The sequence below is a fragment of the Ramlibacter sp. genome (assembly GCF_028291745.1).
Taxonomy (GTDB): Bacteria; Pseudomonadota; Gammaproteobacteria; order Burkholderiales; family Burkholderiaceae_C; genus Ramlibacter.
This window is the reverse complement of record NZ_JAQGNQ010000121.1, coordinates 1-44,242: the sequence shown is the minus strand read 5'-3', so window position 1 is coordinate 44,242 and position 44,242 is coordinate 1. Positions and strand designations below refer to the sequence as shown.

The 44,242-nt window shown below is 68.8% G+C and carries 42 protein-coding genes; 32 read left to right on the top strand and 10 right to left on the bottom strand.

From position 1 onward, the window contains the following. From JWP60_RS22330 to JWP60_RS22285, 10 genes are all read left to right on the top strand, one after another. Nucleotides 1-366: hypothetical protein (locus tag JWP60_RS22330; RefSeq protein ID WP_299796300.1), on the top strand; the 366-nt coding region annotated here is incomplete at its 5' end. A gap of 226 nt (nt 367-592) precedes the next feature. Further along, nucleotides 593-2,680 carry an ATP-dependent helicase gene (locus tag JWP60_RS22325; protein ID WP_299796297.1) on the top strand — a complete coding sequence of 696 codons (2,088 nt, stop codon included), beginning with the start codon at nt 593-595 and terminating at the stop codon, nt 2,678-2,680. A 157-nt stretch (nt 2,681-2,837) separates the two neighbouring features. Continuing rightward, a complete protein-coding gene (locus JWP60_RS22320; RefSeq protein ID WP_299796294.1) occupies nt 2,838-3,053 on the top strand; it encodes a hypothetical protein in 216 nt (71 codons plus the stop codon). A gap of 21 nt (nt 3,054-3,074) precedes the next feature. Further along, a complete protein-coding gene (locus JWP60_RS22315; protein ID WP_299796291.1) occupies nt 3,075-3,788 on the top strand; it encodes a tyrosine-protein phosphatase in 714 nt (237 codons plus the stop codon). A gap of 166 nt (nt 3,789-3,954) precedes the next feature. Further along, complete coding sequence (locus JWP60_RS22310) at nt 3,955-4,461, top strand: hypothetical protein (RefSeq protein ID WP_299796288.1); 507 nt, start codon at nt 3,955-3,957, stop codon at nt 4,459-4,461. A gap of 22 nt (nt 4,462-4,483) precedes the next feature. Then, nucleotides 4,484-5,302: an alpha/beta fold hydrolase gene (locus tag JWP60_RS22305; RefSeq protein ID WP_299796285.1), complete on the top strand. Its 819-nt coding sequence runs from the start codon at nt 4,484-4,486 to the stop codon at nt 5,300-5,302. 151 nt (nt 5,303-5,453) lie between these two features. Further along, complete coding sequence (locus JWP60_RS22300) at nt 5,454-5,636, top strand: hypothetical protein (protein ID WP_299796282.1); 183 nt, start codon at nt 5,454-5,456, stop codon at nt 5,634-5,636. Between the two features lie 35 nt (nt 5,637-5,671). After that, nucleotides 5,672-6,172, top strand: a complete 501-nt coding sequence (locus tag JWP60_RS22295; protein ID WP_299796279.1) for a hemerythrin domain-containing protein — start codon at nt 5,672-5,674, stop codon at nt 6,170-6,172. A gap of 165 nt (nt 6,173-6,337) precedes the next feature. Next, nucleotides 6,338-6,760 carry a hypothetical protein gene (locus tag JWP60_RS22290; RefSeq protein ID WP_299796276.1) on the top strand — a complete coding sequence of 141 codons (423 nt, stop codon included), beginning with the start codon at nt 6,338-6,340 and terminating at the stop codon, nt 6,758-6,760. Nucleotide 6,761: 1 nt separating this feature from the next. After that, the gene (locus JWP60_RS22285; RefSeq protein ID WP_299796273.1) at nt 6,762-7,187 is read left to right on the top strand and encodes a hypothetical protein; all 426 of its coding nucleotides are present in this window, start codon (nt 6,762-6,764) and stop codon (nt 7,185-7,187) included. A 69-nt stretch (nt 7,188-7,256) separates the two neighbouring features. Here the strand turns inward: JWP60_RS22285 and JWP60_RS22280 are convergent, their stop codons facing one another. The 3 genes from JWP60_RS22280 to JWP60_RS22270 all read right to left on the bottom strand — a co-directional run bounded on the left by JWP60_RS22280 (nt 7,257) and on the right by JWP60_RS22270 (nt 10,383). After that, nucleotides 7,257-8,141, bottom strand: a complete 885-nt coding sequence (locus tag JWP60_RS22280; RefSeq protein WP_299796270.1) for a sulfurtransferase — start codon at nt 8,139-8,141, stop codon at nt 7,257-7,259. Nucleotides 8,142-8,324: 183 nt separating this feature from the next. Next, nucleotides 8,325-9,224: a DMT family transporter gene (locus tag JWP60_RS22275; protein ID WP_299796267.1), complete on the bottom strand. Its 900-nt coding sequence runs from the start codon at nt 9,222-9,224 to the stop codon at nt 8,325-8,327. Between the two features lie 31 nt (nt 9,225-9,255). Next, nucleotides 9,256-10,383 carry an aromatic ring-hydroxylating dioxygenase subunit alpha gene (locus tag JWP60_RS22270; protein WP_299796264.1) on the bottom strand — a complete coding sequence of 376 codons (1,128 nt, stop codon included), beginning with the start codon at nt 10,381-10,383 and terminating at the stop codon, nt 9,256-9,258. A 176-nt stretch (nt 10,384-10,559) separates the two neighbouring features. On the opposite strand from JWP60_RS22270, the gene JWP60_RS22265 reads away from it, so the two are divergent. The 13 genes from JWP60_RS22265 to JWP60_RS22205 all read left to right on the top strand — a co-directional run bounded on the left by JWP60_RS22265 (nt 10,560) and on the right by JWP60_RS22205 (nt 24,348). Beyond that, on the top strand, nt 10,560-10,784 hold the full coding sequence (locus tag JWP60_RS22265; RefSeq protein ID WP_299796261.1) for an exodeoxyribonuclease VII small subunit: 225 nt from the start codon (nt 10,560-10,562) through the stop codon (nt 10,782-10,784). A 58-nt stretch (nt 10,785-10,842) separates the two neighbouring features. Further along, a complete protein-coding gene (locus tag JWP60_RS22260) occupies nt 10,843-11,730 on the top strand; it encodes a polyprenyl synthetase family protein (protein ID WP_299796258.1) in 888 nt (295 codons plus the stop codon). A 12-nt stretch (nt 11,731-11,742) separates the two neighbouring features. Then, complete coding sequence (gene dxs, locus JWP60_RS22255; RefSeq protein ID WP_299796255.1) at nt 11,743-13,629, top strand: 1-deoxy-D-xylulose-5-phosphate synthase; 1,887 nt, start codon at nt 11,743-11,745, stop codon at nt 13,627-13,629. A 202-nt stretch (nt 13,630-13,831) separates the two neighbouring features. Then, nucleotides 13,832-14,914, top strand: coding sequence for a TRAP transporter substrate-binding protein (locus tag JWP60_RS22250; RefSeq protein ID WP_299796252.1), 1,083 nt, complete (start codon nt 13,832-13,834; stop codon nt 14,912-14,914). A gap of 94 nt (nt 14,915-15,008) precedes the next feature. Further along, on the top strand, nt 15,009-15,488 hold the full coding sequence (locus JWP60_RS22245; RefSeq protein ID WP_299796250.1) for a helix-turn-helix domain-containing protein: 480 nt from the start codon (nt 15,009-15,011) through the stop codon (nt 15,486-15,488). Next, the gene (locus JWP60_RS22240; RefSeq protein WP_299796248.1) at nt 15,457-16,206 is read left to right on the top strand and encodes a nucleotidyl transferase AbiEii/AbiGii toxin family protein; all 750 of its coding nucleotides are present in this window, start codon (nt 15,457-15,459) and stop codon (nt 16,204-16,206) included. The genes JWP60_RS22245 and JWP60_RS22240 overlap by 32 nt, the downstream gene beginning before the upstream one ends. Before the next feature lie 52 nt (nt 16,207-16,258). After that, nucleotides 16,259-17,338, top strand: coding sequence for a TRAP transporter substrate-binding protein DctP (gene dctP, locus JWP60_RS22235; protein WP_299796245.1), 1,080 nt, complete (start codon nt 16,259-16,261; stop codon nt 17,336-17,338). Nucleotides 17,339-17,426: 88 nt separating this feature from the next. Continuing rightward, nucleotides 17,427-18,509, top strand: a complete 1,083-nt coding sequence (locus tag JWP60_RS22230; protein ID WP_299796242.1) for an ABC transporter substrate-binding protein — start codon at nt 17,427-17,429, stop codon at nt 18,507-18,509. Between the two features lie 423 nt (nt 18,510-18,932). After that, a complete protein-coding gene (locus JWP60_RS22225) occupies nt 18,933-19,940 on the top strand; it encodes a tripartite tricarboxylate transporter substrate binding protein (protein WP_299796239.1) in 1,008 nt (335 codons plus the stop codon). Nucleotides 19,941-19,947: 7 nt separating this feature from the next. Beyond that, nucleotides 19,948-20,526 (top strand): tripartite tricarboxylate transporter TctB family protein, encoded by a 579-nt coding sequence (locus JWP60_RS22220; RefSeq protein WP_299796236.1) that lies wholly within the window; start codon nt 19,948-19,950, stop codon nt 20,524-20,526. 25 nt (nt 20,527-20,551) lie between these two features. Beyond that, nucleotides 20,552-22,087, top strand: coding sequence for a tripartite tricarboxylate transporter permease (locus JWP60_RS22215; RefSeq protein ID WP_299796233.1), 1,536 nt, complete (start codon nt 20,552-20,554; stop codon nt 22,085-22,087). 7 nt (nt 22,088-22,094) lie between these two features. Then, on the top strand, nt 22,095-22,946 hold the full coding sequence (locus JWP60_RS22210; RefSeq protein WP_299796230.1) for a sugar phosphate isomerase/epimerase family protein: 852 nt from the start codon (nt 22,095-22,097) through the stop codon (nt 22,944-22,946). Then, entirely contained in the window at nt 22,939-24,348 is a 1,410-nt protein-coding gene (locus tag JWP60_RS22205; RefSeq protein WP_299796226.1) for a mandelate racemase, read from the top strand. The genes JWP60_RS22210 and JWP60_RS22205 overlap by 8 nt, the downstream gene beginning before the upstream one ends. A 59-nt stretch (nt 24,349-24,407) precedes the next feature. On the opposite strand, the gene JWP60_RS22200 is transcribed toward JWP60_RS22205, so the two are convergent. The 4 genes from JWP60_RS22200 to JWP60_RS22185 all read right to left on the bottom strand — a co-directional run bounded on the left by JWP60_RS22200 (nt 24,408) and on the right by JWP60_RS22185 (nt 29,112). Further along, nucleotides 24,408-26,414: an APC family permease gene (locus tag JWP60_RS22200; protein ID WP_299796223.1), complete on the bottom strand. Its 2,007-nt coding sequence runs from the start codon at nt 26,412-26,414 to the stop codon at nt 24,408-24,410. Nucleotides 26,415-26,522: 108 nt separating this feature from the next. Continuing rightward, the gene (locus tag JWP60_RS22195; RefSeq protein WP_299796220.1) at nt 26,523-27,014 is read right to left on the bottom strand and encodes a hypothetical protein; all 492 of its coding nucleotides are present in this window, start codon (nt 27,012-27,014) and stop codon (nt 26,523-26,525) included. After that, nucleotides 27,011-28,540 (bottom strand): TRAP transporter large permease subunit, encoded by a 1,530-nt coding sequence (locus tag JWP60_RS22190; protein ID WP_299796217.1) that lies wholly within the window; start codon nt 28,538-28,540, stop codon nt 27,011-27,013. Before JWP60_RS22190 ends, JWP60_RS22195 begins: the two co-directional genes overlap by 4 nt. 32 nt (nt 28,541-28,572) lie before the next feature. Then, nucleotides 28,573-29,112 (bottom strand): TRAP transporter small permease subunit, encoded by a 540-nt coding sequence (locus JWP60_RS22185; RefSeq protein WP_299796214.1) that lies wholly within the window; start codon nt 29,110-29,112, stop codon nt 28,573-28,575. Nucleotides 29,113-29,265: 153 nt separating this feature from the next. Here JWP60_RS22185 and JWP60_RS22180 point away from each other — a divergent pair, with 153 nt between their 5' ends. Next, on the top strand, nt 29,266-30,519 hold the full coding sequence (locus tag JWP60_RS22180) for an SUMF1/EgtB/PvdO family nonheme iron enzyme (protein ID WP_299796211.1): 1,254 nt from the start codon (nt 29,266-29,268) through the stop codon (nt 30,517-30,519). A gap of 33 nt (nt 30,520-30,552) precedes the next feature. Here JWP60_RS22180 and JWP60_RS22175 read toward each other — a convergent pair whose 3' ends face one another. Further along, nucleotides 30,553-31,650 carry a substrate-binding domain-containing protein gene (locus JWP60_RS22175; protein ID WP_299796209.1) on the bottom strand — a complete coding sequence of 366 codons (1,098 nt, stop codon included), beginning with the start codon at nt 31,648-31,650 and terminating at the stop codon, nt 30,553-30,555. A 112-nt stretch (nt 31,651-31,762) separates the two neighbouring features. On the opposite strand from JWP60_RS22175, the gene JWP60_RS22170 reads away from it, so the two are divergent. The 5 genes from JWP60_RS22170 to JWP60_RS22150 all read left to right on the top strand — a co-directional run bounded on the left by JWP60_RS22170 (nt 31,763) and on the right by JWP60_RS22150 (nt 38,364). Then, the gene (locus tag JWP60_RS22170; RefSeq protein ID WP_299796206.1) at nt 31,763-32,494 is read left to right on the top strand and encodes an ABC transporter permease; all 732 of its coding nucleotides are present in this window, start codon (nt 31,763-31,765) and stop codon (nt 32,492-32,494) included. Then, nucleotides 32,494-33,192 carry a phosphate ABC transporter ATP-binding protein gene (locus tag JWP60_RS22165; protein WP_299796202.1) on the top strand — a complete coding sequence of 233 codons (699 nt, stop codon included), beginning with the start codon at nt 32,494-32,496 and terminating at the stop codon, nt 33,190-33,192. Before JWP60_RS22170 ends, JWP60_RS22165 begins: the two co-directional genes overlap by 1 nt. Next, on the top strand, nt 33,189-34,001 hold the full coding sequence (locus JWP60_RS22160; protein ID WP_299796200.1) for a substrate-binding domain-containing protein: 813 nt from the start codon (nt 33,189-33,191) through the stop codon (nt 33,999-34,001). Before JWP60_RS22165 ends, JWP60_RS22160 begins: the two co-directional genes overlap by 4 nt. 71 nt (nt 34,002-34,072) lie before the next feature. Then, nucleotides 34,073-35,662, top strand: coding sequence for an MFS transporter (locus JWP60_RS22155; RefSeq protein ID WP_299796197.1), 1,590 nt, complete (start codon nt 34,073-34,075; stop codon nt 35,660-35,662). 104 nt (nt 35,663-35,766) lie between these two features. Then, nucleotides 35,767-38,364, top strand: a complete 2,598-nt coding sequence (locus JWP60_RS22150) for a response regulator (protein ID WP_299796194.1) — start codon at nt 35,767-35,769, stop codon at nt 38,362-38,364. A 225-nt stretch (nt 38,365-38,589) separates the two neighbouring features. Here JWP60_RS22150 and modC read toward each other — a convergent pair whose 3' ends face one another. Together modC and modB are read right to left on the bottom strand one after the other, a co-directional pair. Beyond that, entirely contained in the window at nt 38,590-39,651 is a 1,062-nt protein-coding gene (gene modC / locus JWP60_RS22145) for a molybdenum ABC transporter ATP-binding protein (protein ID WP_299796192.1), read from the bottom strand. Further along, complete coding sequence (gene modB, locus JWP60_RS22140) at nt 39,648-40,331, bottom strand: molybdate ABC transporter permease subunit (protein ID WP_299796189.1); 684 nt, start codon at nt 40,329-40,331, stop codon at nt 39,648-39,650. Before modB ends, modC begins: the two co-directional genes overlap by 4 nt. A gap of 235 nt (nt 40,332-40,566) precedes the next feature. Between modB and JWP60_RS22135 the strand changes: the two genes are divergently transcribed. From JWP60_RS22135 to JWP60_RS22125, 3 genes are all read left to right on the top strand, one after another. Continuing rightward, on the top strand, nt 40,567-41,049 hold the full coding sequence (locus JWP60_RS22135) for a (2Fe-2S)-binding protein (protein ID WP_299796186.1): 483 nt from the start codon (nt 40,567-40,569) through the stop codon (nt 41,047-41,049). Between the two features lie 10 nt (nt 41,050-41,059). Beyond that, on the top strand, nt 41,060-43,435 hold the full coding sequence (locus tag JWP60_RS22130; RefSeq protein ID WP_299796183.1) for a xanthine dehydrogenase family protein molybdopterin-binding subunit: 2,376 nt from the start codon (nt 41,060-41,062) through the stop codon (nt 43,433-43,435). A 19-nt stretch (nt 43,436-43,454) separates the two neighbouring features. Further along, on the top strand, nt 43,455-44,242 hold a 788-nt coding region (locus JWP60_RS22125), incomplete at its 3' end, for a xanthine dehydrogenase family protein subunit M (protein ID WP_299796180.1).

Below are 44,242 nucleotides of genomic sequence, written 5' to 3'. Positions count from 1 at the left end.
CAGACCTCGAAGGCCACCGACGAGATCTCGGCGCAGGTCGGCGCCATCCAGAACGCCACAAGACTGTCGGTGGATTCGATCCAGGGCATTACCAGCACCATCGGCCGCGTCAGCGAGATCGCCAGCGCGATCGCCGCCGCGGTCGAGGAACAGGGTGCCGCGACGCTGGAAATCGCCCGCAACGTCGCCGAAGCCGCGCGCGGCACCGGCGAGGTTTCGGACAACATCGCCGGCGTCAACGAAGCGGCCCGCGAAACCGGGATGGCCGCGACGCGGGTGGTGGAGTCGGCGGCGGATCTGTCGCGCAACGGCGAGGATCTGAAGACCCAGGTCGACGCATTCCTGCGCGAAGTGCGGGCGGCGTAGGGCAAAGCCCGCATAAACGCAGCTGTCATCGCCCGGCTTGACCGGGCGACCCAGTAGACACTGCGCCCGCGATCGAATCTCTGGTGCCGGCGTATACTGGATCACCCGCATGCGCGGGTGATGACAGCTGGGGGGGCGCCGCGTCGGCATGCCTCCCTCGCCCCCTCCCGCCATTGCGAACAAACCGGGAATCAGCGAGCGTGATTCGTCACCTCAGGAAAATCCCGTGCTCGCGCAGCCTTCCTATCTCGATGCCCTCAATCCGGAACAGCGCCGCGCCGTCGAGCACGGCGTGTTTTCGCGCGAGAGCGCACCCCAGCCGGCACCTGCGGGCCCGCTGCTCGTCATCGCCGGCGCCGGGTCCGGCAAGACCAACACGCTGGCGCATCGCGTGGCGCATCTGATCGTCAACGGCGCCGATCCGCGCCGCATTCTGCTGATGACCTTTTCCCGCCGCGCCGCCGCCGAGATGAGCCGCCGCGTCGAGCGCATCTCGCGACAGGTGATGGGCGACAAAGCCGGCATCATGACCGACGCGCTGGCCTGGGCCGGCACCTTTCACGGCATCGGCGCGCGGCTGCTGCGCGATTACGCCGAACAGATCGGGCTCGATCCCGCTTTCACGATTCACGACCGTGAGGACTCCGCCGACCTGATGAACCTGGTGCGGCACGAGCTCGGCCTGTCGAAAACCGAAAACAGGTTTCCCACCAAGGGCACGTGTCTCACGATCTACTCACGCTGCGTCAACGCCGAGACCGATATCGACCAGGTGCTCGGCGCCAACTTTCCATGGTGCGCCGGCTGGGCGTCGGAGCTGCGACACCTGTTCGAACACTATGTCGAGGCCAAGCAGCAGCAGAACGTGCTCGATTACGACGACCTGCTGGCCTTCTGGGCCGACCTGATGGCGGAGCCGACGCTCGCCGAGGAGATCGGCGCGCGCTTCGACTACCTGCTGGTCGACGAGTACCAGGACACGAACTCGCTGCAGGCTCAGATCCTGCTCGCGATGAAGCCGACGGGGCTGGGCGTAACCGTGGTCGGCGACGACGCGCAGAGCATCTACTCCTTTCGCGGCGCCACGGTGCGCAACATCCTCGACTTCCCCCAGCGCTTCGCGCAGCCGGCGCGCGTCGTCACGCTGGAGCGCAATTACCGCAGCACGCAACCCATTCTCGAAGCGAGCAACGCGGTGATCGCCGCGGCGCGCGAGCGCCACGCCAAGAACCTGTTCACCGACAAGGCCGCCAGCCAGCGCGCCCAACTGGTGCTGGTGCCCGACGAGGCGCAGCAGGCGCGCTGGGTGGCCGACCAGGTGCTGCGCCAGCGCGAGGCGGGCGCGACGCTCAAGTCGCAGGCGGTGCTGTTTCGCGCCAGCCATCACAGCGCCCCGCTCGAACTCGAACTGGCACGGCGCAACATCCCCTTCGTGAAGTTCGGCGGCCTCAAGTTCCTGGAGGCCTCGCACATCAAGGACGTGATGGCGCTGCTGCGCTTCGCGCAGAACCCGCGCAGCCGCATGGCGGGCTTCCGTGCCGTGCAACTGGTGCCCGGCGTCGGCGCTGCCACCGCCACGCGCCTGCTGGACGCGATGTCCGAGGCGAGCGACCCGCATGCGGCGCTGCAGTCGTTCGAGCCGCCGGCGCAGGCCAGCGAAGAATGGTCGCAGCTGGCCGCGCTCTATGCCAGGCTGAACGACGCCGGGCTCGCCTGGCCGGCCGACATGGAGCTGGCCAGGTCCTGGTACCTGCCGCAACTCGAGCGGCTGCACGACGACGCGCAGGTGCGCAAGCTCGATGTCGAACAGCTCGCCCGACTGGCCGCGGGCTACGGCAGCCGCGAGCGCTTTCTCACCGAACTGACGCTCGATCCGCCCGAGGTCACCAGCGACCAGAGCGGCCCGCCGCTGCGCGACGAGGATTACCTGATCCTCTCGACCATCCACAGCGCCAAGGGCCAGGAGTGGAAGGCGGTCCACGTGCTCAATTGCGTCGATGGCTGCATCCCGAGCGACATGGCCACCGGCACCAGCGAGGAGATCGAGGAGGAGCGGCGCCTGCTCTACGTCGCGATGACGCGCGCAAAGGAGCAGTTGCACCTGATCGTGCCGCAGCGCTTCTACGTCTCGCAGCAATCGGGCGGCGGCGACCGCCACGTGTATGCCGGCCGCACGCGCTTCATCACCGAAGCCATGACGGCGCAGTTCGAGCAGGTGACCTGGCCGGCGGCAATGGCGGTGCACGCGTCCGAGCGGCTGCCGCAGGCTCCGGTGATGCAGGTGCGGGCGCGGGCACGGTCGCTCTGGAAGTAGGCTGCGCTGCAGCGCAGCCCATCCTTCGAAAGGGGCCCAGCGGCCGGCGGAGGGCAATTCCTACGCGAAGGCAGGGCGCGACGCCGACAGGGGCGGTGTCGGGCCTGCCTAGATTGACCTGCCAAGCATCTCTTTCCACCTGCGTCCAGGGAACCCCATGCCGAACGAATCCGACCAGCAGCCTCCCAACGCCACCAGCCCCGGCAACGAGGGCTCGCGCGGCAGCCGCGGCGCGGCCAACATCGGCGCCCAGCCGGCCAACAGCACCAACGCCGATGGCGAGCGCATGCCGGTCGCGCAGGAACCCGATACCCGCGATGCCGACGCGCAGGGCGGCGGCGGGGTGGCCAGCGAGAGCAGCCGCTCGAGCTAGCGCGTCGCCCACAATGGCGGAATGCGCTTTGCCAGTTCCGCCAATTTCCGCCGTGTCGGTGTCCCGCAGGGCCGCGGCACGCCCCTGAAAAATCTCTATCGCTCCGACCACCTCGGCGCCCTCGACGCCCAGGACGCGAGCCAGATCGTCGCCCTCGGCATCAGCCGCGTGCTCGACTTTCGCGGCGTCGAAGAGCGCACGGCGGCCGCGTGCCGGCTGCCAGGCGTCACCGTGCATTCGCTGCCGATCGAGCCCACCATCGTGCAGAAGCTGCAGCAGCTGCTGGCGGCAGGCGAGCCACTCTCCGCCGCCGACGTTTCGGCGCACATGCAGGACACCTACCGCGGGTTCGTGCGCCACAGCACGCCGCGCTTCGCCGAGTTCTTCGCGCACCTGCTCGCCTCCGACGAGCCCACCGTCTTCCACTGCACGGCGGGCAAGGACCGCACCGGTTTCGCGGCCGCCCTGCTGCTCAAGGCGGTGGGTGTGGACGACGATGCCGTGATGCGCGATTACCTGCTCACCAACGAGCGCGTCGAACTGCCCGCCGTCTCGCGCATGGGCCTGCCGCGCGAAGCGATGGCCGTGCTCTGGCGGGTGCAGCCGGACTTCCTGCAGGCCGCCTTTGCCGAAGCGCAGGCGCGCCACGGGTCGCTCGACGCGTACTTGCGCGAGGGCCTGGGCCTGGGCGACGCCGAGCGCGCACGCCTGGTCGCGCTGTATCGCGCGCCGTGAACTTGCCGCCCGGCGGCACGGCTTTCCTGCCGGCCGCCGGGCCAGCCTCCTACGCAACTCCCCAGACCGCGACTACAGGTCTGCAGTTGGGGCGCGCGAACACTGGCATGCATAGCGGGCCGCAAGGTCGGCGAATCAAACAACAGCAGCAGCAAAGGAGTCCGAGATGGCCAATCAGGAACAGTCCCGCGACGGGATCCCGCAAAAGGACCCGACCCGACCTTCTCCCGATGTGAACCAGCGCGCCACCGATGGCCAGGCCTCGGCGCGTGGCACCGGCGACAACCTCGACTCCGGAGACCGCAGCATGGACCGGCCGCGGGCCGGCGACGAGAAGGGCATGCCGATGACGTCCGAGTCGCCCTCGGGGCAGGACTACCGCGGCGAAGGCCCGGGCAAGGTCGGCCTGACCAGCGATGCGCAACCCGACCTGGTGGCGCCCTCCGGAGTCAACGAGCGCGACCACGGTTCCGCCGAGGATGCACCCAGCGCCGGTGGCACCCTCGACTTCGATGACGGCACCGACGAGATCCACCCGCGCGGCAAGGTGACCGGCGCCGGCCGCACCTGGAACGAGAAGAACCCCAGCGACGCCGGCGAACTGGGCGCTCCCGGAGCCGGCCTGTCCGACCGGAACGGCCCCAGTGACCCGGACACCAATCGCAGTCGCTAAGGCGCTGCGCGGAGGAGGCAACATGGTCTACGCGATCTTCTCCGCCTCGGTCCTGCTGGCCATCGGCCTCATCTACGTGGGCGCCATCGGCTGGCTGTACTTCCGCCAGGAGCGCCTGCTGTTCGAACCGGATCCGCTGCTCCCGGACGACCCGATCTGCAAGGACCCGGACACCCGCGAGTTCTTCGTCGACGTGCCCGGCGCGCGGCTCTCGGTCGCGCACCTGACGCGGCCGGCTCCGCGCGGCGTGTTCTTCTTCCTGCACGGCAACTCGGGCAACCTGAAGAAATGGTTCGTGGACCTCGATGCGTTCCGGCAGGCCAACTTCGATGTGGTGATGTTCGATTACCGCGGCTTCGGCAAGAGCGGCGGCCAGATCGAGAGCGAGGAGCAACTGCGGGCCGACGTCAGCGCCGTGTGGCAGCACTTCGCCCCGATGTACGAAGGCAAGCGCGTGGTGATCTCCGGCCAGTCGCTGGGCACCGCGCTGGCCGCGGGTCTCGCGGCGCAACTGTGCTCGGCCGGCCATGCGCCCGACCTCACCCTGCTCGTGTCGCCGTACAGCAGCATGCAGGCCCTGGCCGCGGAGCTGTATCCCTGGGTGCCGATGCAGGTGCTGCGCTATCCGCTGCACACGCTGGAGCACGCCGCCAAGCTGCTCGGCCCGGTGATGCTGATCCACGGCGAGAAGGACGAACTGATTCCGATCCATCACAGCGAGACGCTCGCCAGGTCGATGCGCTCGGCGCAGCTGCTGCGGGTGGATGGAGCGGGGCACAGCGACGTGCATCGTTTCCCCTCCGTGCGCAAGGCGCTGTTGTCCGCGCTCGGCCGCTTGTAACGCAGCGCTCGATCGCCATCGGAATGCCCGCGCAAGCGGGCATTTTCCTTGCGCCGAGCTTGAGAGCCCGCTCTCCTACACGGGTGCCGTCTGCGCACTGACAGCGCCGGATCGCTGCTTCTCTAGAGTGGAAAACGCACAGGAGGAACGCATGACGACGCCCCGAAAAGCATCGACTCCCAAGCATCAGCAGCCCGCGCCCGGGCGTGCCGGCGCCCGCCAGCAGGGCGAGGATCTGCAGCCGCCGGCCACCGGCGCGAACGGCGGCTCGCCCGCCGCCCCGGTGATGAAGCAATTCGCCAAGACCAAGGCCGAAAGCTCCGGCCGCTCGTGAGCGGACGGATCCGCAGCGAAAGAGAGACGCACCCCATGAAGAAGCAAGCGCCCGACGCCATCGACCTGCTCGACGCCGACCACCTGGCCGTGCACGGACTCTTCCAGTCCTGGCGCGAGCTCGTGCGCACGGCGGCGCCGGCGCTGCAGCGGCGCGCGCTGGCCGAAGAGATCTGCATGGAGCTGACGATTCACGCGCGGCTTGAAGAAGAGCTGTTCTACCCCGCCGTGCGCGAGGCGCTCGACGACGAGGATCTGGTCGACGACACCGGAGACCAGCACGGCACGCAACGCGAGCTGGTCGCGCAGATCCTGGCGTCTTCACCCGACGACCAGAGCTACGACGGCAAGGTCGCGGCGCTGGAGCACTATGTCGAGCAGCACGTACGAACCGAGCGCGAGCAGGTGTTCAATCGCGCCCTCGCGGCCAAGCTCGACCTGCAGTCGCTCGGCCGCATGATCGCCGTGCGCAAGGATGAACTGCGCGCGGTGTCCGAGGCGTTGCGCGAGGATGCGCTGGCCCCCGCGTTCGCCTGAAGCGGACGCTTACTCATTCAGTCGGGCTGCGCCGACTGTTGTCCTACAGCCTTCGACAGTGGCAGACGACATGGCGGCTCAGCCCCCGACCTAAAGTGGGTGGCAGGCAGCGATCACGCTGTCAGATCTCTCGATCCACGAAACGAAACCGACTAGGAGTTCCTGATGATCAAGTCCCCGATCGCGCAATGCGCTGCCCTGGCCCTCATGGCCGCCCTGTCCCTGACCGCCTGCGGCAAGAAGAACGATGCGGGCGCCGGCTCCGGCTCCTCCAGCACTTCCTCGACGACCAGCTCGCCGAGCGACACTGGCAGCGGCACCGCCAGCACGACCCCCAGCACCGGCGGCACGGGCAGCACCGACACCACGGCCGGCGCCGGCTCCACCACGGGCTCCACGGGCGGCGGCACCTCGATGGGCGCTGGCGGCTCCTCCACCGACACCACCGCGGGCGCGGGCGGCACCGCTGGCTCGTCGGGCGCGGCCGGTACCACCGGCTCGGGCATGGGCGGCACGACCGGTGCCGGCGGCATGAGCTCCGGTTCCTCCACCTCCAGCACCCCCAGCACCTCCTCGACGACGCGCTGACATGGGACGGCAGCCCTGGACCATCGTGACGCTGGCGGTGGCCTGCACGCTCACGCTCGGCGCGTGCAGCAAGCAGGCTGACAGCAACCCGAATGCGCAGGGCAGCCCGGGCACGGGCAATGGCGTCGCGGTGGCGCGGCCCGCGGCACCGGACGGACCGGCCGGCGGCTCCTCGGGCGACAAGGGCTCGACTGCCGCTAGCGGCTCGTCCGGCGCCAATGCCGTGCCCGGAACGACCGGCGACGCCAGCGCCAGCACCGGTGCGGGCACGCTGCAGCCGGGCGTGGGCCTCAATGGCGGCCTGAGCAACGGCAACGTCATGGGCGCAGCTCCGTCGGGCCAGGGCGCGACGGCGTCGACAGCGTCGCCCGCCGGTGACGGCAGCACCAACATGACGCCTGGCAGCGCCGTGGGCAGGCGCCACTGAGACGAGGCACGCGCAGCGTGTTGCAAAGTGCCGGGCTTGTCCCGGCATTCCTGTTCTGGGGCCGCGCGATCAGCCCTTGGCCACCGGCAGCCGCGGATTGCGGCTCCACTCGCTCCAGCTGCCCGCGAACAGCGCGGTCGGTGCGAAGCCCGCGATCTCCATCGCGATCGCATTGGGCAAGGCGCTCACGCCGCTGCCGCACTGGTGGATCACCGTGGCCGGATCGCGGCCGCCCAGCAACTGCTCGAACTCCGCGCGCAGTTGCTGCGCCGGCTTGAAGCGGCCGTCGGGCCCCAGGTTCTGCGCGAACGGCCGATTGAGCGCGCCGGGGATGTGGCCCGCCACCGGATCGAGCGGCTCCACCTCGCCGCGAAAGCGCTGGGGGGCCCGCGCATCCACCAGCGTTTGCGATCCGCCGAGCCCGTGCTCCACCTCGTCGATGCCGACCAGCCGCCGCAGCGGCTCGCCGAGTTCGAAATTGGACTGGAAGTGCGAAGGCTCGCTGCCCGCACGCACCGCGCCGCCCGCGGCCTGCCAGGCCTGCAGGCCGCCATCGAGCACGGCCACCGCCTCATGGCCGGCCCACTTCAACATCCACCAGAGGCGGCCGCAGTAGTTGGCGCCGTTGCGGTCATAGACGACCGCCTGCATGTCGTTGGCAAAGCCGACGCTCGACAACCAGATCGCGAACTTCTCGCGGCTGGGCAGCGGGTGGCGCCCGCCCGAGGCGGCACCGGGATTCGGCTGCGGTTGCCCTTGCAGGTCGGGCGTGCCCTTGTCGCTGAGCGCGTGATCGAGGTCGGCATACACCGCGCCCGCGAGGTGCGACTGCAGGTATTGCTTCTCGCCGCTGGCGGGGTCCATCAGGTCGAAGGTGCAGTCGAAGACCATCAGCCGCGCCTTGGCGGCCAGCAGCCCTTGCAACTGCTCGGCGGAGATGAGCGTGGTGTACATGGCCGGATTGTCTCGCCAATGGCGCGTTCGGTGCGAAGCAGTGCTCGGACGAAGAAATTTGAACGCAGAAGCCGCAGAAGTGATGCAAAAAACGCAGAAGCAATGTTGGGATTCTTCTGCGTTTTTGGTTTGCTCTTCGGCGTCTTCTGCGTTCAGAAATGCCTTCAACCGCAGCAGCGCCACTCAGTGCTCCTCGCCCGGCGCATCCGGAGCAGCACGCGCGCGCAGCACCGTCGCCACAATGCCGCTCGCGCAGATCAGCGCCATGCCCAACCAGCCGGCCGGCGCAACGCGGTCGCCGAACAGCAGCAGGCTGTACAGCGCGCCGAAGACGATGCCCGAGTACTGCAGGTTGGCCACGACCAGCGTGGCGCCATGGCTGTAGGCGCGGGTCATGCACCACTGGCCCAGCGATGCCAGCAGCGCCATCGGCAGCAGCCAGAGCGCGTGCTGCCAGTCCCAGGCGGAGACGCCGGTCGCCGCCATGCCCAAACCGCCGGCCAATGCGGATCCCGCGGCGAAATAGAAGACCGTGCGCACCTCCGGTTCGCCCAGTTTGGCCAGGGCCATGACCTGCAAGTACGCGAAGGCCGAGAGCATCCCCGAGAGCAGGCCGACCAAACCCGCGAACACCTCGTGCTGCGCGATCGTCGGGTGCAACATGAGGAGCACGCCGGCGAAGCCCGCCAGCACCGTGGCCGCCAGCGCGCCGTGGCGGGCCGGCAGCGGCGCGCCCGCGCGCGGGCTCCAGGCGATCAGCGCGCCGCCGACCAGGAAGGCGGCGATCCACACGCTGCTCATGTAGTTGAGCGTCATCGCGGTGGCCAGCGGCAGGCCGGCGATCGCATAGAACCAGGCGCCGAGCGACAGCACGCCCACCAGGCTGCGCCAGGCGTGCATGCCCGGATACGCTGTCCGCAGCGGGGTTCGCTGCGAGCGGGCCCACAGCGCCATCACGGCCATGCCGATCAGCCCGCGCCAGAACACCAGCTCCGCGGCGTTGAACCAGGCCGACGAGATCTTGATGCACACCGCCATCGTCGCGAAGAACAGCGACGCGGCCACCATCCACAGCGCCTGCATCGCTAGCGTCGCGAGGAAAGGCGGGCAGGCGTCAGCGAATCACTCCGCGGTACCACTCGTGGAAGTGCTGCATGCCGTCTTCCATCGGGCTCTGGTAGGGGCCGACCTCGTTGTCGCCGCGGTCCATCAGCGCCTTGCGGCCGGCGTCCATGCGCAGGGCGATCTCGTCGTCCTCCTCGCAGGTCTCCAGGTAGGCGGCCTGCTGGGCTTCGACGAATTCGCGCTCGAAGGCGGCGATCTCCTCGGGATAGAAGAACTCCACCACGTTCATCGTCTTGCGCGGTCCCCTGGGGTAGAGCGTGGAAACCACCAGCACGTTGGGATACCACTCCACCATCACGTTCGGATAGAGCGTGAGCCACACGGCGCCCTGCTTGGGCGCGCGGCCTTCCTGGTAGCGCAAGACCTCGTCGTGCCACTTGCGGTACACGTCCGAGCCGGCCTTGCCCAGCTTGCCCGCCACGCCCACCGTCTGCACCGAGTACTCGTTGCCGAATTCCCAGCGCAGGTCTTCGCAAGTGACGAAGTTGCCCAGCCCCGGGTGAAAGGGGCCGACGTGGTAATCCTCGAGGTAGACCTCGATGAAGGTCTTCCAGTTGTAGTCGACCTCGTGCACCAGCGTGCGGTCGTACACGTACCCGGAGAAGTCCAGGTCCGCCTTCGGACCGAGCTTGCCCAGCACGCGGTTCACGTCAAAGCCGTTGGCCTCGAACACCAGGCCGTTCCAGTTCTGGACGGGGTAGTTCTTCAGGTTCAGGCAGGGGTCCGTCGCGAAGTGCGGCGCGCCCAGCAGCGTGCCCGCCGGCGCGGGCTGGCCGGCGCTGTAGGTCCAGCGATGTAGAGGGCACACGATGTTCCCTCCCGAGGAGGGGCTCGCCGCGAGCGAGCCGCGGCCGCGCAGCATCACCGCCTGCCGATGGCGGCAGACGTTGGAGATCAGCTCGATGCCCTGGGGCGTGCGAACGAGCGCGCGCCCCTCGCCTTCGTGCGAGAGCGTGTGATAGTCGCCCAGCTCGGGGACCGCCAGTTCGTGCCCCAGATACCGGGGCCCGCGCTGGAAGATCAACTCCATCTCGCGCGAAAAGAGCGCCGGGTCGAAGTAGCTGGAAACGGGAAGTTGGCTTGCGGCCTGCTGGAGCTGAAGACTTAAATCAGACATTTCCTCTGACCTAGAGACTCCCCCTATGAAGGGGCAGGGCCACGCTTGGGAGCGCGACAGGAGGGGGAGGGCGATTCTACCCTTCGCAGTCACGCCGGGGCGCCTGGGATGGAATTACGCCCGCGGCCCCGATGGGGCGCGGGGCCTAAAATCCACCGCTGTCCCAAAGTATTTCAATGTCGAAGCCACTCCCACCCCCTGCCAGCTACGAAGCCGCGATGGAAGAGCTTGAGCAGCTCACCAGCCTGATCGAGTCGGGCCAGCTCCCCCTGGAGCAACTGCTCGCGGGCTACGAGCGCGGCGCCGAGCTGCTGAAGTTCTGTCGCGACAAGTTGCAGGCCGTCGAGGAGCAGATCAAGGTGCTCGATGCCGGTGTGCTGAAGCCGTGGGCCAGCGAGTGAGCGCCGCCCGCCGCCCCAAGGCGCTCGCCGCGCGCAGCGCAGTTCGGAGATGCTTGCTGTGACGTTCGATCTGAAGGGCTGGTCGACCGAACGACTCGAGCGCGTCGAGGAGGCGCTCTCCAGCTGGATCCCCGCGGACACGCCCGCCAGCCTTGGCCTGGCGATGCGCTATGCGGTGCTCGATGGCGGCAAGCGCTTGCGCCCGCTGCTGGTGCTGGGTGCGAGCGAGGCGGTCGGCGGCAATGCCGATGCGGCCCTGCGCGCCGCCTGCGCGGTCGAATTGATCCACGCCTACTCGCTGGTGCACGACGACATGCCGTGCATGGACAACGACGTGCTGCGCCGGGGCAAGCCCACGGTGCACGTGGCATATGGCGAGGCCACCGCGCTGCTCGCCGGCGACGCCTTGCAGGCACTGGCCTTCGAGCTGCTCGCGCCCGAGGGCGTCGGCATTCCCGATCGCACCCAGGCCACGCTGTGCCGCCTGCTGGCCATGGCCGCGGGCCATGCCGGCATGGCCGGTGGCCAGGCCATCGATCTGGCGGCCGTGGGCAAGTCGCTCACCGAATCCGAGCTGCGCCAGATGCATCGCCTGAAGACCGGTGCGCTGCTGCAGGCCAGCGTGATGATGGGGGTGGCGTGTGGCGAAGCCGGCGCGCAGGCTTCGGCCGGCCTCGCCAACTACGGCCGCGCCATGGGCCTGGCCTTCCAGGTCGTCGACGACATCCTCGACGTCACGGCCGACTCCGCCACGCTGGGCAAGACCGCCGGCAAGGACGCCGCCCAGGAGAAGCCCACCTACGTTTCGCTGCTGGGCCTGCCGCGTGCCCGTGCCTATGCCGTCGAACTGCTGGAGCAGGCCCTCGACGCCCTGGCTACCACCGGCCTGCCCGATACGCGCGCGCTGCTGGCATTGGCCGAGATGGTCGTGCACCGCGACAACTGAGATCCACCACCCATGTCCACGCTGCTCGAAGCCATCAACGATCCCGCCGACCTGCGCCGGCTGCCCCGCGCGCAGCTGCCGGCGCTGGCCGATGAACTGCGCGCCTACGTGCTGGACTCGGTCGCGCGCACCGGCGGCCACCTGAGCTCCAACCTGGGCACGGTGGAACTGACCATCGCGCTGCACTACGTCTTCAACACGCCCTGGGACCGCATCGTCTGGGACGTGGGCCACCAGACCTATCCGCACAAGATCCTCACGGGCCGGCGCGACCGCATGGCTTCGCTGCGCCAGCTCCACGGCCTGGCGGGTTTTCCGCAGCGCGCCGAGAGCGAGTACGACACCTTCGGCACGGCGCATTCGTCCACCAGCATCTCCGCGGCGCTGGGCATGGCGGTGGCGGCGCGGCAGAAGGGCGAACAGCGCCATTGCGTGGCGGTGATCGGCGACGGCGCGATGACCGCCGGCATGGCCTTTGAGGCCCTGAACAACGCCGGCGTCGCCGAGGCCGACCTGCTGGTGATCCTGAACGACAACGACATGTCGATCAGCCCGCCGGTGGGTGCGCTCAATCGCTACCTGGCGCAACTGATGTCCGGCCGCTTCTATTCCGCGGCCAAGGACATCGGCAAGAACGTGCTCAAGGTGGCGCCGCCCCTGTTCGAGCTGGCCAAGCGCTTCGAGGAACATGCCAAGGGCATGGTGGTGCCGGCCACGCTGTTCGAGAAATTCGGCTTCAACTACGTGGGGCCCATCGACGGCCACGACCTCGAATCGCTGATCCCCACGCTGCAGAACATCCGGCAACTCAAGGGGCCGCAGTTCCTGCACGTGGTGACGAAGAAGGGCCAGGGCTACAAGCTCGCCGAGGCGGACCCCGTGGCCTATCACGGCCCGGGCAAGTTCGATCCCGCGGTGGGCCTCGTCAAGCCCGCCACGCCGGCCAAGCCCACGTTCACGCAGGTGTTCGGCCACTGGCTGTGCGACATGGCGGAGCAGGACCAGCGCCTGGTCGGCATCACGCCCGCGATGCGCGAGGGCTCGGGCATGCTGGAATTCCACCAGCGCTTTCCCGATCGCTACTACGACGTGGGCATTGCCGAACAGCACGCGGTGACCTTCGCTGCCGGCCTGGCATGCGAGGGGCTCAAGCCGGTGGTGGCGATCTATTCGACCTTCCTGCAGCGCGGCTACGACCAGTTGATCCACGACGTAGCGCTGCAGAACCTGCCGATGGTGTTCGCGCTCGACCGCGCCGGCCTCGTGGGCGCCGACGGTCCCACGCATGCGGGCGCCTACGACATCGCCTTCCTGCGCTGCATCCCGAACATGGCCATCGCCTGTCCGGCCGACGAGAACGAGTGCCGCAAGCTGCTGACCACGGCCTGGCAACAGGATCGTCCGGTGGCGGTGCGCTATCCGCGCGGCGCGGGCATCGGTGCGGTCGTGGAGCCCGGCCTGCAGCCGCTGCCCTTCGGCAAGGGCGAGTTGCGCCGCACCGGCAAGCGCGTGGCAGTGCTGGCTTTCGGCACCTTGCTCTATCCCGCGTTGCAGGCGGCCGAGCGGCTGGACCTCACGGTGGCCAACATGCGCTGGGCCAAGCCGCTGGACACCGAGCTGCTGCTGCAGATCGCCTCCACGCACGACGCGCTGGTGACGCTGGAAGAGGGCGCCATCATGGGCGGCGCCGGCAGTGCGGTGCTCGAGGCGCTGGCGGCCGCCGGGGTGGCGAAGCCGGTGCTGCAGCTCGGCTTGCGCGACGACTACGCACCGCACGGGGATCCGGCACGGCTCCTCGCCCTGCAGGGGCTCGATGCGGTCGGCATCGAGGCGGCTATCCAGGGGCGCTTTGGCGAAATGATCGAGCGGCCGGCGCCGAGCCTGAAGATCGTCGGTTAGGTCTTGCAGGCTGCATGGTGGGGCTCGCTGCGCGAGACCCACCCTGCAGGGCATCCCACCGTCGCCTGTTCCAATCTGTCCGCGAGGGAAAACCCCGCCTGACGGAAAGCTGTCATTTCCGAGAATGAGCCACCCTGTGAGCCGCTGACCAGCGTCACGCCGGGCGGGATATCCAGCCTGTTCACTCATTCCAGGAGAAGACATGGATCGTCGATCGCTCATGAAGAACGCGGGGCTTGCCGGGGTGCTCGCGACCGGCATCGCGCCGGCCGTGCACGCGCAGGCCGCCGTCCGCTGGCGCCTGGCTTCCAGTTTCCCGAAGTCGCTCGACACCCTCTATGGCGGGGCCGAGGTGTTCGCCGCCCGGGTCAAGGCCATGAGCGGCGGCAAGTTCGAGATCTCCACCCACGCTGCGGGCGAATTGATGCCGGCCTTCGGCGTGGTCGATGGGGTGCAGCAGGGGTCCATCGAATGCGCGCACACCGCGCCCTACTACTTCTTCGGCAAGAACGAGGTGTTCGCTCTCGGGTGCGCGATTCCCTTCGGGCTGAACAGCCGGCAGATGACGGCCTGGATGGTGGAGGCCAACGGCCTGACGCTGATGCGCGAGTTCTACGCCAAGTACAACATCATCAACTTCCCCTGCGGCAACACCGGGGCGCAGATGGGCGGCTGGTACCGCAAGGAGGTCAAGACCGCTGCCGACATGAAGGGCCTGAAGTTCCGCATCGGCGGCTTTGCCGGGCGCGTGATCGAGCGCATGGGTGGCGTGCCCCAGAACATCCCGGGCGGCGACATCTATCCCGCGCTGGAGAAGGGCACGATCGATGCGGCCGAGTGGGTCGGTCCCTACGACGACCTGAAGCTGGGCCTGAACAAGATCGCGCCCTTCTACTACTACCCCGGCTGGTGGGAAGGCGGGCCCCAGCTGGACCTGTTCGTCAACCAGAAGGCCTATGACGGGCTCTCGAGCGAATACCGGGAGATCGTCCGGTCGGCCTCGGCCGAAGCGCACGTCGCGGTGCAGGCGCGCTACGACGCGCGCAATCCGGCCGCGCTCAAGACGCTGGTGGCGGGCGGTGCGAAGCTGCGGGTGTTCTCGACCGACCTGATGAATCTCGCCTTCAAGGAATCGATGGCGCTGTATTCGGAAATCAGTGCCAAGAACGAGGACTGGCGCAAGATCTACGCGGATTACTCCAGGTTCCGCGCCGACCAGAACCTCTGGTTCCGCTTCACCGAGGCCAGCTTCGACCACTTCATGCAGACGCAGAAGCTGGGGTGAAGGCAGCCTGTGGCAGCGGAGGGGCTGCCACGTGTCGCGCTTGTCTGTTTCTCATTCTTGACAATATCTTGGAAATGGCCAGAATGAGAAACATATGCCAGCCGCCAGCCCCCCTCTCGGTTCGCACGCGACAGAGTCGCTCCAGGAGCTTGGCTCGACCTTGCGGGCGCGCCGACGCAGCCTGAAAGTGAACGCGACCGCGGCAGCGCAGGCGGCCGGCGTGTCTCGTGTCACGCTCCACCGGATCGAAAAAGGCGAGCCATCCGTCACGGCCGGCGCCTATGCCGCCGCGGCCCTGACGCTCGGCCTGCGCCTGCAGGCAGCGCCGCCCGCGGCGCCATCGACGCCGCCTGATCCCAAGCGGTGGCTTCCGGTGCGCGTGCGCTTGAGCGACTATCCGAAGCTGAAAGAGCTGGCCTGGCAGATCCACGGCACGGACGAACTCTCGCCCCGTGAAGCCCTGGACATCTACGAGCGCAACTGGCGGCACGTCGATCGCGCAACGATGTCCCCCGGCGAGCAGGACCTCGTGCAGGCCCTGCGTGCAGCCTTCGGAGGCGCGAATGCCGTTTGAGCGTCCGCATCACCAGCGGATCGCGCGCGTGCTGGAGTCTCTCGACGGCTCGTTGCTCCTGGCGCACCGCTGCCTGTTCGCCGGAGGCACGGTGATTGCGCTGCGGTACGGCGAATACCGCGAATCGGTGGACGTCGATTTCCTGGTTTCGGAGATCGCGCATTACCGCGAATTGCGAACGGCGCTCACCGGGGCGGCAGGCCTGGCCGCGATCGCCAAGGCGGGCAAGCACCAACTCGTGCAGGCTGCGGAGATCAGGGCGGATCAGTACGGTGTGCGCACGCGCGTGGCCGTGGACGGCCAGCCGATCAAACTGGAGATCGTGCACGAGGGACGCATTGCCCTGGAGGAGCCTGGCGCCGGCGACGCGGTTTGCGGCGTTCCCTCGCTGACGCCGCTGGACATGGCCACGAGCAAGCTGCTGGCGAACTCGGACCGATGGCCGGACGACGGGGTCTTCAGTCGCGACTTGATCGACCTCGCCATGATGCAGCCCGCGCTGGCGCTCCTGCGCAAAGCGGTGGCCAAGGCGGAGGGCGCGTACGGAAGCGCGATCCTGCGCGACCTCGCGCGCGCCATCGGGCGCATGGAACAGCGGCGCGGCTGGCTGGAGCGCTGCATCCACGCCATGGCCATGACCGACCCGCCCGCCGTGGTCTGGCAACGCGTGCGCCGGCTGGCGCGAATTCTGCCGCCCGACCCGGTTGGGCGAGGGTAGGGAGCCGCGGGCTGGTAAAAACGGAGCCTGCCACCCCTGGAGTCCCGAGCCCATGCAACGCCGTTCCGCCCTGAAGAATGCCGGCCTCGCCGGCGTGCTGGCCGCGGGCATCGCTCCCGCCGTGCACGCGCAGCCAACGGTGCGCTGGCGCCTGGCATCGAGCTTTCCGAAAAGCCTGGACACCATCTACGGGGGCGCCGAAGTGTTCGCGCAGAAGGTGCGCCAGCTCTCCAGCGGCCGCTTCGAGATTTCCGTGCATGCGGCCGGCGAACTGATGCCCGCCTTCGGCGTCGTCGACAGCGTGCAGCGTGGGACCATCGAATGCGCGCACACCGCGCCCTACTACTTCTCCGACAAGGACGAGACCTTCGCGATCGGCGGCGCCATCCCCTTCGGCCTGAACAGCCGGCAGATGAGCGCATGGACTTTCCAGGGCAATGGCCTGAAGCTGATGCGGGAGTTCTACGCCCGCTACGACATCATCAGCTTCCCCTGCGGCAACACCGGAGCGCAGATGGGCGGCTGGATGCGCGACGAGATCAGGAGCGTGGCGGACCTCAAGGGCCTGAAGTTCCGCATCGGCGGCTTCGCCGGCAAGGTGCTGGAACGCATGGGCGGGATGCCGCAGAACATCCCCGGTGGCGACATCTATCCGGCCCTCGCCAAGGGCACCATAGACGCGGCCGAGTGGATCGGCCCCTATGACGACCAGAAGCTCGGGCTGCACAAGGTCGCGCCCTACTACTACTACCCCGGGTGGTGGGAGGGCGGCCTGCAGCTGGATCTGTACGTCCATCACCGGGCTTACTCCGCGCTGTCCGCCGAGAACAAGGCGATCGTGGAGGTCGCCACCGCCTATGCGCACGTCGACCTGCAGGCCAAGTACGACGCCCGCAATCCCACGGCGCTCAAGCAACTGGTGGCCGGCGGGGCCAAGCTGCGCCCGTTCACGGCGGACGTGATGACCGAGTCGTTCAAGCAATCGATGGCGCTGTACTCCGAGCTCTCCGCGAGCAATGCGAACTGGAAGAAGGTCTACACCGACTACGCGCGCTTTCGCTCCGACCAGAACCTCTGGTTCCGCTTCACCGAAGCCAGCTTCGACCGTTTCATGCAGGCGCAGAAGCTCTGACGATGCAAGCCTTCTGACAGCTTGGGGGCACCTGCTGGACCATCATCGTCCGCGCAATCGTCGCCATTACAACTGAGGAGACTCTCTCATGGATCGTCGTTCCGCCCTGAGGCACGCCGGCATCGCCGGTGTCCTGGCCACGGGCATCGCCCCCGCCGTGCACGCGCAGTCCGCCGTGCGCTGGCGCCTGGCCTCCAGCTTCCCCAAGTCGCTGGACACCATCTTCGGCAGCGCCCAGGTGATGGCCGCCACGGTGAAGGCCCTGTCCGGTGGCAAGTTCGAAATCTCCACGCACGCTGGCGGCGAACTGATGCCCCCCTTCGCGGTGGTCGACTCCCTGCAGAACGACTCCCTGGAGATGGCGCAGACGGCGCCCTATTACTTCACCGGCAAGGATTCCATCTTCGCCTTCGGCTGCGCCGTGCCCTTCGGCCTGACCGCGCGCCAGATGGACTCGTGGATGGAGCACGGCAACGGCCGCAAGCTGATGGACGCGTTCTACGGCAACTACAAGATGCGCAGCTTCAGCTCCGGCAACACGGGCACCCAGATGGGTGGCTGGTACCGCAAGGAGATCAAGTCGGTGGCCGACCTCAAGGGCCTGAAGATGCGCATGGGCGGCGGCCTGCTGGGCGAGGCCATGAACAAGCTGGGCGTCGTGTCGCAGAACATGCCGGCGGGCGACGTGTACTCCGCGCTGGAGAAGGGCACGCTGGACGCCACCGAATTCGTTGGCCCGTACGACGACGAGAAGCTGGGCTTCAACAAGGTTGCGCCCTACTACTACTTCCCGGGCTGGTGGGAAGGCGGCGCCGAGCTGGAGTTCTTCGTCAACACGAAGGCCTATGACGCGCTGTCGGTCGAGAACAAGGCGATCCTGGAAGCGGCCTGCAATGTCGCCGCCCGCGACATGACCGCCAAGTACGACGCCGTGAACCCCGGGGCGCTCAAGCGCCTGGTGGCCGCCAAGACCAGGCTGATGCCGTTCCCGAAGGACGTGCTGGACGCCGGCTTCAAGGCCTCGATGGAAGTGTTCGCCGAGCACGAAGCCAAGTCGCCCGAATTCAAGAAGATCCACCAGGACATGCGCGCCTTCCAGCGCGACCAGATCCTGTGGGGCCGCTTCTCGGAGCAGCGCTACGACAGCTACATGAACACGGTGAAGATCTGATCCTGCAGGGGCCGCCTCGGCGGGCCTGCGTCATCCTTCATCCCATGCGTTTCGCTCTCGACTGAGGTAATTCACTAACTGGTGAACGGTGGCGTCTCGCATGGATCTCTGGATGTCATCCCGGGCTCGACCCGGGACGGATCTCTGGATGTCATCCCGGGCTCGACCCGGGATCCACGCTGCGCTCTTTCAAGCGCCGTCGTGGATTGCGGGTCGAGCCCGCAATGACATCCTCCAATGACATCCTCCGATGGCATCTTCCAATGGCGTCCTTCCACGATGGACTGCGCTGCGCGCCAACCCCACGCGGGGGCCCGCACCACCTCGCCACATCCCGCCCCCGGGCGAACCCCGTTGACAGCGACGCCTCTCCCTGCATAGAGTCCTCTAATTAACTGTTTAGGGAATTAATCCGTGGACGTCATGCACAAGCGCCTTTTCCTCCATGCCATCGCTGCCGTCGTGGCGCTCGGTGCCACCGTGCCGGCCGCCGCGCAGAACTGGAAGCCGACCCACCCGATCAACCTGATCGTGCCGTGGGCAGCGGGCGGCTCGACCGACCAGGTCACGCGCGTGACCGCGGCGGAACTGGAAAAGGCCCTGGGCCAGACCATCGTGATCGTCAACCAGCCGGGCGCCTCCGGGGCCATCGGCACCAGGAGCGCGCTCGACGCGGCCAAGGATGGCTACACCTGGACGGCCGGCGCGGCTCAGGACCTCGGCGCCTACCAGGCCCTGGGCTCCGTCAACACCAGCATCAAGGACTGGCACCTGTTCCTGACCGTGGCCAACATCCAGGTGATCGGCGTCAATCCGCAGCGCCCCTGGAAGAACGCGAAGGAACTGCTGGACGACATGAAGAAGCGTCCCGGCCAGATCAGCGTCGCCACCGCGGGCGTGACCTCCGCCGCGCACAATGCGATGGACCAGATCGTCAAGGCGACCGGCGTGAAGTACAAGGAAGTCTCGTATGACGGCGGCAACCCCGCTGTCGTCGCGACCGTCTCGGGTGAAGCCGACCTCACCACGCAACTGGCCGTGGAGCAGGCCGACATGATCCGCGGCAAGCGCCTGCGCCCCCTGGCAGCAGTGAGCGACAAGCCGCTGGAGCTCGAAGGCTTCGGCACCATTCCCCCGCTCTCTGCGACGGTGCCCGGCTTCACCGCGCCGGCCAACTACTTCGGCATCTTCATTCCCAAGGGCGTGCCCGACGACGTCGTGAAGACCGTGCAGCGCATCTGGGCCGAGAACATCGCCAGGAGCGATGCCCTGAAGAAGTACGCCACCAGCCGCGGCGCACTGTTCATTCCGGTCTCCGGCGACGCCGCGCAGAAGGCCGCCTGGCCCGCGGTGCAGACCAATGTCTGGAACCTGCAGGCGAGCGGCAAGACCAAGGTCTCGCCGGACACGGTCGGCATCCCGAAGCCCTGATTCCGAGATGAGCACGCATGCCGCCGACGGCGACGCCCACGAGCCGCCGCGCTCCGACCTGAAGGACGCGATCGGCTGGATGGCGCTCGGCATCGCCGTGCTGGTGGCGTCGCTGCGCATGGACCGCCTCGAGTCGCAGGGCGTCAATCCCTACACGGTGCCCGGCTTGCTGCCGGGGCTGCTGGGGCTGGCGATGATCGTGCTGGGTAGCGTGCTTGCCTTGCGCAGCTGGCGGCGCGGCGCCTTGACCGAGGCTCTGGCATCCCCCGGGCCGCAGCAACGCGAAGAACACAAGCGCATCGCCGTGGTGATCTCGCTGGTGCTCGGTTATGGCCTGGTGCTGGTCGGCCATTCCTCCTTGCTGGTCCATCTGCTCGCGCCGGGTTCACTCCTTGGCCTGCCGTATTGGCTCGCCTCCACGATCTTCGTCACGACTTCGATCCTGGTGCTGCATCGCCTGAGTCCCGATCCCGCGGACCGCCGCTTCACGCCCGGTGCCGTGCTCAAGGCACTGGTCATCGGCCTGGCCGCCTCGCTGGCCGTCCAGATCGTGTTCCAGGAACTGTTCCTGGTGCGCCTGCCCTGATTCCCTTTCCTGCCCAAGGCCTGCCATGCTGCAAGGACTGACCGACCTCGGCCACGCCTATCTGAGCTTCTTCCATCCGCTGACGCTCGCCTACGGGCTCGGTGGCGCCTTCGTCGGCATTTCGATGGGGCTGCTGCCTGGCCTCTCCGCCACGCTGGCCATCGCGCTGCTCACCACGCTGACCATCAAGCTGCAGACCAACGACGCCATCCTGGTGTTGATCTGCTCGTATGTCGGCGCGCTGTACGGCGGCTCGCGCACGGCGATCCTGTTGAACATCCCCGGCACCGCTGCCAACGCGGCGTCCTGCGCGGACGGCTATGCGCTCGCGCAGCAGGGGCAGGCGGGTCGCGCGATCGGCATCGCCACCTCGGGCGCCTTCGTCTCCACGCTGATCGGCGTGGTGTGCCTGGCGCTGTTCACGCCGATGCTGGCCGAAGTGGCGCTGTCCTTCGGCGCGTTCGAGTTCTTCTGGCTTGCGCTGTTCGGCGTCACGATGTCGGGGTCCATCGTCGGCAAGGACCCGCTCAAGGGCTGGCTGATGGGCCTGCTGGGGCTGTTCATCGCGCAGGTGGGGCAGGAGGGCCTGTATGCCTACGACCGCTTCACCTTCGGCTGGGACCAGCTCTCCGGCGGCTTCGCCTTGATCCCGGCGCTGGTGGGCGCCTTCGGCCTGTCCGAAGTGCTTGCCACGCTCTCGAATCCGGTCGAACGCCGGATGGTCGACCTGAAGGACTCGGTGCTGCCGCGCTTTCGCGAGGTGTGGCAGTACCGTTGGACCGTGCTGCGCTCGGGCGTCATCGGCGTGCTCACGGGGCTGCTGCCGGGCGTGGGCGAGGACTCGGGCGCCTGGATCTCCTATGCGGCGGCCAAGGCCGTGAGCAAGGAGAAGGAGAAGTTTGGCAAAGGCTCGATCGACGGCCTGATGGCCGCCGAGACCGGCGACATGGCCTCGATCCCGGGGCACATCATCCCCTCGCTGGCGCTGGGCATCCCCGGCTCGGCGCCGTCGGCGGTGCTGATGGCGGCGATGGTGATCCACGGCGTGCAGCCCGGCCCGATGCTGATGATCGAGCACCCGCAGTTCATCTACCACGTGGTGGCGATGACCACGCTGGCCTCTTTCGCCATCCTGCTGTTCGGCCTGTTCGGCGTGAAGCCGCTGCTGCAGATCCTGCGCGTGCGCCGCACGATCCTGATGCCGATCATCTTCCTGCTCTGCACGGTCGGCGCCTTCGCCACGGCCTCGCGCCTGTTCGACATCTACGCGATGCTGACCATCGGCATCGGCGCCTTCTTCCTGCGCCGGCGCGGCTACGAGATGGCGCCGCTGGTGCTGGGCCTGGTGCTCGGCCCGTTGTTGGACAAGAGCCTGCGCCGCGGCCTGGTGCTCTCGGATGGCAGCCTGATCCCGTTCTTCACGCGACCGATCTCGATGGCCTTTGCCGCCGTCACCATCTTCACCATCCTGCTGTACGTGCCGGCCTTCAAGGCGGGCGTGAACCGCGTGAAGTCCGGCTTGTTCAGTGGCGTGCGCATGGTGTTCGCGCGCCGCGCCTGAGACCGCCATGAAATTCGCCCTCTGCAACGAAGTCTTGCACCCGCTGCCGTTCGCGCAGCAATGCCAGCTGGCAGCCGACCTCGGCTACGACGGCCTGGAGGTCGCGCCCTTCACGCTGGCCGCCGACCCCATGGCCCTGAGCGATGGCGACGCGCAAGCACTGCGCCGCATCGCCGAAGACCACGGCCTCACGATCTTCGGCCTGCACTGGTTGCTGGTCGCGCCCAAGGGCCTCTCGCTGGTCAGCGAGGATGCCCAGGTGCGACAGCGCACGGTGGACGTGATGACGCGCCTGGTCGAACTCTGCGCCTCGATGGGCGGCAGCTACCTCGTGCACGGCTCGCCAAAACAGCGCAGCGTGCCGGAAGGCAGCACGCGCGAGCAGGCCTGGGACCGCGCGCGCGACTGCCTGCGCGCCGCCGGCGAAGCGGCCGCGCGCCATCGCGTCACCTATTGCCTGGAGCCACTCTCGCGGGTGGAGACCGACCTGGTCAACACCGTGGCAGAGGGCGCGCGCATGGTCGAAGAAATCGGCCTGCCATCGCTGCGCACCATGATCGACTGCAGCGCCGCGGGCCAGGCCGAGAGCGAGCCGGTGCACCTGTTGATGCAGCGTTGGCTGCCCACCGGAATGGTCGGCCACGTGCAGGTCAACGACCCCAACCGCCGCGGCCCGGGCCAGGGCGCGATGGACTTCGGCCCCATCCTGCAGGTGCTGCAGCGCATGGAAGCCGCCGGCCACTTCCCCGGCATCGTTGCGGTCGAACCCTTCGATTACGTGCCCGATGGCCCGGGCTGCGCCGCCCGCGCGATCGGCTACCTGCGCGGCGTGCTGCAGGGACTGGAACACCATGACTGAAGCACCGCGATTGCGGATCGCAGAGATCGAGTTGTACGAGCGGCCGGTCAAGCTGCGCATGCCCTTTCGCTTCGGCGTGGTGACGCTGACCGAGGCGCCGCAGGCCTTCGTGCGCGCGCGCATCGAAGCCGCCGACGGCCGCAGCGCCTGGGGCGCCGCTGCCGAACTGATGGCACCCAAGTGGTTCGACAAGGACCTGGCGCTGAGCAACGAAGACAACTTCGAGCAACTGCGCGCAGTGCTGCGGCTGGCCCGCGGCGCGTATCTCTCGGATGCGAGCTCCGGGACGGCGTTCGGCCATTTCGCGCGGCACCATGACGTGCACGCGCGGGCGGCGGCCGGCCAGGGATTCAATCCGCTGCTGGCCAGCTATGGGCCGGCCTTGATCGACCGTGCGGTGCTCGATGCGCTGTGCCGCGCGTTGGGTGTGTCGTTCTACGATGCGATGCGCGGGAACCTTGCCGGGATGGGGGCAGACCATCCGCAGTTCGGCGGCTTCGATTTCGCGGCGTACCTTGCGGCGTGCCGGCCTGCCGATCGCATTCATGCGCGCCACACCGTGGGCCTGCTCGATGCCATCACGGTGGCCGACCAGACCGAGCGCGTCGGCGACGGCCTGCCCGAGACTTTGGAGGAAGTGGTGCAGGTCTATGGCCATCGCTACTTCAAGCTGAAGGTGAGCGGCAAGGTGCAGGCTGACCTCGATCGCTTGCAGGCCATCGCCTCGGTGCTCGATCGCTCGCCCGCGCCGTACTACGCATCGCTGGACGGCAACGAACAGTACGAGGACGCGCAGGGCGTGCAGCAACTGGTGCGCGGGATCCAGGCTTGCGCGCCGCTCTCACGCCTGTGGGACAGCATCCTCTTCATCGAACAACCGATTGCGCGCAAGCTGGCGTTGCAGGTGGACCTGCGCGCGGCGGACCTCGGCAAGCCGGTGATCGTCGACGAGTCGGATGGCGAACTGGGGAGCTTCGTGCAGGCCCGCGAGCGCGGATATGCGGGCATCTCCTCGAAGACCTGCAAGGGCTTCTACAAGTCGGTGCTGAATGCGGCGCGCTGTGCGGCGTGGAATGCGCAAGAGGGCAGTGCGCGCTACTTCATGTCCGCAGAGGATCTGACCACCCAGGCGGGCTTGGCCGTGCAGCAGGATCTGGCGCTGGTGAACCTGCTGGGGATCACGCACGTGGAGCGCAACGGGCATCACTATGTCGATGGGATGAAGGCGCTGCCGCAGGTGGAGCAGGACGCATTTGTCGCGGCGCATCCGGATCTGTATGAGCGCAGTCATGGGGCGGTAAGGCTGCGGATTCGCGCTGGCGAGATTGCGATCGGCTCGCTGGCGTGCCCGGGGTTCGCGAGCGCGGCGTTGCCCTCGTTCGACGAAATGGGGCGGATGTAGATCGGTGTGGGGCGGAATGGATGTCAAGCCCGCAATGACATCTTTTTCGTGCCAGGGGTCTAGACCACCACCCGATCCTTCTCTCTCCGACTCTCATCCTCCGCCACCGGCAAATCCGGCGCCTTCTTCACGCCTTCCTCCCCCACCTCCTCCTGCGGCGCCACCGCCAGCGTGCGCGCCTCCAGATACCACGGCACGCTCATCACGGTGAGTCGCGTGCCGCCATGCTTCAACAGCCCGCGGCGCAAGCGGCGGGCCCGATGCGTGTGCAGCAACTTCTGGTACCAGTGCTGCTTCATCAGTTCAGGGATCAACACGGCGACGGAGCGGTCGGGATGCTGCAATTCGAGCTCCCGCACCAGTTGCAAGACGGGCGCATGGATCGCGCGGTACTCCGCCTGCAGCACCACCAGCCGCGGGGCAGGGAAGCCCGCCGCGCGCGCCGGCACGGCCACGTTGCGCTCCCAGCGTTCCTGCAGCTTCTGGTTGTAGCCTTCGTCGGGGCCGCCCAGCTCCGCCAGGTGCACGCCCAGCACCTGCGGCGACAGCGTCAGCGCCAGCGTGAGGGCGTGGTCGGCGAGCAGGTTCCAATCCTCGATCGCGACGAGCACGATCGGGGGCTTGGCCGAGTCGAGGCTGAGCGGGGTCGGGTCGTGCACCTTCTGCTCGACCCGCAGGTAGTAACGGCGGATCGATTTCAGCAGCACGATCACCAGCGGGATCACCAGCATGGTGATCCACGCGCCCTCCGCGAACTTCGCGACGACGATCACCAGCAGTGCGACTCCGGTGGTGACAGCGCCAACCCCGTTGATCGCCAGGTGCAGCCATACGCGCTCTCCCGTGCGTTTCTTGCGCCTCCAGTGCACCACCATGCCCGCCTGCGACATCGTGAAGGTGAGGAAGGCACCGATCGCGAACAGCGGGATCAGGTGATCGGTGATGCCCCCGAAGGCGACCAGCAGCACGCCGGCCGTCACGGCCAGGTAAGCAATGCCGATGGAGAACACGAGCCGGTGGCCGGCGATCGCGAACGGCTTGGGCAGGAAGCCGTCGCTGGCGACCAGACGGCACAGCCGCGGGAAGTCCACGAAGCTGGTGTTCGCCGAGAGCGAGAGCACGGCCAGCAGCGAGGCGATCGCCACGTAGTACAGCACGCCCTCTCCGGCGACCGCCGCCGCCAGTTGCGAGAGGACGCTGCGGTAGCCGTCCTTCGTCTGGTCCATCGCGCCGATGCCATAGGCATGGGCCAGCAGCGAGATGCCCACGAGCAGCAGGCCCAGGATGATCACGATGGCCGCCAGCGTCCGGTGGCCGTGGCGCACCGGCGGGTCGCGGAAAGCGCTCATGCCGTTGCTGACCGCCTCGACGCCGGTCATCGCGGTGCAGCCGGCAGCGAACGCCCGCAGCAGCAGCCAGAGGCTGACCGCCTGCGTCGTGGCGTGCAGCGCTGGCGGGGCGACCGCCGCGTGGGGATGGCCCCCGCCCGTCACGGTCTTCCAGACGCCGAGCACCAGGACCAGCCCGAAGGACGCGACAAACAGATAGGTCGGCACCGCAAAGAGTCGCCCCGCGTCCAGCGTGCCGCGCAAGTTCATCACCGTGACGAACGCGAGGATGGCCAGGCACAGCGGCAGGATGTAGGGATGCAGCGCGGGCACCGCGGAGACCAGGGCGCCGACACCGGCGGAGATGCCCACTGCCACGTTCAGCACGTAGTCGATCATCAGCGCCGCGGCCGCGAGCAGTCCCGCGCTGGTGCCCAGGTTCTCGCGCGAGACGATGTAGGCGCCGCCGTTGTTGGGATAGGCGCGGATCGTCTGCCAGTAGGAGGCGAACAGCACCGCAAGCAGCAGCACGATGGGTGTCATCACCGCGCCCAGGTGCTTGGGCCCCGCGGCGCCCAGCACGGCAAGCACCGCGAGGGCGGCCTCCGGTCCGTAGGCCGAGGAGCCGAGTCCGTCGAGGCCCATCGCCGGCACGCCTTCCCACGCGCCGATCTTGCGTTCGGCCTGTTCGCGGTTGGCAAGCCGGCGGCCGAGAAGCAGGTCGCGCAGGCGGATCATCCAGCCGAGATTGGCATACGGGCGCGCTCCGCCCTGTAGGAGGCGTCCGGGACCGGCGGGAAGCCGGCGGCGATCGCGGCTCAGGCGCAGCGCGCCGGCGAGGCAGGCTCAGCCGCCTTGGCGGAACGCCGCGAGCTGGGCGGCGAGTCGGTCGAACTCCGCGACCATCGCCGGTTCCGCGGCATAGAACACCGCGAACTTCCCGAGCAAGGTGCGAACGTAGATGCGCGGCGCGATCAGCCATTCGAGCCCGCGCACGCGGATCACCCGCGCATAGGCGAGCTCGCCCAGGGGCATGCGCTTGGTCCAGATCCAGGTCTGTCGCAGTTCGGTCGCATCGAGGGTGGTGACGCTGCGCACGATGCACCACCAGGTCCACAGCATCAGTGCGAGTGCCGCGAGGAACCACGCGCCCAGCGTCCCGCGGCCGGCGGCAAACTGCCCTTGCTGCCACAGGTGCAGCAGCCACCACGCGGCACCGAACACGAACAAGGTGGCGATGCCGCGGAAGGTCAGCGAGTAGGCCCGGCTGCTCGCCGCGATTCCACCGGCCGGAGTGAAGCGAAACGGCGCCGGGCCAAGGCGGTCAGCAGGGCTCACTTGCTCTTGGGGTTGAACAGCTCGTCCTGCTTTTTCTGCTCTTCTTCCGAGGACTTCTCGGCGGCAGCGGGATCGGCGGGCTTGGCCGGGTCGGTGGCGCCTTGGTCGATGTCCGCCGGCGCCTCGATCTTGACCTTGTCCAGGTCGATCTTCTCCGCCTTGTCCAGGAACATGGTGACGCTCTGCGGCACGAAGATGACGATGGCCACCAGCAGGATCTGCATCAGCACCCAGGGAATGGCGCCCAGGTAGATGTCGTTGGACTGCACCGGCTTGTCGATGCGCTTTTCCTTGTACAGCGTGTCGGCGATGCCGCGCAGGTAGAACAGCGCAAAGCCGAAGGGCGGGTGCATGAACGAGGTCTGCATGTTCACGCACAGCAGCACGCCGAACCACACCAGGTCGATCCCCATCTTGTCGGCCACCGGCCCCAGCATCGGCAGGATGATGAAGGCGATCTCGAAGAAGTCGAGGAAGAACGCCAGGAAGAAGATGAAGAGGTTCACCACGATCAGGAAGCCGACCTGGCCACCGGGCAGCGTGGAGAGCATGTGCTCCACCCAGCGGGCGCCGTCGACGCCCTGGAACACCATCGAGAACACGCGCGAGCCGATCAGGATGAAGACCACCATCGCCGTCAGGCGCATGGTGCCTTCCATGGCTTGCCAGATCAGGTCACGCGACAGGCGCCGGTGGATCGCGGCGAGGATCAGCGCGCCGACGCAGCCCATCGCGCCCGCCTCGGTCGGCGTGGCGACGGCAGTGTCCATGAAAGGCAGGCCGCCCATGGAGCCCAGCACCGCGAAGATCAGGATGGCCGAGGGGATGATGCCGCGCAGGCACTTGGCCCACAGCGCCCAGCCATGCAGCGTGCGCGCATCCCTGGGCACGCCCGGCACGTAATGCGGCTTGACGATGCCGAGGCCGAAGGTGTACAGCGCGAAGATCAGGATCTGCAGGATCGACGGGCCCCAGGCGCCCTTGTACATGTCGCCCACCGAGCGACCGAGCTGGTCGGCCATCACCACCAGCACCAGCGAGGGTGGCACCAGCTGCGTGATCGTCCCCGATGCGGCCAGCACGCCCGTGGTGTAGCGCATGTTGTAGCCGTACTTGATCATGATCGGCATCGAGATCAGCGCCATGGCGATCACCTGGCCGGCCACCGTGCCGGTGATGGCGCCGAGGATGAAGCCGACGATGATCACCGAGTAGCCGAGGCCGCCGCGCACCGGGCCGAACAGCTGGCCCATCGAATCGAGCATGTCCTCCGCCAGCCCGCACTTCTCCAGGATCGCGCCCATGAAGGTGAAGAAGGGGATCGCCAGCAGCAGGTCGTTCGACAGGATGCCGAACACGTTCAGCGGCAGGTTGGCCATGAAGCCGGCCGGGAACCAGCCCATTTCGATCGCGTAGAAGCCGCTCACCAGGCCCAGTGCCGCGAGCGAGAACGCCACCGGGAAGCCGATCAGCATCACGAAGACGAGCGCGCCGAACATGACCGGCGCGAAGTTTTGCATCTGCATGGGGGAAGTCCGTCGTTCTTGTTATCTCGCGCCTACTGCAGCGGCGCTTCGTAGGTCGTGTCCATCTGGTACAGCCCGCGCAGGTAGCACACGCGCTTGATGATCTCGGAGATCCCCTGCAGCACCATCAGCCCGAAGCCCACGGGCAGCATCAGCATGGCCGGCCAGCGGATCAGGCCGCCGGCGTTGTTCGACATTTCGTGCGTGAGGTACATCTTCACCAGCAGCGGCGTTGAGAGGTACGCCAGCAGCCCCATGACCGGCAGCAGGAAGAACACCAGCCCGAACAGGTCGACGTAGACGGCGCCATGATTCTTCAGGCGCCCGTAGACCAGGTCGACCCGCACGTGCTCGTTCACCGCCAGCACCGCGGGCGCGCCCAGCATCACGATGGCGGCAAACAGGTACCACTGGATCTCGAGCCAGCCGTTGGAACTGGTGTCGAACAGGTAGCGGATGACGGCGTTGCCGGCGGAGATGAGCGCCGTGAGCAGGACGGCCATCGAGGCGGCCCACCCGAGGCGGCGGCTGATCCAGTCCACGGCCAGGGCAAACTTCAGGAGTGCGGACACCGGGAGTCTCCGTGCAGATGAAAAACAGGGGCCTGCGAGGCCCCCTTGATCGTTGATACTCGTTGCGATGCGCTGAAAACCTGCTGACTCGGCAACCCGGGTTTCCCCCGGGCCGCCATGGCCGGTGAGCGGCGCCAACCAGAGGAGATGCCATTGGGTCCCCATCGCGACACCGGTGCGGACAACGCTTCCGGTGCACGCCGCCTCGCTCGCGAGCCGCTCTCGCTGGCCCTGATCGAGGCCCGCAACTATACCTTGTCGCTGCTGCAGCATTTCCAGCAGGCGCTCGGTCCGGCCATGCGCCTGCAGCCCTTGCCGCACGCGGTTCCGCCGCTCTGGCTGGCCGGACATGTGGCCTGGCTGGCGGAGTACTGGATAGGGCGCAATCCGCAGCGCGCGCTGGGCCCGCGCTGTCCGCCCGACGCCATGCACATCGCCTCGGTGGAGCCGCAGTCCGACGAACTGTTCGATCCCCGCCTGGTGGCGCCGTCGCAGCGCTGGTCGCTGCCGCTGCCCGATGCCGGCAACGTGCGGGCCTACCTGCTGGACACGCTGGAGACCACGCTCGAACTGCTGGATCGTGCACCCGATGACGACGACGGCCTGTACTTCCACCGCATGGTGCTGTTCCACGAGGACCTGCGGGGCGAGCAGCTGCTGGCCATCGCGCAGGCGGCGGGCGTGCCCGTGGGAGTGAGCTTGCCCGCGGGGGCGGCAATGCGCGACCCATTGCTGCTGCCGGCGAGCCCGTGGAGCCTGGGCTGGTCCGAAGAGGGCTTTGCGCTGGACGTGGAGTGCGGGCAGGAGAGGGTGGCCGTGCCCGAGTTCGAGATCGATGCGCAGCCGGTGACCTGGTCGCAATACGTGGAGTTCATCGCCGACGGCGGCTACGACCGCGAGGAGCTGTGGCACCCGCAAGGCTGGCACTGGCTGCAGCGCCAAGGCGAAGCCGACGGCCGTCGCGGGCCGCGCTACGTGGAGCAGATCGGCGTCGCCAGCGGCGCCGTGATGCAGACGATGTTCGGCAAGGCCACGCGCATGGCCGGCAGCCAGCTCGCGATGCACGTGAGCTGGTGGGAGGCCGATGCCTGGGCGCGCTGGGCCGGCCGTCGCCTGCCGACCGAAGCAGAATGGGAGATCGCCGCCTTGCAGGCAACGCGGCGTGGTTTCCGCTGGGGCGAGGTGCGCGAATGGATGTCCGGCACCGTGCGCCCCTTCGCCGGCTTCCGGCCCGATGCCTGGACACCGCAGGCGGAACTGGATGCGCAGCCGGTGTTCGGCATGGCACGGGTGCAGCGCGGCGCGTCGTTCGCGACCCGCGCGCGCATGAAGCATCCGCGGGCGCGGTGGTGGGCGTTGCCGGATCGGGATGAGGGCTTCGTGGGGTTTCGGACTTGCGCGGTTTGAACAGGGAACGGACATCCGCTTCCGCATTCGCGCTCATCGCTTCTTCTTCGGCGGCAAATCCCACCACGGCAATTGCGCCTTCAGACTCAAGACCTCGCCGCTGCGCCACGGCGTATACCCCGCCAGCAGCGACAGCTCGCGCTGCCAGGCCTGCCCCTGCAGCAGCGTGCGCAGCGCGGCGATCGGCGCTTCTTCCAGCGCCTCCTTCAGGCACACCAGGAAATAGCGCTCCTGCAGCAGCGGCACGAAGTCCAGCCCGCGCGCCCGCGCCGCCGCCTCGATGCCGAGGCCTGCATCCGCGCTGCCCGAGGCCACCGCCTGCGCCACCGCGGCATGCGAGGGCTCGTCGCGTCCATACCCGGCAAGCTGCTGCGGCGCCAGGCCTTCGCGCGCCAGCAGCTCGTCGCACAGCAGCCGCGTGCCGCTGCCCGCCGGCCGATTGACGAAGCGCGCGCAGCGCCGCACGACGTCCGCCAGCGCGGCGAGCCGCAGCGGATTGCCCGCCGCCACCATCAGGCCCTGGCTGCGCTCGGCAAATCCGATCAGCTTGTGGCGCCCCGTCTGCAGCAGCGGCTGGTAAGTGCGCTGCGTGATGCTGCCCAGGCCCGGTTGCTGCGAAGCATGGAAGCCGGCCAGCGTGCAGCGTCCGGCATTCAGCGCGGCGATCGCATCGACGCTGCCGCAAAAGCGCACATCGAGGTGCAGGCGCCCCTGCGCCACGGCAAAGCCGCGCAGCAGCGACAAGCCGTCGTCGTGGCTCGCGAACAGCGTCAGCACCTGCGCGGTATCGTCGAACGCCACCGCGAAGGCGCGCTCCAGGTCGGCATGCAGCGCCTCGATCTGCGGTGCGAGCCGGGCCTGCGCCTGCCGCTCCGCCCACAGCAGCTTCTGGCCGAAGGGGGCGAGCCGTGCGCGCTGGCCCTTCTCCCACAGGATCAGCGGATGCCCCAGCTGCGACTCCCAGCGGCGCAGTTCACCCCACACGTGGCGATAGGACAGATCCAGCACGCGGGCCGCGCTGGAGATGGAGCCTTGCTCCTGCACGGCATGCAGCAGGTCGACCAGCGGGTTGCGCACCCAGCCGTCGTGCCGGCGCGGCGCGAAGTCGTACGAGAGTTGCACCTTGCGCATGGCGGCAAGTATGAGCGAAGGGCTGCCGCGCGGCCGCTGCGCTATGCAGCCCCGTTCATAGCTCGCATGACCCGAGGGCAGGGCTTCGTCTGAACACGTAGCATTCGCGCCCATGAATACCTTCCAGGAGAGCCTGGCCCAGGCCGCGCACCTGGTCGCCGTGATGGACCCCATGCTGCTGTCCATCGTCGGCCGATCGCTAGCGGTCAGCAGCAGCGCCTGCATCGTCGGCACCGTCCTCGGACTGGTGCTCGGCGCCTGGCTGGGCGTGGCGCGCTTCCCCGCGCGTGGCGCGCTGGTGACCGTGCTCAACACCTTCCTGGCCGTGCCCTCGGTGGTGGTGGGGCTGGTCGTGTATCTCCTGCTCTCGCGCTCGGGGCCGCTGGGCTTCCTGGGCTGGTTGTTTTCCTTCCAGGCCATGGTGCTGGCGCAGGTGCTGCTGGTGCTGCCCGTGTGCACGGCGCTGACGCGCCAGGTGGTGCAGGACGCCGACGACGCCAACGGGGAACAACTGCGCTCGCTGGGCGCCGGCGGCGTGCTGCGCAGCTTGCTGCTGGCCTTCGACGAGCGCTTTGCGCTGCTGACCGTGCTGCTCGCCTGCTTCGGCCGCGCCATCTCGGAGGTGGGTGCGGTGATGATCGTCGGCGGCAACATCGACGGCTACACCCGCGTGATGACCACCGCCATCGCGCTGGAGACCAGCAAGGGCGACCTGCCGCTGGCGCTGGCGCTCGGCGTGATCCTGCTGTCGGTGGTGCTCGCGCTCAATGCCGCGATCGCGCTGCTGGCACGCTGGCGCGGCGCGCATGCCGAGGGCATCGTGCTGGCCGGGGCGCCCGCCTGATGTCTGGCTGGGTGCAGCTCAAGGGCGTCGGACTGCAGTACGGCGCAGTGACCGCGCTGCAGGGGATCGACCTGCGCATCGCCGGGGGCGAGCGGGTGGCGATCATCGGTGCCAACGGCAGCGGCAAGAGCACGCTGCTGCGCGTGCTGCACGGCCTGCTGCGCCCCACCACCGGCTCGGTGCTGCGCGACGAGGCGATGCGCCAGGCGATGGTGTTCCAGCGCCCGTTCGCGCTGCGCGCCTCGGCGCTGGCCAACGTGGCGCTGGCGCTCTGGCTGCGCGGCACGCCCTGGCGCGTGGCCAGGGCGAAGGCCCTGCAGGCGCTGGCGCGCGTCGGCCTCGGCTCGGTGGCGCTGCGCAATGCGCGCACGCTCTCGGGCGGCCAGTTGCAGCGCATGGCGCTGGCGCGCGCCTGGTGCCTGGCGCCGCAGGTGCTGCTGCTGGACGAGCCCACCGCCAGCCTCGACCCGCACGCCAAGCGCGAGGTCGAGACGCTGATGGCCGACTTCGCCGCTGCCGGCACGACGCTGGTCTTCGCCAGCCACAACCTGGGCCAGGTCAAGCGCCTGGCCACGCGGGTCGTGTACATGGAAGGCGGCCACGTGCTGGCCGACCTGCCGGTGCACGCCTTCTTCAACGGCCCGCTGGGAGAGACCTCCCGCGAGGCCGAACTGTTCGTCAAGGGAGAACTCGGATGATGTCCATGCGCCGGCTGTTCTGTGCCGCCCTGCTGTCCTGCGCCGTCAGTGCCGGCTGGGCGCAGTCGCCCACCTTGCTGATGGCGTCCACCACGTCCACCGAGCAGTCGGGGCTGTTCGGGCACCTGCTGCCCGCCTTCACCAAGGCCACCGGGATCACCGTGCGCGTGGTGGCCGTGGGCACCGGCCAGGCGATCGACATGGCAAAGCGCGGCGACGCCGACGTGCTGTTCGTGCACGATCGCGCCGCCGAGGAGAAGTACATCGCCGAGGGCTACGCCCCGCGCCGCTATCCGGTGATGTACAACGACTTCGTGCTGGTCGGCCCGCGGTCCGACCCCGCGCACCTGAAAGGCAGCGACATCGTCGCGGCGCTGACGAAACTCGCCGCCGCCAATGCGCCCTTCGTCTCGCGCGGAGACAAGAGCGGCACGGATGCCGCCGAGAAGCGCTTCTGGACGCAGGCCGGCCTCGCGAACCGCGGCAGCGGCTACCAGGAATGCGGCTGCGGCATGGGCGCCGCGCTGAACATCGCTTCGTCCAGCAATGCCTACGTGCTGGCCGACCGCGGCACCTGGCTGAGTTTCAAGAACCGCGGCGACCTGGCCATCCTGGTCGAGGGCGACAAGCGCCTGTTCAACCAGTACGGCGTGATGCTCGTGAGCCCGCAGAAATTCCCGCACGTGCACGCGGCGCAAGCGCAGAAGTTCATAGCCTGGGTGACCGGCCCCGACGGCCAGGCGACCATCGCCAGCTATCGGATCAACGGCGAGCAGCTGTTCTTTCCGAACGCGGGCACGGCGAGCTGATACCGACACGGCTGGTTACGTGCGCGGCCGCGCTGCGTGGCCCGCCGCGCTATTCTCGCGGCGGCCACCCCATGACCATCGCCATCCGCCACCCCTGCGACGATGCAGCGCCTGCGCAGGCCGCGGCGGCGCGCGACTGCCTGCCGGCACGCAAGCGCTGGGTGCTGGCCGCCTCCATCCTCGGCTCGAGCCTGGCCTTCGTCGACGGCACGGTCGTCAACGTGGCGCTGCCCGCGATCCAGCGGGCGCTGCATGCCTCCGCGGGGCAGGTGCAGTGGGTCGTGGAGTCCTATGCGCTGCTGCTTGCCGCGCTGTTGCTGGTGGGCGGCTCGCTGGGCGACCGGCTCGGGCGGCGGCGCGTGTTCATCGCGGGCGTGCTGCTCTTCGCGCTGGCCTCGCTGGCTTGCGCGCTGTCGCAAAGCGTGCAGCAACTGATCGCCGCGCGCGCCTTGCAGGGCGTGGGCGGGGCGCTGCTGGTGCCGGGCAGCCTGGCCCTGATCAGCGCCTCGTTCCGGCAGGACGAGCGCGGTGCGGCCTTCGGCACCTGGGCTGCCTTCAGTGGCGTGGCCTCCGCCGCCGGACCCTTGCTCGGGGGTTACCTGATCGACCAGTTGTCCTGGTCCTGGGCCTTCGCGGTGAACCTGCCGGTGGCGGCAGTGGTCGTGGCCATCGCCTGGATCCACGTGCCGGAGAGCAGGCGCTCCGGTGAGCCCGCGCACATCGACGTGCGCGGGGCGCTGCTGGCGACGCTGGGGCTGGCCGGCATCGTGTTCTTCTTCATCGAGGCGCCGGCGCGCGGCTGGGGCGCGCCTCTGGTGCTGGGAGCGGGCGCGATCGGCGTCGCCGGCCTGGTCGCGTTCTTCCTCGTCGAACGCGCGCAGGCGCGGCCGATGCTGCCGCTCTCGCTGCTGCGCGCAGGCGACTTCGCCGCCGCCAACCTGCTCACGCTGCTGCTCTATGCGGCCCTCGGTGGCGGGCTGTTCTTCCTGCCGCTGAACCTGATCCAGGTGCAGGGGCTGACCGCGACGCAGGCGGGCGCGGCGCTGCTGCCCTTCATCCTGGTGATGTTCGTTCTTTCGCGCTGGGCCGGCAAGCTGGTCGACCGGCGCGGCGCGCGCGCCCCGCTGATCGCCGGGCCGCTGGTCGCGGCGGTGGGCTTCGCGCTGTTGGCGCTGCCCGGCACGCGCGCGAGTTACTGGAGCGGCTTCCTGCCTGGCGTGACGGTGCTGGGCCTGGGCATGGCCATTGCCGTGGCGCCACTCACCACCACGGTGATGAACTCGGTCGGCCGCGACGATGCCGGCACGGCCTCGGGCGTGAACAACGCCCTGTCGCGGGTGGCGGGGGTGCTGGCCATCGCGGTGTTCGGCGCGCTGATGGCCGCCGTGTTCGAGCCGCGCCTGCGCGAGGGCATGGCCGCTGCCGGCGTGCCGGACTCGTTGGCCGCAGCGGCGTGGCAGCAGCGCGCCCGGCTGGCTGCGATCGAACTGCCCGCCAGCGCCTCGGCGGCGGTGGCGCGTGGGGTCGTGCACGAGGCTTTCGTGGCGGGCTACCGCTGGATCATGGCGGTCAGCGCCTTGCTGGCGCTGGCGAGTGCCGGCGTTGCGGCGCTGTGGGTCGGCCACCCCCGGGCAAGCGCGAGCCCTAAACTGCCGGGATGACTCGTGGCCGCACGTTGCTGGCATTCCTGTGCGTCCTGTTGTCGTGCGCTGTCGGTGCGTGGGCGTCGGCTGGCAGCCCCGTCGCTGAAGCGGGGCGGCTCGCGTTGGCGCGAACCGACCAGGCCGTGCCGCTGCAAGGGCAGTGGGGCTTCGCCTGGCACCGGTTCGTCGATCCGGCCTGGCAGCAACTGCCCACGCACGCTGTCGCGCCCGTGCCCGGGAGCTGGAACGAGCTCACCGCCGACGGCAAGCCCCCGGGCCAGGACGGCTGGGGCAGCTACGTGCTGCTGGTGGATTGCCCGCGCGGGCAATCGCTCGCCATCGAAGCGCTGGGAGAGCGCACCGCCTCGCGCCTGTTCGTCAACGGCGCGCCGGTCGCGGCGCACGGCGCGCCGGGACCGTCGCCCCAGCGCAGTCGGGCGGCCGTGTACAACCGCGTGCCGATCACGCGCGAGTTCGCCTGCCCGCTGCGGCTGACGCTGCACCTCTCCAACTTCGACCACCGTGCCGGCGGCTTCGTGCGGCCGATGACGGCAGGCCCGGCCGACGTGCTGCAGCGCGCGCGCGAATCCCGCACCATCTACGCGAGCGTGTTGCTGGCGGCCTACCTGCTCACCAGCGTGGTCGCGCTGATCTTCTTCGCCGTGCGCCGGCAGCAGCGGGTGCCGCTGGTGTTCGGCCTGTTCTGCATCGCGATGGCGATCTACACCGACATGATCGGCGAGCGCCTGTTCCTGCGCTGGTTCCCGCCGCAGGTCTCCTGGTTCGCGTACATGCGGGTCGAGTACCTCTCGTGGATCGCCTCCATGGCCTTGTTCTTCCTGACGCTGCACGGGCTGTTCCCGGCGGAGATCCATCGCCGCGTCGTGCAGGTCGTGCTGGGGCTGTTGGGACTGGGTGCGATCGCGGTGCTGGCTTTGCAGCCCGGCGTGTATTCGTACGTGGTGCAGCCGGGGCAGGCCATTGCCGTGGGGGTGGCCGCGTATGTGGCGATCGCCATGCTGCGCGCCGGCCGCGGCACCCGGGGTGACGCGCGCGTGTTGCTGGCGGGCATGGTCGCCGTGCTGCTCGCACTGGCCGTCGACCTGCTGCTGATCGACACGCCGGGGCCCGACCGCAAGCTGGCGCCGATCGGCTTCGCGCTGTTCCTGATCTCGCCGGCGATGGTGATCGCGCGGCGCATGGCGCAGGCGCTGAACGCGGAGGAACGCGGCCGCACGCTGGAGGAAAACGCGCGCCTGCGCGAGGACGTGGAGCGCATCTCGCGGCACGACCTGAAGACGCCCCTGAACAGCATCATCGGCGCCACCCGGCTGCTGCGCGACGACAGCAAGCTCACCGGCGACCAGCGCGAACTGCTCGGCGTGCTGCAACGCTCGGCCCTGCGCATGCTGGAGATGGTGAACCTGTCGCTGGGCCTGTTCCGGATGGAGACCGGCAGCTACGACTTCCGCCCGCAGGCCGTGGATCTGCGGCAGGTGGTCACGCGCGTGCTGGTGGACCTGCACTCCTATGCCGAGGCGCACTCGGTGCTGCTGCACTGGCAGGACACGGACCCGGCACCGGTGTACGCGCGGGCCGAGGAACTGCTTTGCTATTCGATCCTGGCCAACCTGGTGAAGAACGCCGTCGAGGCTGCCGGCGCCGGCCACCCGGTGGCGGTGACGCTGCAGCGCGGCGACCCGCTGGTGATCGAAGTGCACAACCCGGGCGAAGTGCCGGCCGCCATTGCGCAGCGCTTCTTCGAGAAGTACGTCACCGCCGGCAAGAGCGGTGGCACGGGCCTGGGCACCTATTCCGCGCGGCTGATGGCGCGGGCGCAGGGCGGCGAACTGCTCATGCACACGAGTGCGCAAGGCACCACGTTGGCATTGACCCTGCCGCCGCTGGCGGGCGAGGCGCCGGTGTTGCCGATCGCCGTGACGCCCGAAGGCACGCCGTCCGAATGGGCCGCCGACATGCCGCCGCGCAGCGTGCTGGTGGTCGACGATGACGAGTTCACGCGGCTGGTCACGCGCCGCCTGCTGCCCAGTCCGCCCTTCCGCGTGACGACCGCGGCCAACGGCGAGGCGGCGATCGAGCTGATGGCGCAGGCCTGGCCCGACTACCTGTTGCTCGACATGGAGATGCCCCTGCGCAGCGGCGTCGACACGGTGCTCTGGGTGCGCGAACAGGAAGCCGCGCACGACCACCCGCGCTGCCGCGTGCTGATGGTTTCCGGCAATGACGACGAGGCCTCCGCCACGCGCGCGCTGCAGGCCGGTGCCGACCGCTACCTGGTCAAGCCGGTCAGCCGCGAGCGCCTGCTGAACACGCTGCGCGAAATGGAGGACGCGGCGCAACTGCCCGGCGACACGCGGCCGCCGCCGCCGTCACTGCCTTCGGCCACGGACAGCGAGCCCGCGCCCGACGAGATCGTGGTGGTCGATGCGGAATGGGAGGAAGTGCTGCCCGAAGTGATGCGCATGCAGCGCGAGACGGTGGATCGCCTCGCGCAAGCGGTGGCCGCGGGCGATCGCGAGGACGTGCAGTTCCTCGCGCATCGCGTGTACGGCGGGCTGGCCACGCTGGGCCTGCAATGGGCCGCCCACGAAAGCCGCACGCTGGAGCGCACGGCGCAGCACGCACCGATGGCGGAACTCGAAGGGCGGGTGCAAGCGCTGCGCGCCTACCTGAATCGCGTTCGGCTCGAGACGCGCTGACGCAGCGGTGCGCAAGGCTTGCCCGGTGGGGTCGCTGCGCGATCCCACCCTACGAACACGGCACAGGTGTCGTAGGGTGGGATGCCGCAGGCACCCCACCGATGCCGCCACGAAGAGGCACGGGTAGCCGTAGGGTGGAATGCCGCAGGCACCCCACCGATGACGCCACGAAGAGGCACGGGCCGCCGTAGGGTGGCATGCCGCAGGCACCCCACCGATCACGCGTCAGGCCACCAGCGCCGCCGACTTCACCTGCGCCCACACGGCGCTGCCCGGCGCGAGATCCAGTCCCGCCACCGCCCGCGCCGTCACGCGTGCCAGCAGCAGCGATGGACCGCAGGCCAGCTGCACCACCGCCTGCGAAGGATGGTCGCCGGCCGCGATGGCGCGCACGGTGCAGGGCAGCACGTTCTGGATGCTGCTGCGCTCGGGCGGCACCAGGGCCAGGCTGACGTCGCGCGCCAGCACGCGCACGCGCACCGCGTGGCCGGGCGGCAGGCCGGGGTCGGCGATCCACAGCGCCCCGCCCTCGAAGCGCACCTCCACCAGGTCCCACTGCGGATCGCGCTCGGCGATCGTGGCGTGCAGCAGCGCGCCCGCCTCCTCGCCGGGCACGGCGGGCAGGTCGACGCGCGCGAGCGTCTCGGCCAGCGGGCCGGCGGCGCGCACGCGGCCGGCATCCAGCAGCACCAGGTGGTCGGCCAGGCGCGCGACCTCGTCGCCCGAGTGCGTGACGTACAGCATCGGGATCTTCAGTTCGTCGCGCAGGCGCTGCAGGAAGGGCAGGATCTCGCGCCGACGCGCGACGTCCAGCGATGCCATGGGCTCGTCGAGCAGCAGCAGGCGCGGCTCGGTGGCCAGCGCGCGCGCGATGGCGACGCGCTGGCGCTCGCCGCCCGAGAGTTCGTGCGGTCGTCGCGTGAGCAGGCGCGCGATCCCGAGCAGTTCCAGCAGCGGCGCGAGCGGCGCGGCCGCGCCACGCGGGCGGCCGAAGGCCAGGTTGCCTTCCACGTCGAGATGGTCGAAGAGGCTCGCTTCCTGGAACACATAGCCGAGCGGCCGCCGCCAGGTGGCCAGGTGCACGCCGCGCTGCGTGTCGTCCCACGTCTGGCCGGCGACGACGATGCGCGCCTCGTTCGCGCGCTCGAGCCCGGCAACGCAGCGCAGCAGCGTGGTCTTGCCCGATCCCGAGGGGCCGAACAGCGCCGTGATGCCGCGCGCGGGCAACTGCAGATCGACCTCCAGCAGGAAGTCGCCGCGGCGATGGCGGCTGCGCAGCTCGATCATCCGAAGACGCGCGTGCTGCCGCGATTCAGCCGCGTCACCAGCAGCAGCACCGCGAACGAGAGCAGCACCATCGCCAGCGAGAGCGAATGCGCCTGCGCGTACTCCAGTGCTTCGACGTGGCCATAGATCTGGGTCGAGACGACGCGCGTCTGCCCCGGGATGCTGCCGCCGATCATCAGCACCACGCCGAACTCGCCGACGGTGTGCGCGAAGCTCAGGACGGCAGCCTGCACGATGCCGCCGCGCGCGAGCGGCAGCACCACGCGGAAGAAGGCCGAAGCCGGGCTGGCGCGCAGCGTCGCCGCGACTTCCAGCGGCCGTTGGCCGACCGCCGCGAACGCGTTCTGCAGGGGCTGCACCGCGAACGGCAGCGAGTAGATGACGGACCCGAGCAGCAGGCCGCCGAAGGTGAAGGGCAGCAGGCCCAGCCCCAGGGCTTGCGTCAATCGCCCGCCCCAGCCTTGCGGGCCCAAGGTCACCAGCAGGTAGAAGCCAAGCACGGTGGGCGGCAGCACGAGCGGCAGGGCGACCACGGCGGCGATGGGTGCGCGCCAGCGGGAGGACGTCTGCGCCAGCCACCAGGCCAGGGGCGTCGCCAGCACCAGCAGCAGCGCGGTGGTCGCTGCCGCCAGCCGCAAGGTGAGCCAGATCGCCTGCAGGTCGCCCGGGCTGAATGGCATGGGTGGCTCAGGGGACAGGGTGGGGCATCGCGGGACTGTAGCGGATGCCTCACCCGCGCCGCTTGCGGTAAGGCGGTACGGATGGGCTAACCACATCGCCGACACTCCTGTCCCGGCCACTGTTCCATTTTGAGAATTTCCCGCCAGAGCGCGGAGGACCTAGGGTTTCGCCTAGCGAGGGGGTCCCCCCCGAATTCAACAATGGTCCACTTGCCCAACCCAGGAGACACGCGACATGCTGGTATCACTCAAGGTCAACGGGAAGGCGGCGCAGGTCGACGTCGCGCCCAACACATTGCTGGTCACGGCGCTGCGCGAGAACCTGCGCCTGACCGGCACGCACGTCGGCTGCGACACGGCCCAGTGCGGCGCCTGCACCGTGCTGGTGGACGGCCGCGCGATCAAGTCGTGCAACACGCTCGTGGCCCAGCATCCCGGCGCCGAGATCACCACCATCGAAGGCCTGGCCGCCGCCGACGGCACCATGCATCCCATGCAGGCCGCCTTCAAGGAATGCCACGGGCTGCAGTGCGGCTTCTGCACGCCGGGCATGGTGATGAGCGCGCTCGACCTGTGCCAGCGCCACCCGAACGCCAGCGACGCGGAGATCCGCGAACAGCTCGAAGGCAACATCTGCCGCTGCACGGGCTACCAGAACATCGTGAAGGCGGTGCAGATGGGCGCGGCCGCCACCGCCGCCACTGCCACCGCCGCCTGAGGAGACCGCCATGGGTGCCAACGACAACTTCGCGACCCTGCCGCACATCGGCGAGGCTGTGCGCCGCAAGGAGGACTACCGCTTCCTCACCGGCAGCGGCCAGTACACCGACGACATCAACCTGGCGCACCAGCGCTACGCCGCCTTCGTGCGCTCGCCGCATGCGCATGCACGCATCAAGAGCGTGGACACCGCGGCGGCCGCGGCCATGCCCGGCGTGGCGCGGATCTTCACCGGCGCCGACATCGTCGGCAAGATGAACGGCCTGCCCTGCGGCTGGCTGATCACCAGCACCGACGGCACGCCCATGAAGGAGCCGCCGCATCCCGTGCTGGCCCTCGACAAGGTGCGCTACGTCGGCGATCACGTGGCCATGGTGGTGGCCGACACGCTCGAGCAGGCGCGCGATGCAGCGGAGGCGGTGCAGGTCGACTACGAGGTGCTGCCGGCGGTGGTGGACGTGCGCGATGCCGCCAAGGCCACCGCGCTGCACGACGCGGCCCCTGACAACAACTGCTACCGGTGGGCGATCGGCGACCGGTCACAGGTCGATGCGGTGTTCGCGAAAGCGGCACACGTGACGAAGCTGGATCTCATCAACAACCGCTTGATTCCGAACGCGATCGAGCCGCGCACGGCCATCGGTTCGTACAGCCGCGCGACCGGCGAATACACGCTCTACGTGGCCAACCAGAACCCACACGTCGAGCGCCTGCTGATGACGGCTTTCGTGCTCGGCCTGCCGGAACACAAGGTGCGCGTGATCGCGCCCGACGTGGGCGGAGGCTTCGGCTCGAAGATCTTCCTCTATGCCGAAGACGTGGCGCTCACCTGGGCCGCCAAGCAGCTCAATTGCGCGATCAAGTGGACGGCCGATCGCAGCGAAGCCTTCCTCTCCGATGCCCACGGCCGCGACCATGCCACGCACGCCGAGATGGCCATGGACGGCCAGGGCAAGTTCCTGGCGCTGCGCGTGCACACCGATGCGAACCTCGGCGCGTACCTGTCCACGTTCGCGACGGCGGTGCCGACCATCCTGTACGCCACGCTGCTGGCCGGGCAGTACACCACGCCGCAGATCTACGTCGAGGTGGATGCCTGGTTCACCAACACGGCACCGGTCGACGCCTACCGCGGCGCCGGGCGGCCTGAGGCCACCTACGTGCTGGAGCGACTGATCACGCGCGCGGCCTGGGAGCTGGGGCTGCCGCAGGACGAGATCCGCGAGCGCAACTTCATCACCCAGTTCCCCTACCAGACGCCGGTGGCGCTGCAGTACGACGTGGGCGACTACCACGGTGCGCTGTTCAAGGCCAACGCGCTCGCCGACGTCAAGGGCTTCGCACAGCGCCGCCAGGCGAGCGAGGCCAAGGGCCTGAAGCGCGGCCTGGGCTACAGCAGCTACATCGAGGCCTGCGGCATTGCGCCCTCGAACATCGCCGGTGCGCTCGGTGCGCGGGCGGGCCTGTTCGAGTGCGGCGAGATCCGCGTGCATCCGACCGGCAGCGTCACGGTGTTCACCGGCTCGCACAGCCACGGGCAGGGCCACGAGACCACTTTCGCGCAGGTGGTGGCCGCGCGCCTGGGCATCCCGGTGGAGAACGTCGACGTGGTGCACGGCGACACCGGGCGCGTGCCCTTTGGCATGGGCACCTACGGCTCGCGCTCGATCTCGGTCGGCGGCGCGGCGATCATGAAGGCCCTGGACAAGATCGAAACCAAGGCCAAGAAGATCGCGGCGCACCTGATGGAAGCGGGCGACGGCGACGTCGAATTCAGCAACGGCGAGTTCCGCATCAAGGGCACCGACAAGACGATCAGCTTCGGCCAGGTGGCGCTGACGGCCTACGTGCCGCACAACTATCCGCTCGACAAGCTGGAGCCGGGGCTGAACGAGACCGCGTTCTACGACCCGACCAACTTCACCTTCCCGGCCGGCACCTACATCTGCGAGGTCGAGGTCGATCCGCAGACCGGCGTGGTGAAGATCGAGCGCTTCACGGCGGTCGATGACTTCGGCACCATCATCAATCCGATGATCGTCGAGGGCCAGGTGCACGGCGGCATCGTGCAAGGCATCGGCCAGGCGCTGATGGAGAACTGCGTGTACGACAAGGACACCGGCCAGCTGCTGACCGGCTCCTTCATGGACTACGCCATGCCGCGGGCCGACGACGTGCCGACGATGACGCTAGACACCGTCTGCACACCGTGCACCCACAATCCGCTGGGCACCAAGGGCTGCGGCGAAGCGGGCGCGATCGGCGCGCCGCCGGCGGTGATCAACGCGGTGCTCGATGCACTCAAAGACCTGGGCGTGCGGGACCTCGACATGCCCGCCTCGCCCAGCCGCGTGTGGGAAGCCATCCAGGCTGCCAAGCCCTGAACACGAAGGAGACCTTCACATGTACCAATTCACCTTCGAACGCCCCTCCTCGCTCGCCGATGCGCAACGTGCGGCGCAGGCCAGCGGCGCCAAGGTCCTGGCCGGCGGCCAGACCCTGCTGGCGTCGATGAAGCTGCGCCTGGCCAACCCCGAGACGCTGGTCGACCTGGGCGGCATCGCCGAACTCACGGGCGTGCGCCGCGAAGGCAACGCCCTGGTGATCGGCGCGATGACGCGGCATGCCGACGTCGCCAGCAACGCGGAGGTCAAATCGGCATTGCCCGGCCTGGCCGACCTGGCCGCCGGCATCGGCGACCGCCAGGTGCGGGCGATGGGCACCCTCGGCGGCTCGCTGGCCAACAACGATCCCTCGGCCTGCTATCCCGCGGGCGCGTTGGCGATGAACGCCACCATCCGCACGACGCAACGTGAGATCGCGGCCGACGACTTCTTCCAGGGCATCTTCGCGACGGCGCTGGAAGAGGGCGAGCTGATCACGTCGGTGCGCTTTCCGATCGTGAAGCGCGCGGTCTACATCAAGTTCAAGCAGCCGGCCTCGCGCTTCGCGCTGATCGGGGTGTGCGTGGCGCAGACGGACAGCGGTGTGCGGGTCGCCGTCACCGGTGGCGGCAGCGGCGTGTTTCGGCATGTCGGCCTGGAGCAGGCGCTGACGAAGTCGTTCACACCGGAAGCGGCCGCGGCGGTGAAGGTCGAATCCGGCGAGCTGTCCGGGGATCTGCATGCGAGCGCGGCGTATCGGGCGAACCTGATTTCGGTGCTGACGCAGAGGGCGGTGGCGAAAGCGCT

Coding starts and splice junctions, on each gene's coding strand:
- modB (WP_299796189.1), bottom strand. CDS start 40,331: ATGCCATTCAGCCCGGGCGACCTGCAGGCGATCTGGCTCACCTTGCGG.
- JWP60_RS22300 (WP_299796282.1), top strand. CDS start 5,454: ATGACGACGCCCCGAAAAGCATCGACTCCCAAGCATCAGCAGCCCGCG.
- dxs (WP_299796255.1), top strand. CDS start 11,743: ATGTCCACGCTGCTCGAAGCCATCAACGATCCCGCCGACCTGCGCCGG.
- JWP60_RS22165 (WP_299796202.1), top strand. CDS start 32,494: ATGTCTGGCTGGGTGCAGCTCAAGGGCGTCGGACTGCAGTACGGCGCA.
- JWP60_RS22245 (WP_299796250.1), top strand. CDS start 15,009: ATGCCAGCCGCCAGCCCCCCTCTCGGTTCGCACGCGACAGAGTCGCTC.
- JWP60_RS22230 (WP_299796242.1), top strand. CDS start 17,427: ATGGATCGTCGTTCCGCCCTGAGGCACGCCGGCATCGCCGGTGTCCTG.
- JWP60_RS22205 (WP_299796226.1), top strand. CDS start 22,939: ATGACTGAAGCACCGCGATTGCGGATCGCAGAGATCGAGTTGTACGAG.
- JWP60_RS22225 (WP_299796239.1), top strand. CDS start 18,933: ATGCACAAGCGCCTTTTCCTCCATGCCATCGCTGCCGTCGTGGCGCTC.
- JWP60_RS22200 (WP_299796223.1), bottom strand. CDS start 26,414: ATGATCCGCCTGCGCGACCTGCTTCTCGGCCGCCGGCTTGCCAACCGC.
- JWP60_RS22295 (WP_299796279.1), top strand. CDS start 5,672: ATGAAGAAGCAAGCGCCCGACGCCATCGACCTGCTCGACGCCGACCAC.
- JWP60_RS22175 (WP_299796209.1), bottom strand. CDS start 31,650: ATGCGCAAGGTGCAACTCTCGTACGACTTCGCGCCGCGCCGGCACGAC.
- JWP60_RS22135 (WP_299796186.1), top strand. CDS start 40,567: ATGCTGGTATCACTCAAGGTCAACGGGAAGGCGGCGCAGGTCGACGTC.
- JWP60_RS22220 (WP_299796236.1), top strand. CDS start 19,948: ATGAGCACGCATGCCGCCGACGGCGACGCCCACGAGCCGCCGCGCTCC.
- JWP60_RS22215 (WP_299796233.1), top strand. CDS start 20,552: ATGCTGCAAGGACTGACCGACCTCGGCCACGCCTATCTGAGCTTCTTC.
- JWP60_RS22190 (WP_299796217.1), bottom strand. CDS start 28,540: ATGCAGATGCAAAACTTCGCGCCGGTCATGTTCGGCGCGCTCGTCTTC.
- JWP60_RS22130 (WP_299796183.1), top strand. CDS start 41,060: ATGGGTGCCAACGACAACTTCGCGACCCTGCCGCACATCGGCGAGGCT.
- JWP60_RS22320 (WP_299796294.1), top strand. CDS start 2,838: ATGCCGAACGAATCCGACCAGCAGCCTCCCAACGCCACCAGCCCCGGC.
- JWP60_RS22280 (WP_299796270.1), bottom strand. CDS start 8,141: ATGTACACCACGCTCATCTCCGCCGAGCAGTTGCAAGGGCTGCTGGCC.
- JWP60_RS22250 (WP_299796252.1), top strand. CDS start 13,832: ATGGATCGTCGATCGCTCATGAAGAACGCGGGGCTTGCCGGGGTGCTC.
- modC (WP_299796192.1), bottom strand. CDS start 39,651: ATGATCGAGCTGCGCAGCCGCCATCGCCGCGGCGACTTCCTGCTGGAG.
- JWP60_RS22290 (WP_299796276.1), top strand. CDS start 6,338: ATGATCAAGTCCCCGATCGCGCAATGCGCTGCCCTGGCCCTCATGGCC.
- JWP60_RS22170 (WP_299796206.1), top strand. CDS start 31,763: ATGAATACCTTCCAGGAGAGCCTGGCCCAGGCCGCGCACCTGGTCGCC.
- JWP60_RS22315 (WP_299796291.1), top strand. CDS start 3,075: ATGCGCTTTGCCAGTTCCGCCAATTTCCGCCGTGTCGGTGTCCCGCAG.
- JWP60_RS22160 (WP_299796200.1), top strand. CDS start 33,189: ATGATGTCCATGCGCCGGCTGTTCTGTGCCGCCCTGCTGTCCTGCGCC.
- JWP60_RS22305 (WP_299796285.1), top strand. CDS start 4,484: ATGGTCTACGCGATCTTCTCCGCCTCGGTCCTGCTGGCCATCGGCCTC.
- JWP60_RS22270 (WP_299796264.1), bottom strand. CDS start 10,383: ATGTCTGATTTAAGTCTTCAGCTCCAGCAGGCCGCAAGCCAACTTCCC.
- JWP60_RS22310 (WP_299796288.1), top strand. CDS start 3,955: ATGGCCAATCAGGAACAGTCCCGCGACGGGATCCCGCAAAAGGACCCG.
- JWP60_RS22155 (WP_299796197.1), top strand. CDS start 34,073: ATGACCATCGCCATCCGCCACCCCTGCGACGATGCAGCGCCTGCGCAG.
- JWP60_RS22285 (WP_299796273.1), top strand. CDS start 6,762: ATGGGACGGCAGCCCTGGACCATCGTGACGCTGGCGGTGGCCTGCACG.
- JWP60_RS22265 (WP_299796261.1), top strand. CDS start 10,560: ATGTCGAAGCCACTCCCACCCCCTGCCAGCTACGAAGCCGCGATGGAA.
- dctP (WP_299796245.1), top strand. CDS start 16,259: ATGCAACGCCGTTCCGCCCTGAAGAATGCCGGCCTCGCCGGCGTGCTG.
- JWP60_RS22210 (WP_299796230.1), top strand. CDS start 22,095: ATGAAATTCGCCCTCTGCAACGAAGTCTTGCACCCGCTGCCGTTCGCG.
- JWP60_RS22275 (WP_299796267.1), bottom strand. CDS start 9,224: ATGCAGGCGCTGTGGATGGTGGCCGCGTCGCTGTTCTTCGCGACGATG.